This window comes from Massilia sp., from assembly GCF_046293535.1.
In the GTDB taxonomy this organism is placed as follows: Bacteria; Pseudomonadota; Gammaproteobacteria; order Burkholderiales; family Burkholderiaceae_D; genus Telluria.
Genome location: NZ_JBKBOV010000015.1, coordinates 56,300 through 97,456, shown reverse-complemented (window position 1 = coordinate 97,456; position 41,157 = coordinate 56,300). Strand labels below are relative to the sequence as shown.

The following is a 41,157-nucleotide window of genomic DNA, read 5'->3' as shown; positions in this document are numbered from 1 at the left end:
CGACCACCGACAGGCCGTGGCATCCATGCGCGGCGAAGGCGGCCAGGTCGGCCTGCACGCCAAGCGCGCCGACCGGGTCGGACACGCCAAATGTCAGGATGAGGGGTAACGGTTGGTTTTGCACGACGGCTGCATTAAGATACTCGACTCTCCATTTTACTTTACCGAGGAAGCATATTGTGAGTAACGATTCGACGGCCCCATTCCAGACCTGGATGTGCCTGATCTGCGGCTGGGTGTATGACGAGGCCGCCGGCGCCCCGGACGACGGCATTGCACCGGGCACCCGCTGGGCCGATGTGCCGATGAACTGGACCTGCCCGGAATGCGGCGCACGCAAGGACGATTTCGAGATGACGGCCATCTAGAGCGTCTAACAATTCCCCGATGGCTGCGTTGCATCGTCTCGCCGTACTTTCGTACTGTCTTCGTGGTCCGCCACTGCGGAGATGCGCCTTGCCCTCGGGGTTTTGTCAGACGCTCTTAATTGTTACGAAACATGTGTGTTTGCAGGAAGTTACGTAAAAGTTGACTTGTTGCAACACATCACGCACAAGGCGAAAACCCTGTGCTATCGTGGCGCTTCATGCTGAAGTGAAACGAAAATGACGACATCGCCGCACCCGACCGGCCTGACCATCATGGTGATCGACGACAGCAGCACGATCCGCCGCTCCGCCGAGATCTTCCTGACCCAGGCCGGCTACGAGGTGGTGCTGGCCACCGATGGCTTCGATGCGCTGGCCAAGATCAACGACCACCATCCAGCGCTGGTGTTCTGCGACATCCTGATGCCGCGCCTCGATGGCTACCAGACCTGCGCCCTGATCAAGAAGAGCGCGCGTTTCCACGCCACCCCGGTGCTGATGCTGTCGTCCAAGGACGGCCTGTTCGACCGTGCGCGCGGCGCGATGGTCGGCGCCAGCGCCTATCTGACCAAACCGTTTTCCAAGGACAGCCTGCTGGCCGCGGTGCGCGAGCACACGGCGGCGAAGGCTTGACCGATTACCGACCCCGGAGCCCAAGGTGGCCATTCAACATATCCTGATCGTCGACGATTCCCCGACCGAACGCTTCTACCTGACCGACATCCTGGCGCGCGCCGGCTATGCCGTGAGCACCGCCGTCAACGGCGAGGAGGCGATCGACAAGATCCGCGCCGAGCGCCCGCAACTGATCCTGATGGACGTGGTCATGCCCGGCGCGAACGGCTTCCAGGTGACGCGCTCGATCGCGCGCGACCCGGAGCTGAGCACCATCCCCGTCATCATCTGCAGCAGCAAGAACCAGGAAACCGACCGCATCTGGGGCATGCGCCAGGGCGCCAAGGACTACCTGATCAAGCCGGTCGACCCGGCGCTGCTGCTGGCCAGCATCGCCTCGCTCGACGCCAGTCCGGCGGCCGCCGCGGCATGAGCGGGGGCGAGTCCAGGCTCGACCCTGCGGCACGCCGCACCCGCCTGCGCGAATACCAGGAGCAGCTCCTCGAGCGCATGCAGGCTGCCAGGGGCGGCGGCGGCGCGCCGATCCAGCAGCTCGGCATGCAGGTGGGCGGCACGCGCTACCTGCTCGACCTGCTGGAAGCCGGCGAGATCGTCTCGCCCGTGCCGCTGGCGCCCGTGCCCCTGACCCAGCCCTGGTACCTCGGCCTGGCCAACGTGCGCGGCACCCTGGTCGGCGTCATCGACCTGGCGCGCTACCTCGGCGAGGACGGGGCGCCCGCATCGGGCCCATCGGCGCGTCTCGTGACCTTCGCCCCCACGCTCGGCTTCAACTGCGCGCTGCTGGCCGAGCGCGTGTACGGCCTGCGCCAGGCCGCCGCCATGCGGCGCGAGGGCGAGGTGCTGCGCGACGCCGACGACCAGGCCTGGACCCCGCTCTCGCTCGCGGCCCTGGTGCGCGAGGAGCGCTTCCTGCAGGTTGCCCTGCCGCCGGGCCAAGGCAGCTGATTGCATAACGAATAAGACAGACAAGACCAACAAGACAAACAGCAGGACCAGGAGCCGGTATGGGATTCGCCTCGAAACTCAGCATGAACGTATTCTCGAAGGACAGCGCGGACGACGATACCGTGCTGGCCTCGCCCGACACCCAGTTCGGCGCCGGCGTGCTGCCGCAGCCGCCTGCCGGCGAGGCCGGCGCCGCCGCGCATGGCTCGGCCGACGCCGCGGCCCGCCGCCTCGGCGGCACGCGTCCTGGCAAGCCCCAGCACGGCGCCTCCGAGGCCGACGGCGAGGGCGACGAGCTGCGCCTGCCGCTGATCGGCCACCTGTCGCTGTCGCGCCAGCTGCGCCTGGTGCTGGCCGCCTTTGTCGCCGGCATTTCGCTGACCGTGCTGTCGATGTGGCAGAACGCCGCGCGCACCGACGTGGTGTCGAACCAGGGCCAGATCGCCTCCGACGCACTGATGCATGCCCAGCGCGTGGCCAAGGCCGCGCCGGTCGCCCTGCGCGGCGACATGGGCGCCTTCAACGAACTGGACGACAGCCGCGCCGAAGTCGGCCGCCTGCTGCAGCTGCTGGCGCGCGGCGGCCAGGCCGACGGCATGGCCATCCCCGCATCCTCCGGCGAGCTGCAATCCCTGCTGGCCAAGGCGCGCTCGGCCTGGGTTGCCTCGAACGCCGCCGCCACCACCATCGTCGGCAACAAGCGCCACCTGGTCGGTTTCGGCGCCAGCGTCGACAAGTTCGAGCCGCTCGCCCGTGAACTCCAGTCGATCGCCGAGAAGCAGCCCGGCAATGCCGCCCTTGGCCGCCTGGCGGCGCTGGCCGAGCGCCTGTCGGTGTCGACCCACGCCTTCCTGGCGCCGGGCGTGGCCCACCGCGACGCCGCCCGCGCCCTGGCGCGCGACGGCGCCGAACTGGGCGCGCTGCTTGACAGCCTGGCCGGTCCCAACGCCACCGGGATCGACCCCGCCCTGCGCGAGCGCATCCAGGACGCCCGCACCGCCTACCAGGGCTGGCAGGAAGGCCTGGCGCCGCTGTCCACCAACGGCCACAACTTCAGCGCCGCGCACGCCGCCGAGCAGGTCATCGCGCGCGACAACGAGGGCCTGCGCTCGACGCTGGCGCGGGCGCAGCTCCAGTACCGCAGCGAGCTGGAAACCCGCAGCGGCTGGTTCTGGCTGCTGGTCGGCGCCTCGGTCTTCACCCTGGCCATGGGCGGCAGCATCAGCCGCGTGATGCTGCTCGACTCGCGCAACCGCGCCCGGGGCGCCGAAGCGCGCCGCCGCGAGGCCGAGGCGATGCGCCAGCTGGCCCAGGCCAAGGAAGAGGAAGCCAAGGCCACCAACGACCAGAACCAGGCGGCGATCCTGCGCCTGATGAACGAACTGCAGGAAGTGGCGGACGGCGACCTGACCGTGCACGCCACCGTCTCGGAAGACATCACCGGCGCGATCGCCGACTCGGTCAACTACACGGTCGAGGAACTGCGCGGCCTGGTGCTGCGCGTCATCAAGACCACCGAGCAGGTGACGCGCGCCTCCAGCGGCGCCGAGGCGGTGTCGACCGAGCTGCTGGGCGCCGCCGACGCCCAGTCGCGCGAGATCCAGGAAGCTTCCAGCACAGTGCTGCGCATGGCGACCGAGATTTCGGAGGTGTCGCGCTCGGCCACCGAATCGGCCGACGTGGCGCGCCAGTCGGTGGCGGCGGCCGAGCAGGGCGCGCGCGCGGTGCAGAACGCGATCCTGGGCATGAACGAGATCCGCGAGCAGATCCAGGAAACCTCGAAGCGCATCAAGCGCCTGGGCGAATCCTCGCAGGAGATCGGCGAGATCACCGACCTGATCTCGGACATCACCGAGCAGACCAACGTGCTGGCGCTGAACGCGGCGATCCAGGCCGCGTCGGCGGGCGAGGCCGGGCGCGGCTTCTCGGTGGTGGCCGAAGAGGTGCAGCGCCTGGCGGAACGCTCGGCCGAGGCGGCCAAGGGCATCGGCGCGCTGGTGCGCACCATCCAGGCCGACACCCACGACGCCGTGGCGGCGATGGAAAAGTCGACCCAGGGCGTGGTCGAGGGCGCGCGCCTGTCCGACGCGGCCGGGGCCGCCCTGTCCGATATTTCGCGCGTGTCGAACCGCCTGGCGGAGCTGATCCAGGACATTTCCGGCGCGGCTGAACGGCAGGCGACGTCCGCCAACGGCGTGGCCCATAATATGCAGCATATCCTGTCGGTGACCGAGCAGACCCAGGGCGGCACGCGCCAGACGGCGCAGTCGATCCGCGAGCTGGCCCTGCTGGCCCAGGAACTGAAGGATTCCGTGTCGCGCTTCCGCGTGGCTGCATAACCCGCTTCATCACCCGTAACCCGAGCCCATGACGAACCCATCCTCCCAACGCATGCCTGCCTTCGATACCGGCCCCCTGTCCTGGGTGATCGGCGAGATCAGGGACGCGCTGGGGCGTTCGGGCACGGCCCTGCGCGATGCGGCCGGCCGCAGCCTCGATGCGCAACCCACCCTGCTGCTGCACGCGAAGACCCACCTGCACCAGGCCGACGGCGCCCTGCAGCTGGTCGACGTGGAGGGCGCCTCGGTGCTGGGCGGCGCGGCCGAAAAGCTGATCGACGCCTTCAAGGATGGGCGGGTCGCGTGCACGCTCGATGCGGTCAAGACCGTGCAGGATGCCTACCAGGCCCTGGTCGAATACCTCGACGAGCTGCTCGCGGGCAGTGCCCAGCAGCCGGCGCGCCTGTTTCCCTATTACCGCGATTTGCAGGAACGGCTGGGCGTGGAGCGCATCCACCCGTCCGACTTGCTGCCGGCCGATCTCGGCAAGGGCGTCGAACTGGACGCGCCGGCGCCGGGCGAACAACCGGACATCGCGGCCTGCCGTGCGCGTTTCGAAAAAGCGCTGCTGCCTTACCTGAAGAGCGGCGACGCGCAGCATGCGGCCGGCATGCGCGACGCGCTGGCGCCGATCGCGGCCAGCCGGCAGGAGCCGCGCGCGCGCCTGTTCTGGCAAGCCTTGCACGCCTTTGCCGGCGTGGTGGCCGACGGCCAGATCGACAGCGACCTGTATGTGAAGCAGCTGCTCGGCCAGGTCAACCTGCAGCTGCGCCGCCTGGCGCAGGGGCAGTGCGGCACGCCCGACGCGATGTTGCGCGACGCGCTGTTCTTCGTCGCGGCGGCCAGCCAGCCGAATGCGGACGCCCGGCGCCTGCGCCAGGCCTGCGGCCTGGACGGCCTGGTGCCGCACGACTATAGCGCTCGCCGCTATGGCCGCATCGACCAGGCTACCTTGCAGGAAGCGCGCGAGGCCCTGGCCCGCACCAAGCAGGACTGGGACCGCATCGCCACCGAGGGCGACCTCGAGGTCAAGGACGATTTCAACGAGCAGCTCTCGCGCCTGGCCGGCGCCAGCGAGAAGCTGGGCGCCCCGGCCCTGGCCCAGCTGATGCGCGAGCTCGGCCGCGCCGCGACGGACGCCATGCAGGCCGGCCGCAGCGACGAGGTCAAGCTCGAAATGGCCACCGCCATGCTGTTCGTCGAGAACGGCCTGGACCAGCTGCGCCAGCTGCCCGACGATTTCGCCGAGAATGCCGAAGCGGTCGGTGCGCGCCTGCTGGCCCTGGCCGCAGGCGAAACCCCGCCGGATGCGCCGCAGTGGCAGGGCGAACTGGCGCGCCAGATCCAGCAGGGGCAGACCGTGGCGGTGCTGGCCGGCGAGATCAAGGCCGGCCTGCGCCAGGTCGAGAAGCTGCTCGACGATTACTACGACGATCCGTCGCGCCGCGAGGTGCTGGCCGAGGCCGAGCCGGTGCTGCACGGATTGCAGGGCGCGCTGGCTATCCTGGACCAGGACCAGGCCGTGCAGGCGGTGCGCCACGTCGCCGCCGAGGTGCGGGCGCTGGGGAGCGGCGACGCCGAAGTCGGCAGCCAGTCCGCCGCGCTGCACAACATCGCCCAGAACATCGGCGCGCTCGGCTTCTTCACCGACCTGCTGGCCCAGGACAGCGAGGCGTCCAAGGGGCGATTCACGTTCGACCCCGACAAGCGCCTGCTGCGCGAACTGCCCTTCGAGTTCGTCGAGGCGGCGCCCGCGCCCGCCCCTGCGCAGGCGCCGGCGCGGCAGGAAGCCACCATCGAATCCGAACTGCTCGAGATCTTCATGCTGGAGGCGCAGGAAGTGCTGGGCCTCGTGCTCGAGACGCTGCCCCAGGCCGAGGCCGACCCGGCCAGCCAGGAAACCCTGACCCTGCTGCGGCGCGGCTTCCACACGCTCAAGGGCAGCAGCCGCATGGTGAGCCTGGACAGCTTCGCGGAAGGCGCCGCCGCCGTCGAGCGCGTCATGAACCTGTGGCTGGCCGAGGCGCGCAGCGCCACGCCCGAGCTGCTGGCGCTGCTGCGCCAGGCGCATGCCGAACTGTCCGCCTGGGTCGACGAACTGGCCGCCGGCGGCGCGTCCAGGCGCGACAGCGCGGCCCTGGTCGCGGCCGCGGCGCGGGTGCAGGAGGGCGGCGCGGCGGCGCCGGAACCCGCGCTCGAAGAGATTCCGGTGCCGGTGCTCGAGGACATCCTCGAGCCGGAACCGGAGCCGGCGCCGGCGCCGGCGTCCGCGCCGCTGCCGGACACGAAGCGCATCGGCGCCCTCGAGATTCCGCTCGGCCTGTACACCATCTACCTCGACGAGGCCGAGACCCTGCTGCAGCAACTGGCGCAGGACTTCGACGCCTGGCACGCGGAGCCGGAGCGGCGCACGTCCCCGGCAGCCCTGAAGGCGGCGCACACCCTGGCCGGCACCTCGTCCACGGTCGGCTACGCCGCATTGCGCGACGTCGCCCATGCGCTCGAGCTGGTGCTGGAAAAGCTGGCGGCGCCGGGCCCCACCCTGGACGGGGACGGCCGCGCGCTGCTGGAGGCGAGCCTGGCGCGGGCGCGCACGATGCTGCAGGTATTCGCCCTCGGCGAACTGGCCCCGGCCCAGCCGGAGCTGATCGCCCAGCTCGACACCCTGCTGGCGCGCCTGGCCAGCCAGCAGGCGGCCAGCGTGTACGGCGAAGTCGATCCGGCCCTGGCCCAACGGCTCGACGCATTGTTCGCCAGCGCCTACGGCGCGATCCTGGCCCAGCCGCCGGTCCTTGTGCCCGAGCCGGCCGCGGCGCGGCGCGAAGAACGGGAACAGGCGCCGGTGACCGACGAAATCGACGCGTTGTTCGATAGCTTCCTCGACGATCCGTTCGGCGCCCCGGCCCTCGACCAGGCCGCGCCGGCGCAGCCGGAACCGGCTTCGCATCCTGCCTTCGTTCCGGTCACGCCGGACGAGGCGGTGCTGGATGCGGCGCCGGAAACAGCCGAACCCGAATTCGAACCCGAGCCGGCGCCGCTGCCGGAAGCGCCGGCCGTGGAGGCCGTGGCGCCGCAGCCGCTGCCGGCCGTGGCCGACAGCGTGCTGGCGGCAAGCCCGGCCTTCACCGACGAACTCGACCCCGACCTGCTGCCGGTGTTCCTGGAAGAGGGCGCCGACCTGTTCCCGCAGATCGGCAACGGACTGCGCCAGTGGCAGCAGAACCCGCAGGACCATGCCATTGCCCAGGGCTTGCAGCGCGCGCTGCACACGGTCAAGGGCAGCGCCCGCATGGCCGGCGCGATGCGCCTGGGCCAGCACACCCACGAGCTGGAAACCCAGGTCGAGAACATGGTGCACGCCGGCACCACCACGCCCGCGGCATTCGACGAACTGCTGGCGAACTACGACGGGGCGCTGCTGCTGTTCGAGCAGTTGCAGCAGCCGTCCGTGCCGGCGCAGGCGGCGGCGCCCCTGCCCGCAGCCGAGCAGCCGGGCAGCCGCGCGCCGCTGGTGCGGGTGCGCGCCGACATCCTCGACCGCGTCGTGAACCAGGCGGGCGAGGTGTCGATCACGCGCTCGCGCCTGGAAAACCAGGTCGGCGCGCTCAAGGGCGCGCTGTCCGACTTCTCGGACAACCTCGACCGCCTGCGGCGCCAGATGCGCGAGATCGAGATGCAGGCCGAGTCGCAGATCGCCTCGACCCTGTCGATCGCCGGCGAGGAGAAATTCGACCCGCTCGAGTTCGACCGCTTCACGCGCCTGCAGGAACTGACGCGCATGATGGCCGAGAGCGTGGACGACGTGGAGGCCTTCCACGAAGGCCTGTCGCGCACGGTGGACAGCGCTTTCGAGGACCTGGCGGCGCAGGCGCGCATGACGCGCGACCTGCAGCGCGACCTGATGCGGGTGCGCATGGTGCCCTTCGCGAACCTGGCCGAGCGCCTGTTCCGGGTGGCGCGCCAGACCGCCAAGGAACTCGAGAAGCGCGTCAACCTCGACATCCGCGGCGGTGCGGTGGAAATCGACCGCGGCGTGCTGGAGCAGATGGCGGCGCCTTTCGAGCACCTGCTGCGCAATGCGATCGTGCACGGCATCGAGGCGCGCGCCGCGCGCCTGGCGGCCGGCAAGCCTGAAACCGGCGAAGTGCTGGTGCAGGTGAGCCAGCACGGAAACGAAGTGGCGATCGTGTTCAGCGACGACGGCGCCGGGCTGGACCTGGAGCGCATCCGCGCCAAGGCGCGCGGCCTCGGACTGGTCAAGCCGGACCAGCTTGTCGACGACCAGGAAGCCGCCGAACTGATTTTCGAGCCGGGCTTCTCGACCGCCGACACGCTCACCGAACTGGCCGGGCGCGGCGTCGGCATGGACGTGGTGCGCTCCGAGGCCCAGGCGCTGGGCGGGCGCGTGCTGGTCGCCACCGAGACGGGCAAGGGCACGCGCTTCTCGATCCACCTGCCGCTGACGCTGGCGGTGGCGCAAGTGGTGCTGGTCGCCAGCGGCGGGCGCACCCATGCCTTGCCGGCGACCCTGGTCGAACAGGTGCTGCAGGTGCGCGATACCGAGCTGGCGGCGGCGCAGGCGGAAGGCGCGCTGTCCGTGGCAGGGCAGGCGCATGCGCTGCATGTGCTGGATGTGCTGCTGGGCGAAGGCAAGGGGCCGGCGCTGCAGCGCCTGAACCCGGTGCTGGTCGTGCACGGCGCCGGCGGGCGCATCGCGCTGCGCGTGGACGAGGTGCTGGGCAACCGCGAAGTGGTGGTCAAGAACATCGGCCCGCAGCTGGCGCGGGTGCCGGGCATCGCCGGCGCCACGGTGCTGGGCACGGGCGAGATCGTGCTGATCCTCGACCCGGTGGCGCTGGCCCAGCGTCCCGCGGCGCCGGCGGCGGCCGGCGCCGAGGAGGCCCAGCCGGAAGCGAAGCCGGCCATCATGGTGGTGGACGACTCGATCACCGTGCGCCGCGTGACCCAGCGCCTGCTGGAGCGCGAAGGCTACCGGGTGATGCTGGCCAAGGACGGCGTCGATGCGCTCGAGCAGATCGAGGTGGCGAGGCCGGACCTGATGCTGGTGGATATCGAGATGCCGCGCATGGATGGCTTCGACCTGACGCGCGAAGTGCGCGCCGACGAGCGCACCCGGTCGATCCCGATCATCATGATCACCTCGCGCACGGCGGACAAGCACCGCAACGTCGCGCTGGGGCTGGGGGTGAATGCCTACTTCGGCAAGCCGTATCAGGAGCCGGTGTTGCTGGCGGCGATCGGGAGTTTGCTGGACAAAGCAAAGAGCTAGGGCTGCGGTTCGGGATTGGGCGGGACAATGCCGGTGACATTGTCCCGGCCTTCGCCGGAACGACGGTTTTGCAGCTAACGAATATAGCTAGCAAGCTTAATATCGCTATCTTCAAGACCGTCATCCCGGCGAAGGCCGGGATCCAGGTTCTGCGTGATCAGCCCCTGGCCTTCTTCACCACCGCAAACCTCTCCAGCGTCCGCTTCCTCGCCACGTCATGGTCCACCACCGGCAGCGGATAATCCCGCCCGAGGACCACGCCGCGCTCCGCCAGCACCCCCGCATCCACCAGCCACGGCGCATGAATCTCCTTCGCGCTCAAGGCTTCCAGTGCCGGCACCCACTCCCGAATGAAATCCCCATGCGCATCGAAACGCTGCGACTGCGCCACCGGATTGAAGATCCGGAACCACGGCTGCGCGTCGCAGCCGGTCGACGCCGCCCACTGCCAGCCGCCGTTGTTCGAGGCCAGTTCGTAATCGTTCAGCTTGAGCGCGAAATAGCGTTCCCCGCGCCGCCAGTCGATCCCGAGGTCCTTGGTGAGAAAGCTCGCCGTCACCATGCGCAGCCGGTTGTGCATGAAGCCCGTCCGGTTGAGCTGCGCCATCGCCGCGTCCACCAGCGGATAGCCGGTGCGTCCCTCGCACCAGGCCGCGAACAGCGCCTCGGCCTGCTCGCCCGTTTCCCACGCCAGCGCGTCGAAAGCCGGCTTGAACGCGCGCGTGACGACCTGCGGGTTGCGGGCCAGGATCATCGAATAGAAATCGCGCCAGATCAGTTCCGACAGCCACACCGAGGCGCCGGCACCGCCGGCGCCGTTCTCGATCATCTGCCGCGCCGTGCGCACCAGGTGGCGGATCGAGGTGGTGCCGAAGCGCAGGTGGGTGGACAGGTGCGAGGTGCCGTCTTCAATCGGGAAGTCGCGCGCCCGGCCGTAATCGGCGATCTGCCCGATGAAGCGTTCGAACAGCGCTTCGGCCCCTTCCATCCCGGCAGGCAGCGGCGGCTCGCCCGGTTCGAAGCCGATCTCGGCCAGCGAGGGCAGGGGCGGCGCGTCCGGCGGCGCGGGCGCGAAGGCATGCGCGTAGGAATCGACCGGATAGGCCGCCAATGCCTCGGGCATGCTGGACAGGCGCTTGAGCCAGGCGTTCTTGTACGGCGTGAACACCGAGAACGGTCCCTTGGACAGGGTCAGCACCTCGTCCTGCTCGAAGACGACCTGGTCCTTGAAGCTCAGAAATTTCCTACCATCGGCCGCCAGCCGTGCTTTCATCCGTGCGTCGCGATCCACCGCGTCGGGTTCATAATCGGCACATACGAACACCGCGTCGGCACCCAATTCGGTGGCGAGCGCCGGGACCACTTCAAGAGGGCGGCCCTGCCGCACGATCAGATAAGCGCCGAGCCGACGCAGCTCGGCCGCGAGGCTGGCCACGCTGGCGTGGATGAACCGCACACGGCGGTCGTCGCGCGGCAGCGGTTCCAGGATGTCGCTGTCATACACAAAAACGCAGTACACACAATTAGACGAGGTCAAGGCCTGGTGCAGGGCTGCATGGTCGAATGCCCGCAAGTCACGCCGAAACCAGACCAGGGAGTTGCTCATATTCATCATCGTGTGCAGGGTCAAAGTGGCGGCCGATTTTACTGGGTAGGATTCGTCCTAACAGAACTGCGTCTACAACGCGGCGGGACAGAGCCGGGTCGGCCGAGCGGGCTTTCGAGGGTATGCACCGAGGGTGCTTCAGGGCGCTTTCATCGGCCTTGCGGCGATTCGGTGTAAACTATCGAAAAGCGTAACGTTGTTTTGTGGACACTTCGCGGTCAAACCTGAGTGGGCCCATGTGAGAGTAAGCGTATGAAAAAAAGCAAAGTTGGCAGCACTCTACCGATGCCCGGCATGCCACCGGAACAGAATGAAACGCTCGGTAAGATCGGCCCGGCTTCTTCAGGGCTGAACCTCGCCAACCATTTCCTGATCGCAATGCCTTCGATCCAGGATCCGATCTTCGGCGGCACCGTCGTCTATGTCTGCGAGCACAACGAGAAGGGCGTGCTCGGCGTGGTCATCAACAAGCCCACCGACATGACGATGGAAGTGCTGTTCGACCGCGTCGACCTGAAGCTCGCCCCCGGGCTGCGCTCCTCGGTGGTGGAGCAGCCGATCATGTTCGGCGGCCCGGTGCAGGACGACCGCGGCTTCGTGCTGCATTCGCCGGGCGGACGCTTCTCGTCCTCGCTCACCGTCACCGACGACGTCGCCTTCACCACCTCGATCGACGTGCTGGAAGCGGTCGCCAGCGGGGCGGGGCCGACCCGCATGCTGGTCTCGATCGGCTATGCCGGCTGGAGCCCGGGGCAGCTCGAGGAGGAAATCTCGCGCAACGGCTGGCTCACCGTGGGCGCCGACGCCAGGGTCCTGTTCGACCTGCCGATCGAGCAACGCTATACCGCCGCCATCAAACTGCTGGGAATCGATCCACTCATGCTTGCCACTGAAGCCGGTCATGCTTAAGGGGGTCTGCTTGTTCGAGATGGCCCGTGGTTGATATCGTTTTTGGTTTCGACTTTGGTGTCAAACGCATCGGCATTGCCATGGGCAACACCCTCACCGGGCAAGCCCAGCCCTTGACCGTCATCAAGGCGGTCGACAACGCCACCCGTTTCCAGGTCATCGGCGAGCTCATCAATGAATGGAAGCCGGCCCGCCTCGTCGTGGGCGAGCCGCGCCATCCCGACGGCGCCGAGCACGACATGACCCTGCGCAGCCGGCGCTTCGCCAACCAGCTCCACGGCCGCTTCAACCTGCCCGTCGAACTCGTCGACGAGCGCTACTCGTCCGCCGTGATCCCGCAACGGCGCGGCGAAATCATCGACGCCAAGGCGGCCGCCATCATTTTGCAACAATACTTTGACGCTCATGCCAACATCTAATCAAGCCTATGACGCGGAAGCGCTGTACCGCGAGCTGCTGGGCCAGGTCCGCGCCGGCCTGGACGGCGTGCCGGACGCCGCCATCGTCGGCATCCACTCGGGCGGCGCCTGGCTGGCCGAACGCCTTGCGCGCGACCTCGACCTGACGAGCCGCTTCGGCACCATCGACGTCTCGTTCTACCGCGACGACTATGCCAAGAAGGGCCTGCACCCGGACGTGAAACCGACCCACATCCGCTTCCCGGTGGACGGCGCGACGGTGGTGCTGGTGGACGACGTGCTGCAGACCGGCCGTACCGTGCGCGCCGCGATCAACGTGCTGTTCGACTACGGCAGGCCGAGCTGCATCCGCCTGGCGGCCCTGGCCGACCGCGGCGGGCGCGAGCTGCCGGTGGCGCCGGACTACGTCGGCACCCGCGCCGAGCTGGCGCCGAACCAGTCGCTGTGCCTGCAGCGCGACGACGCCGGCCAACTTTCGCTGACCATTGAAGAAGACAATGTCCAAGATCTTTCTTAACCCGCAACTGAACAAGAATGGAGAGCTGCAGCACCTGCTCTCCATCGAAGGCCTGCCCAAGTCGGTCGTCAACCACATCCTCGACACCGCCTCGAGCTTCGTGGGCATTTCGGACCGCGAGGTCAAGAAGGTGCCGCTGATGCGCGGCAAGAGCGTGTTCAACCTGTTCTTCGAAAACAGCACGCGTACCCGCACCACCTTCGAGATCGCCGCCAAGCGCCTGTCGGCCGACGTCATCAACCTGAACATCCAGGCCTCGTCGGCCAGCAAGGGCGAGTCGCTGCTCGACACCATCGACAACCTGTCGGCCATGCACGCCGACATGTTCGTGGTGCGCCACGCGCAGTCGGGCGCGCCCTACCTGATCGCCAAGCACCTGGTCGAGACCGGGCAGTCGCACGTGCACGTCGTGAACGCCGGCGACGGCCGCCACGCGCACCCGACCCAGGGCCTGCTCGACATGTACACGATCCGCCACTACAAGAAGGACTTCACCAACCTGCGGGTGGCGATCGTCGGCGACATCCTGCACAGCCGCGTGGCGCGCTCGGACATCCATGCGCTCACCACCCTGGGCGTGCCGGAAGTGCGCGCCATCGGCCCGCACACGCTGCTGCCGGGCGGCCTGGCCGAAATGGGCGTGCGTACTTTCACCAATATGGACGAGGGCCTGAAGGACGTCGACGTGATCATCATGCTGCGCCTGCAGAACGAACGCATGAGCGGCGCGCTGCTGCCGTCGGCGCAGGAGTACTTCAAGAGCTACGGCCTGACCCCGGAACGCCTGGCGCTGGCCAAGCCGGATGCGATCGTGATGCACCCGGGCCCGATGAACCGCGGGGTCGAGATCGACTCGGCGGTGGCCGACGGCAGCCAGGCGGTGATCCTGCCGCAGGTGACCTTCGGCATTGCGGTACGCATGGCGGTGATGAGCATTTTGGCGGGAGGCAGGGCGTGAAAGGCGCACGGATGAACTACCACATCAAGAACGGGCGAGTCATCGACCCGGCGAACGGCATCGACGCCGTACAGGATCTTTTTATTGCCGACGGCAAGATCGCCGCCCTCGGCATGGCCCCTGACGGCTTCAGCGCCGACCAGACCATCGACGCGAGCGGCCTGGTGGTCGCCCCCGGCCTGGTCGACCTGTCGGCGCGCCTGCGCGAGCCGGGCTACGAATACAAGGCGACGCTGGAATCGGAAATGCAGGCGGCGATGCAGGGCGGCGTGACCACCCTGGTGTGCCCGCCGGACACCGACCCGGTGCTGGACGAGCCGGGCCTGGTGGAGATGCTCAAGCACCGCGCGCGCATCCTCGACCAGGCCAACGTGCACCCGCTGGGCGCGCTGACCATGGGCCTGAAGGGCCAGGCCCTCACCGAAATGGCCGAGCTGACCGAAGCCGGCTGCATCGGCTTCTCGCAGGCCGAGGTGCCGGTGCTGGACACCACCGTGCTGCTGCGCGCCATGCAGTACGCCAAGACCTTCGGCTATACCGTGTGGCTGCGCCCGCAGGACGCCCACATCGGCCGCGGCGGCGTGGCCCACAGCGGCCCGCTGGCCTCGCGCCTGGGGCTGTCGGGGGTGCCGGTCATGTCCGAGACCATCGCCCTGCACACCATTTTCGAGCTGATGCGCGCCACCGGCGCGCGCGTGCACCTGTGCCGGATGTCCTCCGCCGCCGGTTTGGCGCTGGTCGCCAGCGCCAAGAAGGAAGGCCTGAACGTTACCTGCGACGTCGGCGTGCACCACCTGCACATGACCGACGCCGACATCGGCTTCTTCGACCCGAACGCGCGTTTCAACCCGCCGCTGCGCAGCCAGCGCGACCGCGACGCGATCCGCGCGGCCTTGCTGGACGGCACCGTGGACGCGGTCTGCTCCGACCACACCCCGGTGGACGAGGACGAGAAACTGCTGCCCTTCGCCGAAGCGACCCCGGGCGCGACCGGGCTGGAACTGCTGCTGGCGCTCACCCTGAAGTGGGCGCAAGACCAGGACCGGGGTGGCAATTCCCCGGACGCGCTGGCGCAGGCGCTGGCCAAGGTCACCTCCGAGCCGGCGCGCATCGCCGGCCTGCCCGCCGGCACGCTGTCGGTGGGCGCGGCGGCCGACGTGGTCCTGTTCGATCCGGATGCCGGCTGGAAGGTCGAGCGCAAGGCCCTGGCGAGCCAGGGCAAGCACACGCCTTTCCTCGGCTTCGAGCTGGCCGGACAGGTGCGCACGACGCTGGTGCGCGGCCGCGTGGCCTTCCAGCGTTGATTGGTGCATGCCAGTGACCCGTTCACTACGGCAGTCCCGCAGCGCGGCTTGGTCGTTCCGGCGCAGGCCGGAACCCAATTTCCGCATGCGCTCCGGCGACGCCGCGAACCTGGGCACCGGCCTGCGCCGGTGCGACGGCTCCATTACTCTCTCCACCTTGTGAAGATCAGGCTTGCTCTGCGCCTGGCGCGCGTGGTGGTCCACTTGGTGGCGGGCCTGGCGACCTGCGCGCTGGTGTTCCCGCTGGCGCCCGGCGCCACGCGTGAGCGCCTCACGCGGCGCTGGTCGCGCAAGCTGCTCGGCCTGTGCCGCGTCAGCGTGGAACAGGCCGAGGGCGCGCCCGTGCTCGAGCACGCCCTGATCGTGGCCAACCACGTCTCCTGGCTCGACATCTTCGTCATCAACGCCCTGCATCCCTGCCGTTTCGTGGCCAAGGCCGAGATCCGCTCCTGGCCGGTGCTCGGCTGGCTGGCCGCCGCCGCCGGCACGGTCTTCATCGCGCGCGGCAACCGGCGCGAGCTGCGCCACATCTTCAAAGGCCTGGTCACCGTGCTGGAACGGGGCCAGCGCGTCGCCTTCTTCCCGGAAGGGACCACGTCCAGGCAGGGCGAGGTGCTGCCCTTCCACGCCAACCTGTTCGAGGCCGCCATCGATGCGAAGGTGGCGGTCCAGCCCTATGCGCTGTCCTACGTCGACGCGCGCGGCGCTTATCACCACTCGGTCGACTATACCGGCGACACCAGTTTCGTGGACAGCCTGTTCACCATCCTGCAGGGCGAGCCCGTGATCGCGCGCCTGCACCCGCTGGCGCCGATCGATGCGAGTGGGGAGCACCGCCGCGAGCTGGCGCAGGCGGCCCAGGACGCCGTCGGCGCAGCCCTGCGCCGTGATATGTGAAACGTATCACAGAGCACTGAATCATATATTGGACAACTCACAGCGGAGGCGGCACGCTGGTGCCTTACCTATTCGCTGTTCGAGGAGACCGCCATGCCGACTTACCGTTCCCGCACCACCACCCAGGGCCGCAACATGGCCGGCGCCCGCGCCTTGTGGCGCGCCACCGGCATGAAGGACGGCGATTTCGAGAAACCGATCATCGCGGTGGTCAACTCCTTCACCCAGTTCGTGCCCGGCCACGTGCACCTGAAGGACCTCGGCCAGCTGGTGGCGCGCGAGATCGAGGCGAGCGGCGGCGTGGCCAAGGAGTTCAACACCATCGCCGTGGACGACGGCATCGCCATGGGCCACGGCGGCATGCTGTACTCGCTGCCTTCGCGCGACCTGATCGCCGATTCGGTCGAGTACATGGTCAATGCTCACTGCGCCGACGCCATGGTCTGCATCTCGAACTGCGACAAGATCACCCCGGGCATGCTGATGGCGGCGATGCGCCTGAATATCCCGGTCGTGTTCGTCTCGGGCGGCCCGATGGAAGCGGGCAAGGTGGTCAAGGTGGTGAACAATGACCGCAAGATCATCAAGCTGGACCTGGTCGACGCCATGATCCAGGCCGGCGACAGCAAGGTGTCGGACGCCGACGTGGCGGAAATCGAGCGCTCGGCCTGCCCGACCTGCGGCTCCTGCTCGGGCATGTTCACGGCGAACTCGATGAACTGCCTGACCGAGGCGCTGGGCCTGTCGCTGCCGGGCAACGGCACCATCGTCGCCACCCACGCGGACCGCAAGGAGCTGTTCCTGCGCGCCGGTCGCCTGATCGTCGAGCTGGCCAAGCGCCACTACGAGGGCGACGACTATTCGGTGCTGCCGCGCTCGATCGCCACCAAGGCGGCGTTCGAGAACGCGATGGCGCTGGACGTCTCGATGGGCGGCTCGACCAACACCGTGCTGCACCTGCTGGCGGCCGCGCACGAGGCCGGCGTGGAATTCACCATGGCCGACATCGACCGCATCTCGCGCAAGGTGCCTTGCCTGTGCAAGGTGGCGCCGATGACCGACAAGTACCACATCGAGGACGTGCACCGCGCCGGCGGCATCGTCGCGATCCTGGGCGAGCTGGCGCGCGCCGGCCTGCTCGACACCTCGCTCCCGACCGTGCACAGCGCGACCATGGGCGAAGCGATCGAGAAATACGACGTCAAGCGCAGCGACGATCCTGCCGTGCACCGGATGTTCCGCGCGGCGCCGGGCGGGGTGCCGACCCAGGTCGCGTTCTCGCAGTCCGAGCGCTACGATGAAAGCGACCTCGATCGCAGCACGGGTTGCATCCGCGACCGCGAACACGCCTATTCGCAGGACGGCGGCCTGGCTGTCCTGTACGGCAACATCGCCGAGAAAGGCTGCATCGTGAAGACGGCGGGCGTGGACGAGAGCATCCTCAAGTTTTCCGGCAGGGCGCGCGTGTTCGAGAGCCAGGATGCGGCGGTGGAGGGCATCCTGGGCGACACGGTGCATGCCGGCGACGTGGTCATCATCCGCTACGAAGGCCCGAAGGGCGGTCCGGGCATGCAGGAGATGCTGTATCCGACCTCGTACATCAAGTCCAAGGGCCTGGGCAAGGCCTGCGCGCTGTTCACCGACGGGCGCTTCTCGGGCGGCTCCTCGGGCCTGGTGATCGGCCATGCCTCGCCGGAAGCGGCCGAAGGCGGGGCGATCGGGCTGGTGGAGGAGGGCGACATCATCGACATCGACATCCCGGCGCGCACCATCGACCTGCGCGTGAGCTTCGAGGAACTGGCGCACCGGCGCGCGAAGATGGAGGAGCGCGGCCTTGACGCGTGGAAGCCGGTGGCGCGCGAGCGCTACGTGTCGCAGGCGCTGCAGGCGTATGCGGCGCTCACGACTTCGGCCGACCGCGGCGCCGTGCGCGACCTGTCGCAACTGAAGCGCTGACGCTATTCGGCCACGATCCAGTAGGGTGGGCGGGTCTCCCGCCCACGCGGTGATAGGTAGCAGCAAGATCATCCGACACGAAAGCGGAGCCGGTAACGATCACCGCGAGGGCGGCAAAGCCGCCCACCCTACGTAAATCATTTCTTCCCGCTGTGCTCCCGGTACTCGGGGCAATCCACCTGCAGCAGCGAGCGGTCGTCCAGGCACACCGCCGTCAACTTGCCTCCCCACACGCAGCCGCTGTCGAGCCCGACCAGGTTCGGGCGCAGCACCAACCCCAGCGCCGACCAGTGTCCGAACACCACGGTCACGTCGCTGGTACGGCGCTGCGGCAGGTCGAACCAGGGCACCAGGCCGGAGCCTTCCGGTCCGTTCTCGCTTTCCTTGTGCAGGAAATCCATGCTGCCATCCGGGGCGCACAGGCGCATGCGCGTGAGCGCGTTGACGATGCAGCGCAGCCGCGCCATCCCCGTCAGGCTGTCGTCCCACGCGTTCGGCTCGTTCCCGTACATCCGGCCCAGGAAGTCGATCCAGCCGTCGCCGCGCAGCACGGTCTCGACCTCGTGCGCCAGCGCCATGGTCTGCGCCGCATCCCACTGAGGCGCGACGCCGGCATGCACCAGGAGGTGCGCGTCAAGGAACATCGCCAGCGGGCGCTGGCGCAGCCACCCGATCAGTTCGTCGCGGTCGGGCGCGGCCAGGATCTCGTCGAGCGTATCGGAGCGGCTGGCGCGCTGCGCGCCGACCGCCACCGCGATCAGGTGCAGGTCATGGTTGCCGAGCAGCGCTTCGATGCGGCCGGGGTTCGCTTCGGACAGCGCCTTCATGCGGCGCAGCGCGGTCAGCGAATCGGGGCCGCGGTTGATCAGGTCGCCCACGAACAGGATGCGCGGCTGCGTTTGTCCGTGCTGCTGCGCGTCGTCGACGATGCGGTCGATCAAGAGTTGGGCTTCGTGGGCGCAGCCCTGCAGGTCGCCGATGGCGTAGGTTCTCATGTTGTTCTTATCGAAGTGGTGGAGCAAGAGGCGGTAGTGGCGCCGCTGTGGCGATACTAAATGATTTCGCGCCCAGCCGCAGCGGAGCGGCGAAATGCGGGAATAGGAAGCGTGCGCGCAATCGAACCGGCGCGAATTTGATCCAATCGAAGGACGCCGTACAGAATCGCGTTTGGCGCCGGAGCGCCTCATCTATTCCGGTACAATGGGCCACCATTCCCGCGATAAGCGTGCGGCGGTTTTTCCGCGGAGTCGGCGCGGAAACGACTCACAGTGTGCACCGAAAGAATAATAAATGTTCTCCTTTTTCGTCGGTTTCGTATCCTGTGCGCTGCTGACCCTGCTGGTGATTAAGTATGCGAAGCGCAATGACTTTGCACTCGACACCGATTATGGCGGCGTGCAGAAGTTTCATGCGCATTTGGTTGCGCGCATCGGCGGAGTGCCGATCTTTCTCGCAGTCTTATTCACCGCCGCGTTGTCGACGATGCGCGAACCGGCGCTCGGCGCATGGATCGCACCATTGCTCGGATGCGCCTGCATTGCCATGGCCGGCGGTATCGTCGAAGACTATACGGGCCGTGTGTCGCCGGCGCGCCGCTTGCTGCTCACGATGCTCGCCGCGCTGTTCGCCTATTACCTGCTCGATGCGAAACTGGTGCGCCTCGACCTGCCGTGGGGCGTGCTGCCGCTGCAATTGGATATCGTGGTGCTGCCGCTGACCGTGCTCGCGGTGGCGGGTATCGCCAATGCCGTGAATATCATCGACGGCTTCAATGGCCTGGCCAGCATGGTCAGTATTTGCATGCTGCTGTCGCTGGCCTATGTCGCGCTGCAGGTGGGGGACATGGCGGTGCTGGTGACCGCGCTGATCGTGGCCGGCGCCGCCGCCGGTTTCCTGATCTGGAACTATCCGGTGGGCCTGATTTTCCTCGGCGACGGCGGCGCCTACTTCATCGGTTTCATGCTCGGCGAGCTCGCGCTGTTGCTGGTGATGCGCAATCCGGCCGTGTCCACCTGGTATGCCGCGCTGCTGCTGATTTATCCCGCATTCGAAACGATATTCTCTGCCTACCGCCGCATGTTCGTGCGCGGCAAATCACCGGCACTACCGGACGGAATTCATCTGCATAGTTTGATATTTCGCCGTATCGTGCAATGGACGGTGGGGCCGCGCGAAGCGCGCGCATTGATGAAACGGAACGCGCGCACCTCGCCTTACTTATGGCTGTTTTCGCTGATGGCCGTGATTCCCGCCACCGTGTTCTGGAAAAACACCAGTGTGCTCATCTTCTTCAGTTTGTTGTTTATAATCAGTTACCTCTGGTTATATGCGCGTATTGTTCGATTTAAGTCGCCACGCTGGCTTTTCTTACAAAAGAAAAAGCGCAATTAAGTCATTAATGTTAGTATGTTGCGACAATTGGTGAGTATCTCGCCGTGCCATTTCAAGTGCTAGAGCGCGCTGCGCTATTGTTTCAACCTTTCATTCAACGAGGGAATAAAGATGGATCTGTCCAATATGTCCGTAGGCGATTTGCGCAACCTGCAGGAACAAATCAAGCAGGAGATGAAGAAGCGCGAAGTCCAGGAAGTGCAGAAGGCGCGCGAACAGATTCTGGCGATCGCGCAGAGCGTCGGCGTGCCCCTCAAGGACCTGCTGGCTACCGGCGGCCGCGGCAACGCGACCAAGGGCAATTCGGTGGCTGTGCGTTATCGCCATCCGGACAATGCATCGCAGCAATGGACCGGCCGCGGCCGCCAGCCGAAATGGGTCAAGGAATGGGTCGAAGGCGGTAAGTCGCTCGACAAGCTGCGCGTCTAAGCGAGTTTCGCGGCCGGTATTCCCGGCCCTGGCACGACCAGCGCGAGCGGTCCGTCCGTTTCCCACCGGACGCCGCTTGCCGCTACAATAGCTGCATTTGTCATTCCTCTAACTGTCATCCGATAATTCGGCGCCGACGCCTGCGCGTCCTCCGGCTGCATCCGCATGCCCGCGCCCCAGCTTTCCAAGGACATCATGGTTGCTCTCTCGAAAACGATCTTCAAGGCCTATGACATTCGCGGCGTCATCGACAAGACGCTGGACGAAGGCATTGCGCGCCACATCGGCCGCGCATTCGGCGCCGCCGCGCTGGCCAAGGGAGAGCGCAAGGTCGTGATCGGCCGCGACGGCCGCCTGTCGGGTCCCGGCCTGGCCGCAGCCCTCGGCGAAGGCCTGCGCGACGCCGGGGTGGACGTGATCGACCTCGGCATGGTCGCCACCCCGATGGTCTATTTCGCCACCAACGTGCTCGACACCCGCTCGGGCATCATGGTCACCGGCAGCCACAACCCGCCCGACTACAACGGCTTCAAGATGGTGATGGCGGGCGAGGCGATCTACGGCGACGCCATCCTGGCCCTGCACGACAGTATTGCAGCGTATGACGGCGCGATTGCCGAACAGCGCGGCGCCTACGGCACCCACGACATCAGCAAAGCCTACCTCGAGCGCATCATTGGCGACGTCAAGATCGCGCGTCCGGTCAAGATCGCGGTCGACTGCGGCAACGGCGTGGCCGGCGCCTTCGCCGGCGACCTGTATCGCGGCATGGGCTGCGAGGTGGTCGAACTGTTCTGCGAAGTGGACGGCCATTTCCCGAACCACCACCCGGACCCGGCGCATCCGGAAAACCTGCAGGACCTCATCAAGGCGCTGCAGGACACCGACGCCGAGATCGGACTGGCCTTCGACGGCGACGGCGACCGCCTCGGCATCGTGACCAAGGATGGCCAGATCATCTTCCCGGACCGCCAGATGATGCTGTTCGCCAGCGACGTCCTGTCGCGCAACCCGGGCGCCGAAATCCTGTACGACGTCAAGTGCACCCGCCACCTCGCTCCCTGGATCGAGAAGGCAGGCGGGCGCCCGCTGATGTGGAAGACCGGCCACTCGCTGGTCAAGGCCAAGCTCAAGGAAACCGGCGCGCCGCTGGGCGGCGAAATGAGCGGCCACATCTTCTTCAAGGACCGCTGGTACGGCTTCGACGACGGCCTGTACTCCGGCGCGCGCATGCTCGAGATCCTGACCCGCGAAGCCGATCCGTCCAAGCTCCTGAACGGCCTGCCGATCGCCTCAAGCACCCCGGAACTGCACCTGCACCTGAAGGAAGGCGAGAACTTCGCCCTGATCGACAGCCTGCGCGCCAACGCCAGCTTCCCGACCTCCACCAGCATCAACGGCATCGACGGCCTGCGCGTCGAGTACCCGGACGGCTTCGGCCTGGCCCGTTCCTCGAACACCACCCCGGTGGTGGTCCTGCGCTTCGAGGGCGAGAATCCGGAAGCCCTGGCGCGCATCCAGGCCGAGTTCAAAGCGGTGATCCTGGCGGCCAAGCCGGACGCCGAACTGCCGTTCTAAGGACCTGCGCTTGAAGATCCTGCTGGTGCGCGTGTCGTCGCTGGGCGACGTGCTGCACAACCTGCCGATGGTGGCCGACATCCTGCGCCACCATCCCGGCGCCACCATCGACTGGGTGGTGGAAGAGGGCTACACCAGCCTGGTGCGCCTGAATCCGCACGTCCGCAAAATCATCCCCTGGGCGTTGCGCCGCTGGCGCAAGGGCCTCGGCAAGCCCGAGACCCGGGCCGAGATCAAGGCCTTCTTCTCTACCTTGCGCGAGGAGGAATACGACTTCGTGTTCGACACCCAGGGCCTGCTCAAGACCGGCGTCATCATGGGCGCCGCGCGCGTGCGCAAGGGCGGCCGGAAGGTCGGCCTGGCCAACGGCAGCGAAGGCTCGGGCTACGAAGGCATTTCGCGCATCTTCCACACCGACAGCATCCCGCTGAACCCACGTACCCATGCGGTGGCGCGCGGGCGCATGGTGGCCGGGGCCGCGCTCGGCTACACGGTCGACCATGCGCCCGATTTCGGGCTGCCGGCGCCGCAGGCGGCGTCCCGCCCGGGCTTCCTGCCGCGCGAGGACTACGCCGTGTTCTTCCACGGCACGGCGCGCGACGCCAAGCGCTGGTCGCGCGAGAACTGGATCGCACTCGGCCGCGCGCTGGCGCCGCTGCCGGTGCTGCTGCCTTGGGGCTCGCCGGCCGAGCAGCAGGAGGCCGAGGCCATGGCCGCCGGCCTGCCGAATGCGCGGGTGCTGCCCAAGCTGTCGATGATGGACGCGGTGGCGCTGGCCCAGCATGCGCGCCTCGCGGTCGGCGTGGACACCGGCCTGACCCACATCGCCGCCGCCTTTGTCCGCCCCACGGTCGAGATCTATTGCGATTCGCCGAAGTGGAAGACCGAGGGCAACTGGTCGGATCGGATCGTCAACCTGGGCGACATGCAAGCACCGCCGTCCGCGCCTGAGGTCATCGCCGCCGCGCGCCGCCTGCTGGAGGCCGTGTGAAGCGCTGGCTGTATTCGCTGGCCTGGTGGCTGGCGCTGCCGCTCGTGTTCGGCCGCCTGTGGTGGCGCGGGCGCAAGGAGCCCGGCTACCGCGCCCACTGGGCCGAGCGCCTCGGTTTTCCCGCTGCATCCCCTTCGGCGCGCATGACCCTGTGGGTGCACGCCGTCTCGGTCGGCGAAACCCGCGCCGCCGAACCGCTGGTGGAGGCGCTGCTGGCCGCCTACCCGGATGCGCGCATCCTGCTGACCCACATGACGCCGACCGGCCGCGCCACCGGCAAGTCGCTGTTCGGCCACCACGGCGAGCGCCTGGTCCAGTCCTACCTGCCTTACGACACCGGCTTCATGGTCGGGCGCTTCCTGCGCCGCTTCCAGCCGCGCGTGTGCATCCTGATGGAGACCGAGGTGTGGCCGAACCTGGTCGCCGGTTGCGCGTCGGCCGGGGTCCCGGTGGCGCTGGTCAATGCGCGCCTGTCGGAACGCTCGCTCAAGCGCGGGCAAAAGATGGGCGCCCTGATGACGGACGCGGCGCGGGCCATCACGCTGGTGGCGGCGCAGACCGAGGCCGACGCGGCCCGTATCCGCTTGCTCGGCGCGCCGCGGGTCGAGGTCACCGGCAGCATCAAGTTCGACGTGGTGCCGCCCCAGGCCGCGCTGGAGAAGGGCGCCTGGCTGCGCGCGCAGTCCGGCCAGCGCCCCGTGTTCCTGTGCGCCAGCACGCGCGAGGGCGAGGAGGCCCTGATCCTGGACGCCTGGCTGCGCGCGGCCGACAAGCCGGCCGGGGCGCTGCTCGCGATCGTGCCGCGCCACCCGCAGCGCTTCGACGAGGTCGAGAAACTGGCCGCGGCGCGCGGCCTGAAGGTGGCGCGGCGCTCGCGCCTGGAAGCGGGCGTCGAGGACGCCGAGGTGCTGCTGGGCGACTCGATGGGCGAGATGTTCGCCTACTACGCCGCCTGCGACTGCGCCTTCGTCGGCGGCAGCCTGATGCCGCTGGGCGGCCAGAACCTGATCGAAGCCTGCGCCCTCGGCAAGCCGGTGCTGGTGGGCGAGCATACCTTCAACTTCGCCCAGGCGACCGAGGAAGCGGTGGCGGACGGCGCGGCCCTGCGCGTGCCCGACGCCGACGCCTTGATGGCAGCGGCGCTGCGCCTGCTGGAAGACGCGCCTGCGCGTACCCGGATGGGCGAGCGCGCGCTCGCGTTCGCAGGCCGCCACCGGGGCGCAACCCTGCGCACTGTTGAACTCCTGCGACGCCTGATCCGGTAGGTTTTGCTACCATTCCGGTTCGAGCTCGGATAATAACCAGGGGATGCGCTATGTTGTCGTTTAATCACCCGAGGCCGCTTAGTGACCCAATGAGCAGCAATCAACCTGCCGCCATACCGTTACAACAGCAGGCCGACGACAAGCTGCTGCACATGCCTGTGAGTGACGGCCCGGTGGATCTGCCGGCGCCATCCGCTGCGCCTCCCGTTCCCCTATCCGAACTGCATTTTTTCGTGCGCTACACGCTCGGCGAATACATCAGCTTCATGTGGCAGCACGGCGGCTTCCTCATCCGCCGCCGGCGCATCCGCTGGCCTGCCAGCCTCTACCTGCGCCTGAAAAGCACCCTGGGCGCCGCGCTCCACTTCGTCATGCTCGGCCGCGGCCGGCGCACCTACGAGTTCACCATCGACCAGCACGGCATCGTGCGCACCAGCGGGGGCGTGACCCTGATCGGGTGGGAAGACGTGATCGGCGTGCGCACCTACTCGCGCGGGTTCATGATGGTGCTCAAGCGAGGGACCTTGCCGATTCCGTATCGGGCGCTGTCGGAGGCGCAGAAGGGGGCGATGCAGGAGTTAGCCGCGGCACGCCGCGACGCGCTGTTGTAGCCGTGCGCGCGTTCAACCAGCAGATGGGTAATCGGCGTAGCGTCGTTTCATACGAAGTTTGAACGCGCGGTCGGCGAAGCCGACCACCCTACCAGATCAATCCGCGAACAGCACCGGCATCTCGAGCGAGCGCTTCTTGAGCGCCAGCCGCGCCCCGTCGTAATCCGGATACACCTCGCCCACCGTCGCCCAGAAACGCGGGCTGTGGTTCATCTCGCGCAGGTGCGCCAGTTCGTGCACCACCACGTAGTCCACCAGCGAAGCGGGATAGTGGACCAGGCGCCAGTTCAGGCGGATGTTGCCTTCGATCGTGCACGAGCCCCAGCGCGTGCCGGCCGAGGACAGCGCAAAGGCCTTGTAGGTCACGTTCAGCTGCGGCGCGAAGAAATCCAGGCGCTCCTTGAACAGGCGTTTCGCCTCGGCCTGGAACCACAGTTTGACGCGCTCCTTGAGCTGCCATTCCGACAGTCCCGGCACCACGCCGATCCACAGCTCGCCCTTGCTTGCGTCGAACTGGCAGTGGCTGCGCGCGGCTTCCTCCAGACGCAGGGTGATCTCGCCGCCCAGGTAGGGCAGGCGGGCGCCGTCCTTCCATTCGACCGGCGCCGCTTCCCGCCGCTGGGCGCGGCGCTCGCCGCGTTCCAGCAGCTTGGTGAGGATCCAGCGCTGCTTGGCGCGGATCGCGTTGTCGATGTCGGCCTGGGCGCAGCGGCGCGGGGCGGTGACGCGCAGGCCGTCGTCGTCGATCATGAAGCCGATCGAGCGGCGCGTCGAGCGGCGCAGCGCGTATTCGACGGTGTGCGGACCGAGGACGATGCGCTGCAGCGGCGGCTCGCCTGCCGCGACGGGCGGAATCGGGATGAGGTGGCGCGGCGCCGGCGGCGGCGCCTTGAAGAGAGGCTGCGAGGGCGGCGCCGGTTTATCCGACGGCTTGAGCGCCGCGAAGAAGTCCTGTGCAAACAGTTCCAGCTGGTGCCCGTCGATCTTGGAAGAAGTCATGTCGTGCTGCGGTTTCGAATTCCTGATCTGGGCGCTGACGTCGCTCAGCCACCTCTGTAGACGTGGGGCGAGATAACGCGCATTTCGGATTCTATCCAATTTTCGACCTCTTGCATCATGCTGTCGGGGGTGTGGTTGTCCGGCGAAATCGGCTTGCCGATCGAAACCGTGATCAGGCCGGGGCGCTTGAGGAAGGAATTCTTCGGCCAGCACTCACCTGAATTATGCGCGATCGGGACGACCACGGTTTGGGTTTCGACAGCCAGGCGCGTACCGCCGCTCTTGTACTTGCCTTTCTCACCGACCGGGATGCGCGTCCCTTCCGGGAACATGATGATCCACTGGCCGTCCGCGAGCCGCCGGCGGCCGTGCTTGACCACCTGGGCAAAGGCGTTCTTGCCCTGCTTGCGGTCGATCGGGATCATGCGCAGCAGCGCCATGCCCCAGCCGAAGAAGGGGATGTAGAGGATCTCTTTTTTGAAGACGTAGACCAGGGGCCGGGTGAGGTTCGGCAGCAGGAAGATGGTCTCCCACGCCGACTGGTGTTTGGAGAGGATGATGGCCGGGCCGTCCGGCAGGTTCTCGTAGCCCTTGAACTCGTAGCGGATGCCGCAGATGACCTTTGCGCACCAGATGATGAAGACGTTCCAGCGCGAGGTCACCCAGAAGCGCTTGTTGTAGGGCAGCGGCGCCGCCAGGAAGCATACACAGGCCCACACCACGGTGGCCACGATCATGACGATCTTGAAGAGCAGGGAACGCAGGAACAGGCTGAGGGTATGCAAAGGGGCTCCGGACAATGGACTGGTTCTGGATGTTGTAGCTTGCTTGTTTACTCGGACCGCTGTGCCGCGGTCTTGAGGAAGGCGTTCACCATCGACGCGAGGTCGGGGAACACCTGGGTGCCGGGCGGCAGGCCGCCGGTCTGCTGGGTCTTCTCGCCCTTGCCGGTCAGGACCAGGTAGGGCACGCAGCCCATGATGAAGCCGGCCTGCAGGTCGCGCAGCGAGTCGCCCACGGTCGGCACGCCCTTCAGGCTCAGCTTGTAGCGCTTGCTGATTTCTTCGAACATGCCTGCCTTGGGCTTGCGGCAGTCGCAGTTGTCGCTGGCGGCATGCGGGCAGAAGAAGATGGCGTCGATGTCGGCGCCGACCAGTTGGGCGCTGGCGTGCAGTTTCTGGTGGATCGCGTTCAGGGTCGTGATGTCGAACAGTTCGCGCGCGATGCCCGACTGGTTCGAGGCGATCACGACCCGGTAGCCCGCCTGGTTCAGGCGGGCGATCGCTTCCAGCGAGCCGGGAATGGGAATCCACTCCGCCGGCGACTTGATGAAATCCGGCGAATCGTGGTTGATGACCCCATCCCGGTCGAGGATGATGAGTTTCATAGGACTACCTTGACAGCGTCAGGCCGCGAGCTTCGAGATATCCGCGACACGGTTCATCATGCCGTGCAGCTGCGACAGCAGCGCCAGGCGGTTGTTGCGCAGGGCGACGTCCTCGGCCATCACCATCACGTCATTGAAGAAGGCGTCGACTTCATCCTTCATCAGCGCCAGGGTCTTGAGGGCGCCGGTGAAGTCGCTCTTCTCGAAAGCGCTGGTGACGTCGCCCGCGAGGGACGTCATTTTTGCAGCCAGGTTCTTCTCGGCCGGCTCGACCAGCAGTTCCTGCTTGACCGAGGCGTTCGCCGGCATCGCATCCTCGTTCTTCTTGAGGATGTTGGTGATGCGCTTGTTGGCGGCCGCCAGCGAGCTCGATTCCGGCAGGGCGGCGAAGGCCTGCACCGCTTCCAGGCGCTGGACGACGTCGTCGACGCGGTCCGGGTTCTGGGCCAGCACGGCCTCGACCTCGTTGGGCGAGAAGCCGCGCTCGCGCAGCATGCCGCGCAGGCGGTCGAGCATGAAGTCCTTGACCTCAAGCGTCGGGTCCTTGAATGCGGCCTGGCCCGCGAACACGGCCACCGCATCGCCCAGCAGTTCCGACAGCGACAGCGGCAGGCGCTTCTCGACCAGCATGCGCATCACGCCCAGAGCGTGGCGGCGCAGCGCGAACGGGTCCTTCTCGCCGGTCGGCTGCAGGCCGATGGCCCAGATGCCGACCAGGGTTTCCAGCTTGTCGGCCAGCGCGGCCACCAGGCCGGTATTGGTCGAGGGCAAGGCATCGCCGGCGAAGCGCGGCTGGTAGTGTTCGGAGGCGGCCAGGGCGACTTCCTCGTGCTCGCCGTCGTGGCGCGCGTAGTAGGTGCCCATGATGCCCTGCAGTTCCGGGAACTCGCCCACCATGTCGGTCAGCAGGTCGGCCTTGGCCAGGCGCGCGCCGCGTTCGGCCAACGCCACATCGAAGCCCAGGCGCTTGGCGATACCGCTTGCCAGCTTCGTGACGCGTTCGCTGCGCTCGAGCTGGGTGCCCAGCTTGTTGTGGTAGACCACGTTGGCCAGCAGCGGCAGGCGCGATTCCAGGGTCTTCTTCTTGTCCTGCTCGAAGAAGAACTTGGCGTCCGACAGGCGCGGGCGCACCACGCGCTCGTTGCCGCCGACGATGGCGGACGGGTCATCGGTCGCGATGTTCGACACGATCAGGAAGCGCGAACGCAGCTTGCCCGTGCTATCCGTCAGCGCGAAGTATTTTTGATTGGTCTGCATCGTCAGGATCAGGCATTCCTGCGGCACCGACAGGAATTCTTCCTCGAAGCGGCATTCGTAGACCACCGGCCATTCGACCAGCGCCGCCACCTCATCCAGCAGCGATTCCGGCATCAGGACCTGGTCGCTACCGGCTTTTTCGAGCAGCTGCTTGCGGATGCTTTCCTTGCGCGCTTCGGCACTGGACAGGACCTTGCCTTCGCTTTCCAGCACTTGCGCGTACTGGTCGGCGTGCGCAATGGCGATTCTCTCCCCATGCGACAGGAAGCGGTGGCCCATGGTGTGGCGGCCGGCATCCAGGCCCAGCAGCGAGAGCGGCAGCACCTGCTCGCCATGCAGGGCCAGCAGCAGGTGCACCGGGCGCACGAAGTGCACGGTGTCGCCGCTCGGGCGCTGGTAGCTCATGAGCTTCGGGATCGGCAGCTTGGCCACGGTTTCCTGCAGCACCTCCTGCAGGGCGGTGGCGAGCGGGCTGCCGCTGGCGGTATAGGTGTAGAAGAAGGATTCGGCCTTGCCGTCCTGGGCGCGTTCGAGGTCGCTGATCTTCAGGTCGGGGAAGCCCAGCGCGGCCAGCTTCTTGGCCAGCGGTGCGCTCGGGTTGCCGTCCTTGTCCAGGGCGACCGAGACCGGCAGCACCTTTTCGCGGATCGATTTGTCGGGCGAGGTGCCGCGCACCGTGGTGATGGTCACGGCCAGGCGGCGCGGGGTGGCATGGGAAGTCACGACACTGTCGGCTTCAAGAAAGTCGCGCGCCTTCAGGCCATTGGCGATGCCGTTCGCAAAAGCGGCGCCCAGCTTGACGAGCGCTTTCGGCGGCAGTTCTTCGGTCTGGATTTCGACGAGGAGAGTCTGGTTCATGGTGTGTTCTGTTCTTCTTTAAGCAGCAGCCTTGCCGGCACCTGGAAGCATCGGAAAGCCCAGCTTCTCGCGCGAGTCGTAGTAGGCCTGGGCTACCAGGCGCGACAGGGTGCGCACGCGGCCGATGTAGGCGGCGCGCTCGGTCACCGAGATGGCGCCGCGCGCGTCCAGCATGTTGAAGCTGTGCGAGGCCTTCATGATCTGCTCGTAGGCCGGCAGCGTCAGCTGCAGTTCGACCAGGCGCTTGGCTTCGGCTTCGTGGTTGCTGAACGCCTGGAACAGCAGTTCGGTGTTCGCATGCTCGAAGTTGTAGGTCGACTGCTCGACTTCGTTCTGGTGGAAGACATCGCCGTACGACAGGGTCTTCGTGATCCCATTCTCTTCCCACTCGGTCCACACCAGGTCGTAGACGTTCTCGACGCCCTGCAGGTACATGGCCAGGCGCTCGATGCCGTAGGTGATCTCGCCCAGCACCGGTTTGCAATCGAGCCCGCCGACCTGCTGGAAGTAGGTGAACTGGGTGACTTCCATGCCGTTCAGCCAGACTTCCCAGCCCAGGCCCCAGGCGCCCAGGGTCGGGCTTTCCCAGTCGTCTTCCACGAAGCGCACGTCGTTCTTCTTCAGGTCCAGGCCGAGGGCCTCGAGCGAGCCGAGGTAGAGGTCGAGGATGTTTTCGGGCGCGGGCTTGAGCACCACCTGGTACTGGTAGTAGTGCTGCAGGCGGTTCGGGTTCTCGCCGTAGCGGCCGTCCTTCGGGCGGCGCGACGGCTGCACGTAGGCCGCGCGCCACGGCTCCGGTCCGATCGCGCGCAGGAAGGTGCCGGTGTGGAAGGTGCCCGCGCCGACTTCCATGTCGTAGGGCTGCAGCAGTGCGCATCCCTGCTTGTCCCAGTAGGTCTGCAGGGTGAGGATGATTTGTTGGAATGTGAGCATCGATGTGAGCGATATATGGGGCGCTGCGGCGCCAGGCGCCGCGGTCACGGTAAATTTGCCAAATGACCAATTCTACTAAGTTTTACCGGTACTCTGGGGAGCGATTCAACTCAGCAGTACGAATTGGTGGCGTTTTGTAGGGTGGGCGGGTCCTCCCGCCCACGCGGTGATCGCTATCGGCTCCGTTATCGCGCCGGATGATCTCGCTGCAAACGATCACCGCGTGGGCAAGAAACTTGCCCACCCTACGAAACCCGTTGGCGATACTTGCGGCCCGCGAACCAGGCGCCTGCCAGCATGAGTACGCCGAGCGCCAGGAAAGCCAGGTTCCCGGCGCGGACGTAGGGCGTCAGGCCTTCGGTGCCGCGCACCGTGGCCGCCAGCACGCCGCGCTCGTAGAAGGGCAGGCGCTGCACGACATTGCCGCGGCCGTCGATGACGGCGGTGGCGCCGTTGTTGGTCGAACGCAGCATCGGGCGGCCGGTCTCGATGGCGCGCATCTGCGAGATCTGCAGGTGCTGCGGGATCGCCACCGATTCGCCGTACCAGGCCAGGTTCGACACGTTCAGCAGCAGCGTCGCCGGCTGCTTGGCGTTGCGCAGCTGGGCCGCGATCTCTTCGCCGAAGGCGTCCTCGTAGCAGATGTTGGGCAGCACCAGCTGGTCCTTCACCGGGAAGGGCGCCTGCAGCGGCTCGCCGCGGGTCTGGTCGCCCAGCGGGATGCTCATCAGGTCGGTGAACCAGCGGAAGCCCGGCGGGATGAATTCGCCGAAGGGCACCAGGTGGAACTTGTTGTAGAGGTAGCCCTGCGTGCCCGCCGCACCGCGCGGATCGAGCGCGATCACGCTGTTGGCGTAGCGTCCCTCGCGGCTCAAGGTCGGGATGCCGATCATCAGGTGGCTGCCGGTCTGCTGGGCAAAGCCCTGCAGCGCACCCAGGTAGCCGTCGGGCAGCTGTTGCGGCGTGACGGGAATCGCGGTCTCCGGGGTGGCGATCAGGTCGGCCGGCGCCGCCGTGATCATGCCCTGGTAGCGGTCGATGATCTCGTGGAGATAGGCGGCGTCGAATTTCTGGTCCTGCCTGACGTCGCCCTGCAGCAGGCGCACGCTCACCGGCTGGCCCACTTCCTGGGTCCAGGCGACCTGTTTCAGGCCGAAGCCGAGCGCCATCAGCGCCGCCAGCAGGCCGAGCGCCGGCCAGCGCGCGCGCTGGGTCAGCATCACCAGGCAGCCGGCGCACAAGGCGGCCAGCACCCCGAGGCCGTAGACGCCGACGAGCGGCGCGTAGCCCGCGAGCGGCGAGACGTTGTGGGCATAGCCCGAGGCCGCCCACGGGAAGCCGGTGAAGATCCAGCCGCGCATCCATTCCGACACGCCCCACACGGCGGGCAGCACCAGCAGCACGAAGGCGCTGACCGGCAGCGACCACTTGCGGCGCAGCCAGCTGGCGGCGCCGCCGGCGAAGGCGCCGAACAGGCCCATGTACAGGCCGAGCAGGGCGATCGCGACCGCGCCGAGGATGGCCGGCAGGCCGCCGAAGCGGGTGACGGCGATGTACAGCCAGTGCATGCCGGCCACCGACCAGCCGAAGCCGAAGGCCCAGCCGAGCCACACGCCGCGGCGCGGCGAGCTGCCGATGCCGACCTGGTAGAAGAAGTAGGCGAGGGCCAGGAACTGCAGCGGCCACCAGCCGAAGGGCTGGAAGGACAGCAGGGAGGTGCTGCCCGCCAGCGCCATCGCCAGCAGCGCCTTCGCCGAAGGCCGGGCGCCGCGCAGGCGCGGATCGGGGGCGGTGGTGCTGCCCGGCGATCCGGGCTGGGTACGGCGGCGCAGCATCAGTCGCGGTCGGTCTCGATCGATGGCAGCTTCTCGACCAGCAGCACGTGGATCTGGCGCGCGTCGGCGCGCAGCACTTCGAAGCGCAGGTTCCCGAGGTCGACCACTTCGCCCTTGTGCGGCATGCGCCCGAGGTGGCTGGCGACCAGGCCGCCGATGGTGTCGACGTCGTCCTCGGGCAAGTCGGTGCCGACCTCTTCGTTGAACTGCTCGATCTCGGTCAGGGCCTTGACGCGCCAGCGCGGGCCGAGCTGGCCTTCCTTGATCGACAGGATGTTGTCTTCGTCTTCGTCGAAGTCGTACTCGTCCTCGATGTCGCCGACGATCTGCTCGAGCACGTCCTCGATGGTGATCAGGCCGGCGACGCCGCTGTACTCGTCGACGACGATGGCCATGTGGTTGTGGTTGGCGCGGAAGTCGCGCAGCAGCACGTTCAGGCGCTTCGATTCCGGGATGAAGATCGCCGGGCGCAGCATCTTGCGCACGTCGAAGGATTCCTCGGCGTAGTAGCGCAGCAGGTCCTTGGCCAGCAGGATGCCGACCACCTTGTCGCGCTCGCCCTCGATGGCGGGGAAGCGCGAGTGCTGGGTCTCGAGCACGATCGGCAGCCACTGCTCGATCGGGTCGGTAATGTCGATCACGTCCATTTGCGAACGCGGCACCATGATGTCGCGCACGGACAGGTCGGACACCTGGAACACGCCCTCGATCATCGAGAGTGCGTCGGCATCGATCAGCTTGCGCTCGTGGGCTTCGTGCAGGACTTCGAGCAGTTCTGCGCGGTTTTCAGGCTCGGGGGAGATGAGTGCGGTCAGCCGTTCGAACAGCGACCGGTGGGGTTTGACGTCCGATCGGACGTCACTGGGATACTCGGGCATAGTTTGGCGTGAAGCCGTTGTTGCGATGGGTATAGGATACACCAAAAGCGCCGATGGCCCACAATGCGCGCTGTTAGCGGAGAATTGCTGTACGTAAAGATCGTAGGGTGGACGGCTTCGCCGTCCGCGCGTTCAGCCAGCTCTGGAACAGTCGAGCAGGCTGATCAAAGAGGATTTGAACGCGCGGACGGCGTAAAACAGTCCACTGGACTTTTTTACCGTCCACCCTACAGCTCAATCCGCGTACGGGTCCGGATACCCGAGCACTTCCATGATGTCGCGCTCGAACTGCTCCATCTCCTCGGCTTCCTCGTCGTGCTCGTGGTCGTAGCCCTGGGCGTGCAGCACGCCGTGCACCACCAGATGGGCCGCGTGTTCCTCGACCGTCTTCTTCTGCTCCTCGGCCTCGCGCATCAGGACGTCGGTGCACAGGATGATGTCGGCCTGGGTCGGGTCGTCCTCGCCCAGCTCCTCGCCTTCGTTGTAGGCGAAGGTCAGCACGTTGGTCGCGTAGTCCTTGCCGCGGTACTGGCGGTTCAGGGCCAGGCCTTCTTCCGCGTCGACGAAGCGGATCGACAGTTCGGCCGGGCCGAGCAGGGCGGCTTCCACCCAGCGCTGCAGCATGTCTTCGGTCAGCTCCTTCTCCAGGCGGGTGTCGGCGTACTGGACTTCGAGGTCGAGCTTATGTTTTTTTTCTTGCATTTTTCACAGGGGTCGGTTTGGGTAGGGCGGCCAGTTCCTCGATCGAGGAATTCTTCTCGTAGGCGTCGATGATGCGCGCCACCACCGGGTGGCGCACCACGTCCTCGCTCGCGAAATGGGTGAAAGCGATGCCGCGCACGTTCTTCAGCACGTGGATCGCATCGACCAGGCCGGAGCGCTGCGACTTGTGCAGGTCGACCTGGGTGACGTCGCCCGTGATCACGGCCTTGCTGCCGAAGCCGATCCGGGTCAGGAACATCTTCATCTGCTCGACCGTCGTGTTCTGGGCTTCGTCCAGGATCACGAAGGCGTGGTTCAGGGTGCGCCCGCGCATGTAGGCCAGCGGGGCGATCTCGATCACCTGCTTCTCGAACAGCTTCTGGGTGCGGTCGAAGCCGAGCAGGTCGTACAGCGCGTCGTACAGCGGGCGCAGGTAGGGATCGACTTTCTGGCTCAGGTCTCCCGGCAGGAAGCCGAGGCGTTCGCCCGCTTCCACCGCGGGGCGGGTCAGGATGATGCGCTTGACCGCGTCGCGTTCCAGCGCGTCCACGGCGCAGGCCACCGCGAGATAGGTCTTGCCGGTGCCGGCCGGACCGACGCCGAAGCTGATGTCGTGCTCGAGCACCGCCTTCAGGTACTGGATCTGGTGCGGGGTGCGTCCGCGCAGGTCGCTGCGGCGGGTTTTCAGGGTCGGGCTGACCAGTTCGGACAGTTCTTCCGCGCCCGCTGCCGCGCCGCCGTCCTCGTCTTCCTTGGCCGCCGCGTCGGGCGCGTCGGCTTCGCCGGGCCCGAACGACTTGGGCTTCAGGCCGGAGCGCTGTTCCACCAGGGCCAGCTGCACTTCTTCGATCGGCACGACCTTGTTGGCGACCGCGTAGAAGCGTTCCAGCAGTTCGACGGCGCGCCCGGCATTGCTGCCGCTGACGATGAATTTTTCGCCGCGCCGGAAAATGGTGACGTCAAGCGCGGCCGAGATCTGGCGCAGGTTCTCGTCGAGTGGACCGCACAGGTGGGCAAGCCGCGTGTTGTCGAGCGGCTCGGGGATGAAATACGAAGGCTGTTGGGGTGTGTTTTTCAACTGGCTTTGGCAATCGTGTCTAGGTTGGCGACGAGTTCGCCGCTGAGGAAGTAGTCGTGGCTGGTCACGATGCGCACGTCGACCAGTTGTCCGACCAGGCCGGCATCGTCGCCGGCGCTGAAGTTGACCACGCGGTTGTTTTCGGTACGGCCTTGCAGCTGTTCCGGGTTTTTCTTGGACGGGCCTTCGACCAGCACGCGCTGGACGCTGCCGACCATGGCCGCACTATATTTGCGCGTATTCGCGTCGATCAAGGCCTGCAAACGCTGCAGGCGGGCCAGCTTGACCTCGTGCGGGGTATCGTCCTCGAGGTTGGCGGCCGGGGTGCCCGGGCGCTTGCTGAAGATGAAGCTGAAGCTGTTGTCGAAACCGACGTCCTCGACCAGTTTCATCATGGCGTCGAAGTCGGCATCGGTTTCGCCCGGGAAGCCGACGATGAAGTCGGACGAGAAGGCCATCTCCGGGCGCACCGCGCGGATGCGGCGGATGATCGACTTGTATTCGAGGGCGGTATAGCCGCGCTTCATGGCGCCGAGCACGCGGTCGGAACCGTGCTGCACCGGCAGGTAGATGTGGTTCACCAACTGCGGGATCCTGGCGTAGGCATCGATCAGGCGCTGGGTGAATTCCTTCGGATGGCTGGTGACGTAGCGCAGGCGCTCGATGCCGGGAATGTCGGCGATGTATTCCAGCAGCAGGGCGAAGTCGGCGATCTCACCGTCACCCGCGCCACCTTCCATCGTGCCGCGGTAGGCATTCACGTTCTGGCCCAGCAGCATGATTTCCTTCACGCCCTGGGCGGCCAGGCCGGCGCACTCGGTCAGCACGTCTTCGAACGGACGCGAGACTTCCTCGCCGCGGGTGTAGGGCACCACGCAGTAGCTGCAATATTTACTGCAGCCTTCCATGATCGAGACGTAGGCGACCGGACCTTCCACCTTGGCTGGCGGCAAGTGGTCGAACTTCTCGATTTCCGGGAAGCTGATGTCGACCTGGGCGCTGCCGCTATGGCGGCGCTCGCGGATCAGCTGCGGCAGGCGGTGCAGGGTCTGCGGCCCGAATACCACATCCACGTGCGGCGCACGCTTGACGATGGCTTCCCCTTCCTGCGAGGCCACGCAGCCGCCCACGCCGATCACCAGGTCCGGCTTGTCGCGCTTGAGCGCCTTGAAGCGGCCCAGGTCGGAAAACACTTTCTCTTGCGCTTTTTCGCGCACCGAGCAGGTGTTCAGCAGGATGACGTCGGCGTCTTCGGGCGAGTCGGTACGGACCAGTCCATCGGATGCGCCGAGGACGTCCGCCATCTTGTCCGAATCGTATTCGTTCATCTGGCAGCCGAAGGTCTTGATGAATACTTTTTTCTGCATGGAGTGCCGTGTTGAAAGAGGAGCTAATGCTTTAGCAAAACAGGTGCTCAGTTTACCGTACTTCGCCCGATCGCCCTGACATCCGCGCGTGCGCGCGAATTTCTGATGCCATCAGGAACGATAAATTTCTTAACCTAAAGTCGTTGCAAAGCTGCTCAGATTGTTAAATGTGAGATGATGAGCAAATGCGCCCGATTCATTGAAAATGATCATGTTGGAATCGATTCTTTCTTCTTGTAAATCAATAGGTTCTGTCCAACTTCTAGCTAGGAAAATTTATTGCAGAAATCTCTTGCGTGCGCCACAAATAATCCCCATGTGCTGAAATGCCTATGTGACAAGCTTTCCGCACGATAGCTTGATTTCTGACAATGAGTCACATGCGCCGCTCGGCTGTACTGTGGACGTATGAGCCTGATAATTTGTTTGAAAGACAAGTGCGCATGCGGAGAGGGTACGCGGGGGCATGCAATCCGGTACGTTTCTTAAGGAGAAATTCAGGCTCAACCTGTTTAATTTCCGAAGGGTAGTCCGGGAACTTATGTTGACGAAATGTAGTCTTTAACAAAAGTTCGTGAAGGAACTATTTTAACCAAACTGAAGAGGTAAACATCATGGCACAACAGCATCATGCTCTGTCTTCGCAGGAAAGCTACAACCCGAACCATCTGCTGGACATCCTGCTCGGAAAAATGCAGCTGAAGAATGACGCCGCGCTGTCGCGCATGCTCGAAGTTGCGCCGCCGGTCATCAGCAAGATCCGTCACCACCGCCTGCCGGTCGGCGCTTCGCTGCTGATCCGCATGCACGAGGTGACCGGGATGAGCATCCGTGACCTGCGCGACCTGATGGGCGATCGCCGCACCAAGTATCGCCTGTCGGACGCACAAGGCCGCCCGAAGCCAGAAGAGAAGGCAGCCCAGGCAGCCGCCGCAGCGGCAGCCCAGCAGCAACAGCAAGCGCAGCAGCCACAGCAGCAAGGTAACGAGGCGAATCCGTCGACCGGCAATTATGCTCACTGATGCCGTGGGCATGACAGCCGCGCCTGTCATGCCTTCGGCGCCAGCGGGTTGCGGCACCGCGTCCTGAACGCAGTGCCGCGCCGGTCGGGCCGGCATTTTCCTGCGCACGCTCGTTGCGCTCAAGTCTTTTCTTCAGGCCATCAGGATGGCCGACATCTCCTCGTACTGCAGTTCGGTTTCATGGAAGACCTGCAGCCACGCTTCCTCCGCCATGCCCAGCGCCGTCCAGGCCACCGAGGACACGCGCGGCACCAGTTCGTCCGGATTCCCGGCCAAGTCCAGCGCATGCACGACCGCGCTCGCCACATGCACGATCGTGGCCAGGAAACCGGCGCCCACCGCCTCCGGCGCATGGTGGTAGGCGATCGCCTGGCGCATGGTGTCCGAAAAATGCCAGTGCACGGCCAGCGCCACCCCGGCATCGACGTGGTCGACGCCCAGCAGGGCACGTTCCGCATCGATCAGCTCGCAGTCCATCTTGTCGCGCAGCGACAGCACCGCCTGGTAGCGCTCCGGAAAGCGTGACACCAGCGCCAGTCGCCCGATGTCGTGCAGCAGGCCGGCGGTAAAGGCGTAGTCGGCATTGAAGCGCACCCGGCGCGCCAGCGCGCGGGCGCAGGCGGCGGTCGCGATCGAATGGCGCCAGAAGGCCTTGTCGTTGAAGCCCGGGCAGCGGCCGGCCGGAAAGCAGCCGGTCAGCGCGGCCGTCGTGATCAGGTTGCGCGTGGCCTCGAAGCCGAGATAAGTCATGGCCTGCTGGATCGTGGTCGCCTTGACCTGCAGGCCGAAGGCCGAGGAGTTGGCCAGGCGCAGGGTCTTGGCCGTCAGCGCCGGGTCGTTCGAAACCTTCTTTGCCAGCACGGCGATGTCGGCGTCTTCCTGGTCGAGACTGCCGAGCAGTTCCATGACCACGGCCGGCAGCGAGGGCAGGTCCTCGACGGCGCCGAGGATGTCGGCGCCGGCTATCGGGCCGCGCTGGTCGTCCTTGTTATCTTTGTCAACTGCCGCGTTCATGGCGCCACCCCGCGCCGCAGGCGGTAATCCTCGACGTAGCGGCGCATCAGGCCGGTAGCCCAGTCCGCATGGTCGTCGCGCTCGTTGCGGCGGAACAGATGGTCCAGGCGCGCCTGGACCACGGCCGGCTCGGGCTGGCTCAGGGGAGTGGCGCGGCGGATCGGTGCCGCGCCGACGCCATGCCGCGACAGCGACAGGATGGTCGCCTCGCCCAGCACGGCGCCTTCCGCCAGTAGCACGTTCCCGTGCGCATCGAGCAGCGCATCGGCGAGCACCATGCCCGGATACAGGTGCGCCAGCGGCACCAGTTCGTAGCTATCGCTCATGTTTTCTCCTGTTCTTTCCTGCTTTCAATGACCCGAATGATCTTAACATTGGGGACGAGCCGCTACCCGTGCCGGCGCAGGTGTTGTGGCGTTCACGCAGCAGGCACGGCGAAATGTTGTACGCTTGCCATTTGCGACCGCGTCGCACCCATCATGAAAGGAAACCATGAAGCTCTATATCAGTCCGGGCGTCTGCTCGCTGGCCCCGCACATCGCGCTGATCGCAGCCGGCCTGCCGTTCTCGGTCGAGCGCGTCAACCTGAAGACCAAGGCGATTGCCAGCGGCGGCGACTTCCGCGACGTCAACGACAAGGGCGCGCTGCCGGCCCTGCAACTGGACGACGGCAGGGTGCTGACCGAGGCCGCGGTCCTGCTGCAGTACATCGCCGACCAGGTCCCCGGCGCGAGCCTGGCCCCGGCCTACGGGACGTTCGAGCGCTACCAGGTCATGGAATGGCTCAATTACATCGCTACCGAGGTGCACAAGCGCTTCACGCCGCTGTTCACCCCGGGCTGCAGCGAAGAAGGGCGCACCGCGGCATGGGCGGCACTGGCGCGTCCGCTGGGCTATCTGGCCGGCAAGCTGGAAGGCCGCGCCTTCCTGATGGGCGACGGCTTCACCATCGCCGACGCCTACCTGTTCACCGTGCTGAACTGGGCGCAGTTCGCCAGGTTCGACCTGAATGACTGGCCGGCCCTGCAGGCCTACCAGGCGAGAGTCGGCGCTATCCCGGCCGTGCAGGAAGCGCTGCGGGCCGAAGGCCTCGCCTGAGCCCGCCGGCCCGCAAGCAATGCGCCACGGCGGGATCGCCTCGGGTAGGATCGCGCCCATGAACAGCCCCTGCTACGTCGCATTCTTGCGAGGAATTAACGTCGGACGTGCCAAGCGGATCGCCATGGCCGACCTGCGCCTGCTGGTCGAGGGCCTGGGCTATACCGGCGTGCGCAGCCTGCTCAACAGCGGCAACCTGGTGTTCCGGGCGCAAGGCGTCACGGCGCAGGAGGCCGCCCGGGCGATCGAGGAGGCCCTGGTGCTCAGGCTCGGCGTGGCGGCGCGCGTGTTCGTGCTCGGCCGCGAGGAACTGGGCGCCATCATCGACGGCAATCCGCTGCTCGGCGTGGCGACCGACCACGCACGGCTGATCGTGTTCCTGCTGGGTGCGCCCGCGCAGCGCGACAAGCTGGCTGCGCTCGACAGCCGGGACTGGGGCTGCGAGCAGCTTGCACTGGGCGAGCGTGCTGCCTATGTCTGGTGTCCGGAAGGGATGTTGGATAGCGCTGCGGCTACGTCTCTGGGGAAACTTCTTGGGGATGGAACGACGTCGCGTAATTGGAATACGCTGCTGAAACTGCATGCCCTGTGCGCCGAAGCCTGAGGACCTTTGTCCGGTCGCGCCGGACAAAGGCGCGCCAGGGCTTGGCGCCTACTTGAACTTCTCGCTGCTGTCGCGCCCCGCCTTGTAGCCGATCAGGATCAGCCCCAGCAACATCATCGCGAACACTTCGGGTTCGGGCAGTTCCGACATGTTCGCCGGCGGCGCCACGATATCCTGGCGCTGGGTGACCGCCAGATTGCGTACCGGTTGCTGTACGCGCGCCGCGGCCTGGTTGCTGGTAGAGAGGTCGATCAGGGCAGCTTGCGCGGGACTGCCGAGGCAGATCGCCAGTGCTGCTGCCAATGCGTATCTTTTCATAGCCGTTCCTCTTGCTGTTGCTCGATTCTTGCTTGCTCTTTGCCTGCATGACGACTTGGATTCGGCCCAGGCAACTCCATCTATAAACGGTCGCAGTGCCGCATTCCGGTGAAATCAGCATAGCAAAAGTGGGCAAATTGCTGCGCTCAATTGAATTGCTGAGTTGTCTAAAGAAGTCATCAGTTTGCTGGAAGATGCGTGCATGTTGCGATCAGTCAAAGAAATCATGCTGTCGCAGATTAGCCTCGCGGGTATCCTGACATTATTGCAAGGCGATAGTGGTTTTAACATGCGGTTTTTGCAATAAAAGCGAATTTATTTAAAAGTTCGATAAGTTTTGCTGATCATCTGCCAATGATTTTCATTGGTAGGCTGATCACTATCGTTGCGATCGTCAT

At 66.4% G+C, this 41,157-nt stretch carries 37 protein-coding genes and 1 pseudogene; 22 read left to right on the top strand and 16 right to left on the bottom strand.

What is annotated here, in order from left to right:
* A pseudogene (locus ACK4S9_RS10810) lies at positions 1-124 on the bottom strand (hydroxymethylpyrimidine/phosphomethylpyrimidine kinase); the annotation flags it as partial.
* 91 nt (positions 125-215) lie between these two features.
* Here ACK4S9_RS10810 and ACK4S9_RS10805 point away from each other — a divergent pair.
* From ACK4S9_RS10805 to ACK4S9_RS10780, 6 genes are all read left to right on the top strand, one after another.
* The gene (locus ACK4S9_RS10805) at positions 216-368 is read left to right on the top strand and encodes a rubredoxin (protein WP_029755924.1); all 153 of its coding nucleotides are present in this window, start codon (positions 216-218) and stop codon (positions 366-368) included.
* A gap of 237 nt (positions 369-605) precedes the next feature.
* Positions 606-1,001 (top strand): PleD family two-component system response regulator, encoded by a 396-nt coding sequence (locus ACK4S9_RS10800; protein WP_409725320.1) that lies wholly within the window; start codon positions 606-608, stop codon positions 999-1,001.
* Between the two features lie 25 nt (positions 1,002-1,026).
* Entirely contained in the window at positions 1,027-1,416 is a 390-nt protein-coding gene (locus ACK4S9_RS10795; protein WP_036215294.1) for a PleD family two-component system response regulator, read from the top strand.
* On the top strand, positions 1,413-1,949 hold the full coding sequence (locus ACK4S9_RS10790) for a chemotaxis protein CheW (protein WP_409725317.1): 537 nt from the start codon (positions 1,413-1,415) through the stop codon (positions 1,947-1,949). The genes ACK4S9_RS10795 and ACK4S9_RS10790 overlap by 4 nt, the downstream gene beginning before the upstream one ends.
* An 83-nt stretch (positions 1,950-2,032) precedes the next feature.
* Positions 2,033-4,288, top strand: a complete 2,256-nt coding sequence (locus ACK4S9_RS10785; protein WP_409725314.1) for a methyl-accepting chemotaxis protein — start codon at positions 2,033-2,035, stop codon at positions 4,286-4,288.
* A 28-nt stretch (positions 4,289-4,316) separates the two neighbouring features.
* The gene (locus ACK4S9_RS10780) at positions 4,317-9,578 is read left to right on the top strand and encodes an Hpt domain-containing protein (RefSeq protein ID WP_409725310.1); all 5,262 of its coding nucleotides are present in this window, start codon (positions 4,317-4,319) and stop codon (positions 9,576-9,578) included.
* A gap of 157 nt (positions 9,579-9,735) precedes the next feature.
* On the opposite strand, the gene ACK4S9_RS10775 is transcribed toward ACK4S9_RS10780, so the two are convergent.
* On the bottom strand, positions 9,736-11,190 hold the full coding sequence (locus ACK4S9_RS10775) for a cryptochrome/photolyase family protein (RefSeq protein WP_409725328.1): 1,455 nt from the start codon (positions 11,188-11,190) through the stop codon (positions 9,736-9,738).
* Positions 11,191-11,478: 288 nt separating this feature from the next.
* Here ACK4S9_RS10775 and ACK4S9_RS10770 point away from each other — a divergent pair, with 288 nt between their 5' ends.
* The 7 genes from ACK4S9_RS10770 to ilvD all read left to right on the top strand — a co-directional run bounded on the left by ACK4S9_RS10770 (position 11,479) and on the right by ilvD (position 18,144).
* Positions 11,479-12,093 (top strand): YqgE/AlgH family protein, encoded by a 615-nt coding sequence (locus ACK4S9_RS10770; RefSeq protein ID WP_409725307.1) that lies wholly within the window; start codon positions 11,479-11,481, stop codon positions 12,091-12,093.
* Between the two features lie 80 nt (positions 12,094-12,173).
* A complete protein-coding gene (gene ruvX, locus ACK4S9_RS10765; protein ID WP_051306548.1) occupies positions 12,174-12,512 on the top strand; it encodes a Holliday junction resolvase RuvX in 339 nt (112 codons plus the stop codon).
* Positions 12,499-13,029 (top strand): bifunctional pyr operon transcriptional regulator/uracil phosphoribosyltransferase PyrR, encoded by a 531-nt coding sequence (gene pyrR, locus ACK4S9_RS10760; RefSeq protein ID WP_409725304.1) that lies wholly within the window; start codon positions 12,499-12,501, stop codon positions 13,027-13,029. The genes ruvX and pyrR overlap by 14 nt, the downstream gene beginning before the upstream one ends.
* Positions 13,010-13,987 carry an aspartate carbamoyltransferase catalytic subunit gene (locus ACK4S9_RS10755; protein WP_409725301.1) on the top strand — a complete coding sequence of 326 codons (978 nt, stop codon included), beginning with the start codon at positions 13,010-13,012 and terminating at the stop codon, positions 13,985-13,987. Before pyrR ends, ACK4S9_RS10755 begins: the two co-directional genes overlap by 20 nt.
* A gap of 11 nt (positions 13,988-13,998) precedes the next feature.
* Positions 13,999-15,291, top strand: coding sequence for a dihydroorotase (locus tag ACK4S9_RS10750; protein ID WP_409725298.1), 1,293 nt, complete (start codon positions 13,999-14,001; stop codon positions 15,289-15,291).
* A gap of 159 nt (positions 15,292-15,450) precedes the next feature.
* Complete coding sequence (locus tag ACK4S9_RS10745; RefSeq protein WP_409725295.1) at positions 15,451-16,188, top strand: lysophospholipid acyltransferase family protein; 738 nt, start codon at positions 15,451-15,453, stop codon at positions 16,186-16,188.
* Positions 16,189-16,281: 93 nt separating this feature from the next.
* The gene (gene ilvD / locus ACK4S9_RS10740; RefSeq protein WP_409725292.1) at positions 16,282-18,144 is read left to right on the top strand and encodes a dihydroxy-acid dehydratase; all 1,863 of its coding nucleotides are present in this window, start codon (positions 16,282-16,284) and stop codon (positions 18,142-18,144) included.
* A 137-nt stretch (positions 18,145-18,281) separates the two neighbouring features.
* Here the strand turns inward: ilvD and ACK4S9_RS10735 are convergent, their stop codons facing one another.
* Positions 18,282-19,139 carry a symmetrical bis(5'-nucleosyl)-tetraphosphatase gene (locus ACK4S9_RS10735; RefSeq protein ID WP_409725289.1) on the bottom strand — a complete coding sequence of 286 codons (858 nt, stop codon included), beginning with the start codon at positions 19,137-19,139 and terminating at the stop codon, positions 18,282-18,284.
* 295 nt (positions 19,140-19,434) lie between these two features.
* Between ACK4S9_RS10735 and ACK4S9_RS10730 the strand changes: the two genes are divergently transcribed.
* The 6 genes from ACK4S9_RS10730 (at position 19,435) to ACK4S9_RS10705 (ending at position 25,409) form a co-directional block, all read left to right on the top strand.
* Positions 19,435-20,535 carry a glycosyltransferase family 4 protein gene (locus tag ACK4S9_RS10730; protein WP_409725286.1) on the top strand — a complete coding sequence of 367 codons (1,101 nt, stop codon included), beginning with the start codon at positions 19,435-19,437 and terminating at the stop codon, positions 20,533-20,535.
* Between the two features lie 111 nt (positions 20,536-20,646).
* Positions 20,647-20,964, top strand: coding sequence for an H-NS family nucleoid-associated regulatory protein (locus ACK4S9_RS10725; protein ID WP_027866660.1), 318 nt, complete (start codon positions 20,647-20,649; stop codon positions 20,962-20,964).
* A gap of 195 nt (positions 20,965-21,159) precedes the next feature.
* Positions 21,160-22,542, top strand: a complete 1,383-nt coding sequence (locus tag ACK4S9_RS10720; RefSeq protein ID WP_409725283.1) for a phosphomannomutase/phosphoglucomutase — start codon at positions 21,160-21,162, stop codon at positions 22,540-22,542.
* Positions 22,543-22,552: 10 nt separating this feature from the next.
* Positions 22,553-23,533 carry a lipopolysaccharide heptosyltransferase I gene (gene waaC / locus ACK4S9_RS10715; protein WP_409725280.1) on the top strand — a complete coding sequence of 327 codons (981 nt, stop codon included), beginning with the start codon at positions 22,553-22,555 and terminating at the stop codon, positions 23,531-23,533.
* Positions 23,530-24,798 (top strand): lipid IV(A) 3-deoxy-D-manno-octulosonic acid transferase, encoded by a 1,269-nt coding sequence (gene waaA / locus ACK4S9_RS10710; protein ID WP_409725277.1) that lies wholly within the window; start codon positions 23,530-23,532, stop codon positions 24,796-24,798. The genes waaC and waaA overlap by 4 nt, the downstream gene beginning before the upstream one ends.
* 89 nt (positions 24,799-24,887) lie before the next feature.
* The gene (locus ACK4S9_RS10705; protein ID WP_409725274.1) at positions 24,888-25,409 is read left to right on the top strand and encodes a YcxB family protein; all 522 of its coding nucleotides are present in this window, start codon (positions 24,888-24,890) and stop codon (positions 25,407-25,409) included.
* 96 nt (positions 25,410-25,505) lie between these two features.
* On the opposite strand, the gene ACK4S9_RS10700 is transcribed toward ACK4S9_RS10705, so the two are convergent.
* The 10 genes from ACK4S9_RS10700 to miaB form a co-directional block, all read right to left on the bottom strand.
* Positions 25,506-26,408 carry a M48 family metallopeptidase gene (locus ACK4S9_RS10700; protein ID WP_409725271.1) on the bottom strand — a complete coding sequence of 301 codons (903 nt, stop codon included), beginning with the start codon at positions 26,406-26,408 and terminating at the stop codon, positions 25,506-25,508.
* 44 nt (positions 26,409-26,452) lie between these two features.
* On the bottom strand, positions 26,453-27,193 hold the full coding sequence (locus ACK4S9_RS10695; protein ID WP_409725269.1) for a lysophospholipid acyltransferase family protein: 741 nt from the start codon (positions 27,191-27,193) through the stop codon (positions 26,453-26,455).
* Between the two features lie 47 nt (positions 27,194-27,240).
* Complete coding sequence (gene gmhB, locus ACK4S9_RS10690; RefSeq protein WP_409725267.1) at positions 27,241-27,795, bottom strand: D-glycero-beta-D-manno-heptose 1,7-bisphosphate 7-phosphatase; 555 nt, start codon at positions 27,793-27,795, stop codon at positions 27,241-27,243.
* An 18-nt stretch (positions 27,796-27,813) separates the two neighbouring features.
* On the bottom strand, positions 27,814-29,910 hold the full coding sequence (gene glyS, locus ACK4S9_RS10685) for a glycine--tRNA ligase subunit beta (RefSeq protein WP_409725264.1): 2,097 nt from the start codon (positions 29,908-29,910) through the stop codon (positions 27,814-27,816).
* An 18-nt stretch (positions 29,911-29,928) separates the two neighbouring features.
* Positions 29,929-30,843 carry a glycine--tRNA ligase subunit alpha gene (glyQ, locus tag ACK4S9_RS10680; RefSeq protein ID WP_409725261.1) on the bottom strand — a complete coding sequence of 305 codons (915 nt, stop codon included), beginning with the start codon at positions 30,841-30,843 and terminating at the stop codon, positions 29,929-29,931.
* 245 nt (positions 30,844-31,088) lie between these two features.
* A complete protein-coding gene (lnt, locus tag ACK4S9_RS10675; RefSeq protein ID WP_409725258.1) occupies positions 31,089-32,678 on the bottom strand; it encodes an apolipoprotein N-acyltransferase in 1,590 nt (529 codons plus the stop codon).
* On the bottom strand, positions 32,678-33,556 hold the full coding sequence (locus ACK4S9_RS10670; RefSeq protein ID WP_409725256.1) for an HlyC/CorC family transporter: 879 nt from the start codon (positions 33,554-33,556) through the stop codon (positions 32,678-32,680). The genes lnt and ACK4S9_RS10670 overlap by 1 nt, the downstream gene beginning before the upstream one ends.
* 234 nt (positions 33,557-33,790) lie before the next feature.
* Complete coding sequence (gene ybeY / locus ACK4S9_RS10665; RefSeq protein ID WP_409725253.1) at positions 33,791-34,258, bottom strand: rRNA maturation RNase YbeY; 468 nt, start codon at positions 34,256-34,258, stop codon at positions 33,791-33,793.
* On the bottom strand, positions 34,239-35,336 hold the full coding sequence (locus tag ACK4S9_RS10660) for a PhoH family protein (RefSeq protein ID WP_409725250.1): 1,098 nt from the start codon (positions 35,334-35,336) through the stop codon (positions 34,239-34,241). Before ACK4S9_RS10660 ends, ybeY begins: the two co-directional genes overlap by 20 nt.
* On the bottom strand, positions 35,333-36,703 hold the full coding sequence (gene miaB / locus ACK4S9_RS10655) for a tRNA (N6-isopentenyl adenosine(37)-C2)-methylthiotransferase MiaB (protein ID WP_409725247.1): 1,371 nt from the start codon (positions 36,701-36,703) through the stop codon (positions 35,333-35,335). Before miaB ends, ACK4S9_RS10660 begins: the two co-directional genes overlap by 4 nt.
* A 614-nt stretch (positions 36,704-37,317) precedes the next feature.
* On the opposite strand from miaB, the gene ACK4S9_RS10650 reads away from it, so the two are divergent.
* On the top strand, positions 37,318-37,725 hold the full coding sequence (locus ACK4S9_RS10650; RefSeq protein WP_409725244.1) for a hypothetical protein: 408 nt from the start codon (positions 37,318-37,320) through the stop codon (positions 37,723-37,725).
* 132 nt (positions 37,726-37,857) lie between these two features.
* Here the strand turns inward: ACK4S9_RS10650 and ACK4S9_RS10645 are convergent, their stop codons facing one another.
* Positions 37,858-38,739 carry an HDOD domain-containing protein gene (locus ACK4S9_RS10645; RefSeq protein ID WP_409725241.1) on the bottom strand — a complete coding sequence of 294 codons (882 nt, stop codon included), beginning with the start codon at positions 38,737-38,739 and terminating at the stop codon, positions 37,858-37,860.
* Positions 38,736-39,065 carry a hypothetical protein gene (locus tag ACK4S9_RS10640; RefSeq protein WP_409725238.1) on the bottom strand — a complete coding sequence of 110 codons (330 nt, stop codon included), beginning with the start codon at positions 39,063-39,065 and terminating at the stop codon, positions 38,736-38,738. Before ACK4S9_RS10640 ends, ACK4S9_RS10645 begins: the two co-directional genes overlap by 4 nt.
* A gap of 166 nt (positions 39,066-39,231) precedes the next feature.
* Between ACK4S9_RS10640 and gstA the strand changes: the two genes are divergently transcribed.
* Positions 39,232-39,837 (top strand): glutathione transferase GstA, encoded by a 606-nt coding sequence (gene gstA / locus ACK4S9_RS10635; RefSeq protein ID WP_409725236.1) that lies wholly within the window; start codon positions 39,232-39,234, stop codon positions 39,835-39,837.
* Positions 39,838-39,895: 58 nt separating this feature from the next.
* Entirely contained in the window at positions 39,896-40,441 is a 546-nt protein-coding gene (locus ACK4S9_RS10630) for a DUF1697 domain-containing protein (protein WP_409725233.1), read from the top strand.
* A gap of 48 nt (positions 40,442-40,489) precedes the next feature.
* Here the strand turns inward: ACK4S9_RS10630 and ACK4S9_RS10625 are convergent, their stop codons facing one another.
* The gene (locus ACK4S9_RS10625; RefSeq protein WP_409725230.1) at positions 40,490-40,759 is read right to left on the bottom strand and encodes a hypothetical protein; all 270 of its coding nucleotides are present in this window, start codon (positions 40,757-40,759) and stop codon (positions 40,490-40,492) included.
* Between the last annotated feature and the right edge of the window lie 398 nt (positions 40,760-41,157).

Bases quoted from the DNA above. Each gene is read 5' to 3' on its own strand.
- ACK4S9_RS10805 (WP_029755924.1), top strand. From the start codon at position 216: ATGTGCCTGATCTGCGGCTGGGTGTATGACGAGGCCGCCGGCGCCCCG.
- ACK4S9_RS10800 (WP_409725320.1), top strand. From the start codon at position 606: ATGACGACATCGCCGCACCCGACCGGCCTGACCATCATGGTGATCGAC.
- ACK4S9_RS10790 (WP_409725317.1), top strand. From the start codon at position 1,413: ATGAGCGGGGGCGAGTCCAGGCTCGACCCTGCGGCACGCCGCACCCGC.
- ACK4S9_RS10785 (WP_409725314.1), top strand. From the start codon at position 2,033: ATGAACGTATTCTCGAAGGACAGCGCGGACGACGATACCGTGCTGGCC.
- ACK4S9_RS10780 (WP_409725310.1), top strand. From the start codon at position 4,317: ATGACGAACCCATCCTCCCAACGCATGCCTGCCTTCGATACCGGCCCC.
- ACK4S9_RS10775 (WP_409725328.1), bottom strand. From the start codon at position 11,190: ATGAATATGAGCAACTCCCTGGTCTGGTTTCGGCGTGACTTGCGGGCA.
- ACK4S9_RS10770 (WP_409725307.1), top strand. From the start codon at position 11,479: ATGCCACCGGAACAGAATGAAACGCTCGGTAAGATCGGCCCGGCTTCT.
- ruvX (WP_051306548.1), top strand. From the start codon at position 12,174: ATGGGCAACACCCTCACCGGGCAAGCCCAGCCCTTGACCGTCATCAAG.
- pyrR (WP_409725304.1), top strand. From the start codon at position 12,499: ATGCCAACATCTAATCAAGCCTATGACGCGGAAGCGCTGTACCGCGAG.
- ACK4S9_RS10755 (WP_409725301.1), top strand. From the start codon at position 13,010: ATGTCCAAGATCTTTCTTAACCCGCAACTGAACAAGAATGGAGAGCTG.
- ACK4S9_RS10750 (WP_409725298.1), top strand. From the start codon at position 13,999: ATGAACTACCACATCAAGAACGGGCGAGTCATCGACCCGGCGAACGGC.
- ilvD (WP_409725292.1), top strand. From the start codon at position 16,282: ATGCCGACTTACCGTTCCCGCACCACCACCCAGGGCCGCAACATGGCC.
- ACK4S9_RS10735 (WP_409725289.1), bottom strand. From the start codon at position 19,139: ATGAGAACCTACGCCATCGGCGACCTGCAGGGCTGCGCCCACGAAGCC.
- ACK4S9_RS10730 (WP_409725286.1), top strand. From the start codon at position 19,435: ATGTTCTCCTTTTTCGTCGGTTTCGTATCCTGTGCGCTGCTGACCCTG.
- ACK4S9_RS10725 (WP_027866660.1), top strand. From the start codon at position 20,647: ATGGATCTGTCCAATATGTCCGTAGGCGATTTGCGCAACCTGCAGGAA.
- ACK4S9_RS10720 (WP_409725283.1), top strand. From the start codon at position 21,160: ATGGTTGCTCTCTCGAAAACGATCTTCAAGGCCTATGACATTCGCGGC.
- ACK4S9_RS10705 (WP_409725274.1), top strand. From the start codon at position 24,888: ATGAGCAGCAATCAACCTGCCGCCATACCGTTACAACAGCAGGCCGAC.
- ACK4S9_RS10700 (WP_409725271.1), bottom strand. From the start codon at position 26,408: ATGACTTCTTCCAAGATCGACGGGCACCAGCTGGAACTGTTTGCACAG.
- gmhB (WP_409725267.1), bottom strand. From the start codon at position 27,795: ATGAAACTCATCATCCTCGACCGGGATGGGGTCATCAACCACGATTCG.
- glyS (WP_409725264.1), bottom strand. From the start codon at position 29,910: ATGAACCAGACTCTCCTCGTCGAAATCCAGACCGAAGAACTGCCGCCG.
- glyQ (WP_409725261.1), bottom strand. From the start codon at position 30,843: ATGCTCACATTCCAACAAATCATCCTCACCCTGCAGACCTACTGGGAC.
- lnt (WP_409725258.1), bottom strand. From the start codon at position 32,678: ATGCTGCGCCGCCGTACCCAGCCCGGATCGCCGGGCAGCACCACCGCC.
- ACK4S9_RS10670 (WP_409725256.1), bottom strand. From the start codon at position 33,556: ATGCCCGAGTATCCCAGTGACGTCCGATCGGACGTCAAACCCCACCGG.
- ybeY (WP_409725253.1), bottom strand. From the start codon at position 34,258: ATGCAAGAAAAAAAACATAAGCTCGACCTCGAAGTCCAGTACGCCGAC.
- miaB (WP_409725247.1), bottom strand. From the start codon at position 36,703: ATGCAGAAAAAAGTATTCATCAAGACCTTCGGCTGCCAGATGAACGAA.
- ACK4S9_RS10650 (WP_409725244.1), top strand. From the start codon at position 37,318: ATGGCACAACAGCATCATGCTCTGTCTTCGCAGGAAAGCTACAACCCG.
- ACK4S9_RS10645 (WP_409725241.1), bottom strand. From the start codon at position 38,739: ATGAACGCGGCAGTTGACAAAGATAACAAGGACGACCAGCGCGGCCCG.
- ACK4S9_RS10640 (WP_409725238.1), bottom strand. From the start codon at position 39,065: ATGAGCGATAGCTACGAACTGGTGCCGCTGGCGCACCTGTATCCGGGC.
- gstA (WP_409725236.1), top strand. From the start codon at position 39,232: ATGAAGCTCTATATCAGTCCGGGCGTCTGCTCGCTGGCCCCGCACATC.
- ACK4S9_RS10630 (WP_409725233.1), top strand. From the start codon at position 39,896: ATGAACAGCCCCTGCTACGTCGCATTCTTGCGAGGAATTAACGTCGGA.
- ACK4S9_RS10625 (WP_409725230.1), bottom strand. From the start codon at position 40,759: ATGAAAAGATACGCATTGGCAGCAGCACTGGCGATCTGCCTCGGCAGT.